Annotated in this window: 50 protein-coding genes and 1 tRNA gene (2 of these 51 running past the window's edge); 16 read left to right on the top strand and 35 right to left on the bottom strand. The window is 43.9% G+C overall.

Annotated features, from left to right (window positions below; genetic code table 11):
• The 4 genes in view from PO830_RS08345 to PO830_RS08330 are tightly spaced (at most 53 nt apart) and all read left to right on the top strand, a layout consistent with a single transcriptional unit that may run on beyond the window.
• Nucleotides 1–43 carry the 3' portion of a succinylglutamate desuccinylase/aspartoacylase family protein gene (locus tag PO830_RS08345; RefSeq protein WP_272853085.1) on the top strand. 929 nt of this gene lie to the left of the window's left edge, so the window shows 43 of its 972 coding nt (coding positions 930–972); its start codon lies beyond the left edge, outside the window; it ends in the stop codon at nucleotides 41–43.
• Complete coding sequence (locus tag PO830_RS08340) at nucleotides 43–603, top strand: 5-formyltetrahydrofolate cyclo-ligase (RefSeq protein ID WP_272853084.1); 561 nt, start codon at nucleotides 43–45, stop codon at nucleotides 601–603. The genes PO830_RS08345 and PO830_RS08340 overlap by 1 nt, the downstream gene beginning before the upstream one ends.
• Before the next feature lie 53 nt (nucleotides 604–656).
• A complete protein-coding gene (locus PO830_RS08335) occupies nucleotides 657–932 on the top strand; it encodes a CD225/dispanin family protein (protein ID WP_272853083.1) in 276 nt (91 codons plus the stop codon).
• Nucleotides 910–1,335, top strand: coding sequence for a DUF2752 domain-containing protein (locus tag PO830_RS08330; RefSeq protein WP_272853082.1), 426 nt, complete (start codon nucleotides 910–912; stop codon nucleotides 1,333–1,335). The genes PO830_RS08335 and PO830_RS08330 overlap by 23 nt, the downstream gene beginning before the upstream one ends.
• A gap of 6 nt (nucleotides 1,336–1,341) precedes the next feature.
• Here the strand turns inward: PO830_RS08330 and PO830_RS08325 are convergent, their stop codons facing one another.
• The 4 genes from PO830_RS08325 to ileS are packed head-to-tail and all read right to left on the bottom strand — an operon-like array spanning nucleotide 1,342 to nucleotide 6,506.
• The gene (locus tag PO830_RS08325) at nucleotides 1,342–1,983 is read right to left on the bottom strand and encodes a lipoprotein signal peptidase (protein WP_272853081.1); all 642 of its coding nucleotides are present in this window, start codon (nucleotides 1,981–1,983) and stop codon (nucleotides 1,342–1,344) included.
• 32 nt (nucleotides 1,984–2,015) lie between these two features.
• A complete protein-coding gene (locus PO830_RS08320; RefSeq protein WP_272853080.1) occupies nucleotides 2,016–2,705 on the bottom strand; it encodes a hypothetical protein in 690 nt (229 codons plus the stop codon).
• 7 nt (nucleotides 2,706–2,712) lie between these two features.
• Entirely contained in the window at nucleotides 2,713–3,096 is a 384-nt protein-coding gene (locus PO830_RS08315; protein ID WP_272853079.1) for a TraR/DksA family transcriptional regulator, read from the bottom strand.
• Between the two features lie 2 nt (nucleotides 3,097–3,098).
• Complete coding sequence (gene ileS / locus PO830_RS08310) at nucleotides 3,099–6,506, bottom strand: isoleucine--tRNA ligase (RefSeq protein WP_272853078.1); 3,408 nt, start codon at nucleotides 6,504–6,506, stop codon at nucleotides 3,099–3,101.
• Nucleotides 6,507–6,756: 250 nt separating this feature from the next.
• Between ileS and PO830_RS08305 the strand changes: the two genes are divergently transcribed.
• Genes PO830_RS08305 through PO830_RS08295 form a run of 3 tightly spaced genes read left to right on the top strand, consistent with a single transcriptional unit; the run spans nucleotide 6,757 to nucleotide 8,576 of the window.
• A complete protein-coding gene (locus PO830_RS08305) occupies nucleotides 6,757–7,620 on the top strand; it encodes a DUF6268 family outer membrane beta-barrel protein (RefSeq protein WP_272853077.1) in 864 nt (287 codons plus the stop codon).
• A 37-nt stretch (nucleotides 7,621–7,657) separates the two neighbouring features.
• On the top strand, nucleotides 7,658–8,218 hold the full coding sequence (locus PO830_RS08300; protein WP_272853076.1) for an HNH endonuclease: 561 nt from the start codon (nucleotides 7,658–7,660) through the stop codon (nucleotides 8,216–8,218).
• Nucleotide 8,219: 1 nt separating this feature from the next.
• On the top strand, nucleotides 8,220–8,576 hold the full coding sequence (locus PO830_RS08295) for a hypothetical protein (RefSeq protein ID WP_272853075.1): 357 nt from the start codon (nucleotides 8,220–8,222) through the stop codon (nucleotides 8,574–8,576).
• Here the strand turns inward: PO830_RS08295 and PO830_RS08290 are convergent, their stop codons facing one another.
• Nucleotides 8,577–9,041, bottom strand: a complete 465-nt coding sequence (locus PO830_RS08290) for a CBS domain-containing protein (protein ID WP_272853074.1) — start codon at nucleotides 9,039–9,041, stop codon at nucleotides 8,577–8,579.
• A 113-nt stretch (nucleotides 9,042–9,154) separates the two neighbouring features.
• On the opposite strand from PO830_RS08290, the gene PO830_RS08285 reads away from it, so the two are divergent.
• Both PO830_RS08285 and PO830_RS08280 read left to right on the top strand, forming a co-directional pair.
• A complete protein-coding gene (locus tag PO830_RS08285) occupies nucleotides 9,155–11,506 on the top strand; it encodes a M20/M25/M40 family metallo-hydrolase (RefSeq protein ID WP_272853073.1) in 2,352 nt (783 codons plus the stop codon).
• Complete coding sequence (locus PO830_RS08280; protein ID WP_272853072.1) at nucleotides 11,503–12,306, top strand: SDR family oxidoreductase; 804 nt, start codon at nucleotides 11,503–11,505, stop codon at nucleotides 12,304–12,306. The genes PO830_RS08285 and PO830_RS08280 overlap by 4 nt, the downstream gene beginning before the upstream one ends.
• Before the next feature lie 47 nt (nucleotides 12,307–12,353).
• On the opposite strand, the gene PO830_RS08275 is transcribed toward PO830_RS08280, so the two are convergent.
• The gene (locus PO830_RS08275; RefSeq protein ID WP_272853071.1) at nucleotides 12,354–14,423 is read right to left on the bottom strand and encodes a M13 family metallopeptidase; all 2,070 of its coding nucleotides are present in this window, start codon (nucleotides 14,421–14,423) and stop codon (nucleotides 12,354–12,356) included.
• A 75-nt stretch (nucleotides 14,424–14,498) separates the two neighbouring features.
• Nucleotides 14,499–15,095 (bottom strand): hypothetical protein, encoded by a 597-nt coding sequence (locus PO830_RS08270; RefSeq protein ID WP_272853070.1) that lies wholly within the window; start codon nucleotides 15,093–15,095, stop codon nucleotides 14,499–14,501.
• A 91-nt stretch (nucleotides 15,096–15,186) separates the two neighbouring features.
• Between PO830_RS08270 and PO830_RS08265 the strand changes: the two genes are divergently transcribed.
• The gene (locus PO830_RS08265; protein WP_272853069.1) at nucleotides 15,187–16,155 is read left to right on the top strand and encodes an NAD-dependent epimerase/dehydratase family protein; all 969 of its coding nucleotides are present in this window, start codon (nucleotides 15,187–15,189) and stop codon (nucleotides 16,153–16,155) included.
• A gap of 153 nt (nucleotides 16,156–16,308) precedes the next feature.
• Here PO830_RS08265 and PO830_RS08260 read toward each other — a convergent pair whose 3' ends face one another.
• The 9 genes from PO830_RS08260 to rseP form a co-directional block, all read right to left on the bottom strand.
• On the bottom strand, nucleotides 16,309–19,083 hold the full coding sequence (locus tag PO830_RS08260; protein ID WP_272853068.1) for a hypothetical protein: 2,775 nt from the start codon (nucleotides 19,081–19,083) through the stop codon (nucleotides 16,309–16,311).
• Between the two features lie 2 nt (nucleotides 19,084–19,085).
• Complete coding sequence (locus PO830_RS08255; protein ID WP_272853067.1) at nucleotides 19,086–19,742, bottom strand: outer membrane beta-barrel protein; 657 nt, start codon at nucleotides 19,740–19,742, stop codon at nucleotides 19,086–19,088.
• A gap of 4 nt (nucleotides 19,743–19,746) precedes the next feature.
• Nucleotides 19,747–20,229, bottom strand: coding sequence for a T9SS type A sorting domain-containing protein (locus PO830_RS08250; protein WP_272853066.1), 483 nt, complete (start codon nucleotides 20,227–20,229; stop codon nucleotides 19,747–19,749).
• Between the two features lie 106 nt (nucleotides 20,230–20,335).
• Complete coding sequence (locus tag PO830_RS08245; RefSeq protein ID WP_272853065.1) at nucleotides 20,336–20,968, bottom strand: response regulator; 633 nt, start codon at nucleotides 20,966–20,968, stop codon at nucleotides 20,336–20,338.
• 3 nt (nucleotides 20,969–20,971) lie between these two features.
• Nucleotides 20,972–23,002 carry a sensor histidine kinase gene (locus PO830_RS08240; RefSeq protein WP_272853064.1) on the bottom strand — a complete coding sequence of 677 codons (2,031 nt, stop codon included), beginning with the start codon at nucleotides 23,000–23,002 and terminating at the stop codon, nucleotides 20,972–20,974.
• 207 nt (nucleotides 23,003–23,209) lie between these two features.
• Entirely contained in the window at nucleotides 23,210–25,849 is a 2,640-nt protein-coding gene (locus tag PO830_RS08235) for a M12 family metallo-peptidase (RefSeq protein WP_272853063.1), read from the bottom strand.
• 219 nt (nucleotides 25,850–26,068) lie between these two features.
• The gene (locus tag PO830_RS08230; protein ID WP_272853062.1) at nucleotides 26,069–26,767 is read right to left on the bottom strand and encodes a TVP38/TMEM64 family protein; all 699 of its coding nucleotides are present in this window, start codon (nucleotides 26,765–26,767) and stop codon (nucleotides 26,069–26,071) included.
• Between the two features lie 41 nt (nucleotides 26,768–26,808).
• A tRNA-Asn gene (locus tag PO830_RS08225) sits at nucleotides 26,809–26,882 on the bottom strand.
• 75 nt (nucleotides 26,883–26,957) lie between these two features.
• Entirely contained in the window at nucleotides 26,958–28,283 is a 1,326-nt protein-coding gene (gene rseP, locus PO830_RS08220; protein ID WP_272853061.1) for an RIP metalloprotease RseP, read from the bottom strand.
• A gap of 193 nt (nucleotides 28,284–28,476) precedes the next feature.
• Between rseP and PO830_RS08215 the strand changes: the two genes are divergently transcribed.
• The 3 genes from PO830_RS08215 to feoB all read left to right on the top strand — a co-directional run bounded on the left by PO830_RS08215 (nucleotide 28,477) and on the right by feoB (nucleotide 31,553).
• Nucleotides 28,477–29,142 carry an SCO family protein gene (locus PO830_RS08215; protein ID WP_272853060.1) on the top strand — a complete coding sequence of 222 codons (666 nt, stop codon included), beginning with the start codon at nucleotides 28,477–28,479 and terminating at the stop codon, nucleotides 29,140–29,142.
• 83 nt (nucleotides 29,143–29,225) lie between these two features.
• Nucleotides 29,226–29,450, top strand: coding sequence for a FeoA family protein (locus PO830_RS08210; RefSeq protein ID WP_442870068.1), 225 nt, complete (start codon nucleotides 29,226–29,228; stop codon nucleotides 29,448–29,450).
• A 3-nt stretch (nucleotides 29,451–29,453) separates the two neighbouring features.
• Nucleotides 29,454–31,553, top strand: coding sequence for a ferrous iron transport protein B (gene feoB, locus PO830_RS08205; protein WP_272853059.1), 2,100 nt, complete (start codon nucleotides 29,454–29,456; stop codon nucleotides 31,551–31,553).
• Nucleotides 31,554–31,726: 173 nt separating this feature from the next.
• On the opposite strand, the gene PO830_RS08200 is transcribed toward feoB, so the two are convergent.
• The 8 genes from PO830_RS08200 to PO830_RS08165 all read right to left on the bottom strand — a co-directional run bounded on the left by PO830_RS08200 (nucleotide 31,727) and on the right by PO830_RS08165 (nucleotide 38,389).
• Entirely contained in the window at nucleotides 31,727–32,134 is a 408-nt protein-coding gene (locus PO830_RS08200) for a hypothetical protein (protein ID WP_272853058.1), read from the bottom strand.
• 29 nt (nucleotides 32,135–32,163) lie between these two features.
• The gene (locus PO830_RS08195) at nucleotides 32,164–33,324 is read right to left on the bottom strand and encodes a metal ABC transporter permease (protein ID WP_272853057.1); all 1,161 of its coding nucleotides are present in this window, start codon (nucleotides 33,322–33,324) and stop codon (nucleotides 32,164–32,166) included.
• Nucleotides 33,305–34,438, bottom strand: coding sequence for a metal ABC transporter permease (locus tag PO830_RS08190; RefSeq protein ID WP_272853056.1), 1,134 nt, complete (start codon nucleotides 34,436–34,438; stop codon nucleotides 33,305–33,307). The genes PO830_RS08195 and PO830_RS08190 overlap by 20 nt, the downstream gene beginning before the upstream one ends.
• A complete protein-coding gene (locus tag PO830_RS08185; RefSeq protein WP_272853264.1) occupies nucleotides 34,438–35,175 on the bottom strand; it encodes a metal ABC transporter ATP-binding protein in 738 nt (245 codons plus the stop codon). Before PO830_RS08185 ends, PO830_RS08190 begins: the two co-directional genes overlap by 1 nt.
• Nucleotides 35,175–36,083 carry a metal ABC transporter solute-binding protein, Zn/Mn family gene (locus PO830_RS08180; protein WP_272853055.1) on the bottom strand — a complete coding sequence of 303 codons (909 nt, stop codon included), beginning with the start codon at nucleotides 36,081–36,083 and terminating at the stop codon, nucleotides 35,175–35,177. Before PO830_RS08180 ends, PO830_RS08185 begins: the two co-directional genes overlap by 1 nt.
• Nucleotides 36,084–36,087: 4 nt before the next feature.
• On the bottom strand, nucleotides 36,088–36,882 hold the full coding sequence (locus tag PO830_RS08175; RefSeq protein ID WP_272853054.1) for a transporter: 795 nt from the start codon (nucleotides 36,880–36,882) through the stop codon (nucleotides 36,088–36,090).
• Nucleotides 36,879–37,541 (bottom strand): metal-dependent transcriptional regulator, encoded by a 663-nt coding sequence (locus tag PO830_RS08170; protein WP_272853053.1) that lies wholly within the window; start codon nucleotides 37,539–37,541, stop codon nucleotides 36,879–36,881. Before PO830_RS08170 ends, PO830_RS08175 begins: the two co-directional genes overlap by 4 nt.
• Before the next feature lie 98 nt (nucleotides 37,542–37,639).
• On the bottom strand, nucleotides 37,640–38,389 hold the full coding sequence (locus PO830_RS08165; protein ID WP_272853052.1) for a TerB family tellurite resistance protein: 750 nt from the start codon (nucleotides 38,387–38,389) through the stop codon (nucleotides 37,640–37,642).
• 196 nt (nucleotides 38,390–38,585) lie between these two features.
• Here PO830_RS08165 and PO830_RS08160 point away from each other — a divergent pair, with 196 nt between their 5' ends.
• A complete protein-coding gene (locus PO830_RS08160; protein WP_272853051.1) occupies nucleotides 38,586–38,996 on the top strand; it encodes a BrxA/BrxB family bacilliredoxin in 411 nt (136 codons plus the stop codon).
• Nucleotides 38,997–39,064: 68 nt separating this feature from the next.
• Nucleotides 39,065–39,811: a lysophospholipid acyltransferase family protein gene (locus tag PO830_RS08155; protein WP_336375868.1), complete on the top strand. Its 747-nt coding sequence runs from the start codon at nucleotides 39,065–39,067 to the stop codon at nucleotides 39,809–39,811.
• On the opposite strand, the gene PO830_RS08150 is transcribed toward PO830_RS08155, so the two are convergent.
• From PO830_RS08150 to PO830_RS08100, 11 genes are all read right to left on the bottom strand, one after another.
• Nucleotides 39,791–41,776 carry a carboxypeptidase-like regulatory domain-containing protein gene (locus PO830_RS08150; protein ID WP_272853050.1) on the bottom strand — a complete coding sequence of 662 codons (1,986 nt, stop codon included), beginning with the start codon at nucleotides 41,774–41,776 and terminating at the stop codon, nucleotides 39,791–39,793. The two genes, PO830_RS08155 and PO830_RS08150, sit on opposite strands and share 21 nt — an antisense overlap.
• A gap of 91 nt (nucleotides 41,777–41,867) precedes the next feature.
• Nucleotides 41,868–43,463: a hypothetical protein gene (locus tag PO830_RS08145; protein ID WP_272853049.1), complete on the bottom strand. Its 1,596-nt coding sequence runs from the start codon at nucleotides 43,461–43,463 to the stop codon at nucleotides 41,868–41,870.
• Between the two features lie 42 nt (nucleotides 43,464–43,505).
• Nucleotides 43,506–46,523, bottom strand: a complete 3,018-nt coding sequence (locus tag PO830_RS08140) for a carboxypeptidase-like regulatory domain-containing protein (protein ID WP_272853048.1) — start codon at nucleotides 46,521–46,523, stop codon at nucleotides 43,506–43,508.
• A 27-nt stretch (nucleotides 46,524–46,550) separates the two neighbouring features.
• On the bottom strand, nucleotides 46,551–47,618 hold the full coding sequence (locus PO830_RS08135; protein WP_272853047.1) for a PA0069 family radical SAM protein: 1,068 nt from the start codon (nucleotides 47,616–47,618) through the stop codon (nucleotides 46,551–46,553).
• 54 nt (nucleotides 47,619–47,672) lie between these two features.
• Nucleotides 47,673–48,455 (bottom strand): enoyl-CoA hydratase/isomerase family protein, encoded by a 783-nt coding sequence (locus PO830_RS08130; protein WP_272853046.1) that lies wholly within the window; start codon nucleotides 48,453–48,455, stop codon nucleotides 47,673–47,675.
• A gap of 41 nt (nucleotides 48,456–48,496) precedes the next feature.
• Nucleotides 48,497–49,957 (bottom strand): sensor histidine kinase, encoded by a 1,461-nt coding sequence (locus PO830_RS08125; protein ID WP_272853045.1) that lies wholly within the window; start codon nucleotides 49,955–49,957, stop codon nucleotides 48,497–48,499.
• A 47-nt stretch (nucleotides 49,958–50,004) separates the two neighbouring features.
• The gene (locus tag PO830_RS08120) at nucleotides 50,005–50,544 is read right to left on the bottom strand and encodes a CopD family protein (protein WP_272853262.1); all 540 of its coding nucleotides are present in this window, start codon (nucleotides 50,542–50,544) and stop codon (nucleotides 50,005–50,007) included.
• On the bottom strand, nucleotides 50,541–53,591 hold the full coding sequence (locus PO830_RS08115) for a VPS10 domain-containing protein (RefSeq protein WP_272853261.1): 3,051 nt from the start codon (nucleotides 53,589–53,591) through the stop codon (nucleotides 50,541–50,543). The genes PO830_RS08120 and PO830_RS08115 overlap by 4 nt, the downstream gene beginning before the upstream one ends.
• Nucleotides 53,592–53,736: 145 nt before the next feature.
• Nucleotides 53,737–55,119 (bottom strand): MATE family efflux transporter, encoded by a 1,383-nt coding sequence (locus PO830_RS08110; RefSeq protein ID WP_272853044.1) that lies wholly within the window; start codon nucleotides 55,117–55,119, stop codon nucleotides 53,737–53,739.
• Nucleotides 55,119–56,156 carry a ferrochelatase gene (gene hemH, locus PO830_RS08105; protein ID WP_272853043.1) on the bottom strand — a complete coding sequence of 346 codons (1,038 nt, stop codon included), beginning with the start codon at nucleotides 56,154–56,156 and terminating at the stop codon, nucleotides 55,119–55,121. The genes PO830_RS08110 and hemH overlap by 1 nt, the downstream gene beginning before the upstream one ends.
• 88 nt (nucleotides 56,157–56,244) lie before the next feature.
• Nucleotides 56,245–57,135: an AraC family transcriptional regulator gene (locus PO830_RS08100; protein ID WP_272853260.1), complete on the bottom strand. Its 891-nt coding sequence runs from the start codon at nucleotides 57,133–57,135 to the stop codon at nucleotides 56,245–56,247.
• 190 nt (nucleotides 57,136–57,325) lie between these two features.
• On the opposite strand from PO830_RS08100, the gene hemA reads away from it, so the two are divergent.
• Nucleotides 57,326–57,671 carry the start of a glutamyl-tRNA reductase gene (gene hemA / locus PO830_RS08095; protein ID WP_272853042.1) on the top strand. Its footprint extends 923 nt past the window's final position, so 346 of the gene's 1,269 nt are visible here — the first part of the coding sequence; the start codon lies at nucleotides 57,326–57,328; the stop codon falls past the right edge of the window.

The following is a 57,671-nucleotide window of genomic DNA, read 5'->3' as shown; positions in this document are numbered from 1 at the left end:
TCAGGGCGATGCCTTATTTCACCTTTCCACAGCGCTTCAGTAATGGACAAAATTGAGATTCGAAAGCACTATAAAGCAAGGCGCGCTGCACTTTCCGAAGACAGCTGTGAGGACCAAAGTCTCTTGATAGCCAATAAGACACTTCAATTGCCTATTTGGGAAAAAACCTACTTTCATTTGTTTTTGAGCATGCCCACACAGAAAGAAGTGAATACCGAATACCTGCTGCACATTTTGCAGGGCAAGGACAAAAGTGTGGTGCTTTCCAAAAGTGATTTCACTCATCTGGAAATGCAACATTATCTACTGCAAGAACATACCAAGATTACGGTTTCTTCCTTCGGAATTCCAGAACCACAGGATGGAATCACTATAGCCCCTAACCTACTGGATGTAGTGTTCGTACCCTTGTTGGCATTTGACGCGTCTGGACATCGTCTGGGCTACGGAAAAGGATTCTATGATCGGTTTTTGGCGCAATGTCGCACCGACTGCCTTCGGGTGGGGCTATCGTATTTTGAAGCGGAAGCGACCCTTCCTCATGAGGCTACGGATATACCGCTTCATTTTTGTGTTACACCCAAAAAAATATATCGCTTTTAAAAAATCGCTTATCTTTAAGCCTTTATCAAGTAACACTAACTAATTAAATTATTATGGAAACAAGTAATACTCCAGCGGGAGCACCACCAGACAACAACCTGGTGTGGGCTATCTTATGTACCGTGTTGTGCTGCCTTCCGTTAGGGATTGTAGCGATTATCAAATCGACTAAAGTTAAAGAATTGTGGTTACAAGGAGATCATGCCGCTGCGCAGAAAGCAGCCGATGATGCGAAAAAATACTCCATTTGGGGAGCGGCCATTGGCCTCATTTTCGTCGTGATCTATTTCATCCTCGTAGCCGTAGGTGTTGCAGCCGGTGGATTCTAAAAAGTACACATACCCCGCCCTATGGCTATTGCTGCTATTGGGCGGTTTTTTTCTCTTTTTCTTTTACAACCCTACCCAGCATTCCTTCTTTCTTCCGTGTCCGTTTAAACTCGCTACAGGGTATCATTGTCCGGGTTGTGGTTCGCAACGTGCATTACATCAATTGGCGCATTTAAATATTTCAGGGGCATTTGCCATGAATCCGCTGATGGTACTTTCGTTGCCGCTTATTGGATATGGCCTGGGCACGAAGATGTACAATAGCTTCTTCGGAACACAATACCGCGTGGATTTCTTTTACCAAAAGTGGTTTGTGTATGGGTATTTCGGCTTGGCCGTGCTGTATTGGGTGCTTCGGAATATTCCCTATGCTCCTTTTACCTATCTAGCTCCGCATAGTTAACACTACTTACGCAGTCGTTTCAGAAGCCTTCCCATCCAATTCGTCCTCCTGCGATTTTGGAAACGCTCTCTTGTTGAAGAAAATAAGCAAACATACACCCACGGTTATAGCTGAGTCGGCAATATTGAAGACCGGATCGAAAAAGGTAAAATACGTTCCACCCCAAAACGGAACCCACTCGGGCAACACCCCTTCCCATAACGGGAAATAGAGCATGTCTACCACTTTTCCGTGAAATAAGGTACCGTATCCACCTTCCGGAGGAAATAGCGAGGCTACCTGACTATGACTGTCATTGAAGATAATTCCGTAGAAAACAGAATCGATGATATTTCCCATGGCTCCGGCGAAAATGAAAGAAATGGCAACGATCAGCAATCTAGAGCCGAAATTCTTAACAGAGGTATACAACCAGTAACCAATACCTACAATGGCTACCAATCGGAATAAGGTTAGCAGTAGCTTTCCGTATTCGCCCGGAATCTTTGCGCCCCATGCCATGCCTTCATTCTCCACGAAATGAATTTTAAACCAACTGAAGACGTCAAAACCATCCCCTAAGATAAAGTTGGTTTTGATATAAATTTTAGAGACCTGATCAATGATCAAAATCAGTAGAATGAGGAGCGTTGCTTTCTTAAGGGACATAGCCAATTATTGAGGAGCAAAAATAGAAATATTTATTGGGTTTTTTGAAGATCGATATTCCCATATTTGCTTTCTACCAACATTTTAAAGACACCCCCGCTAGTAAGTTCGTTGGTTACTGTTCCGTGCTGTGATGTTGCTTCTGCCATGACTCCGGGAAGCGCGCTGATGGTAACGTTCCCTTCCTTTGTCTGAATCATGGCATTCCCAGAAAATCGCTTGCCATGACACCACCCTTTTTCCAAAGCAACTTCTAAACGTTTGTAGGTGCCTTTAAATTGCAAAGAAGCTTGCGTACTCCGTATCACCACTTCGTACGTTTCGGGTACGAGAAGGTACCATTCGCCAGATAGTACTTTATGCGCCGCCAACTTATCATCTTTTTTTTCAAAGAAGGGACGATAATCCAACGAAAGGTGCAGCACTCCGTTGATCTCTTGCATCGCGGGCATCATGTTTTCATAGGTCTCGCCTGCGATTTCTACGGATACTTTAATGCTATCGGTTTGGGTACTTTTGAGATAGATGGTGGAAGCGACCTCACCTTCCACAATGATTTTTGTAAACTGTCGAGCGTTCCAGCGCGTTTCCGAAGTTTTCTGAGCATAGCCAGAAATTGTGGTGCCAAAGAACAGGATAATACTACTTAGAAGTAGTTTGACTAAAAAACCCTCAATTCCGAAGAAATGATGGGTTGGTGTTATGCCTTTCTGTGGTTTCAAAAATACCTTACTTCTGCATGTTTTTGGCTTCGATGCTCAAGGTAGCATGAGGCACTAGCTTCAATCGCTCGGGATTGATCAATTTACCGGTCACTCGGCAGACTCCGTAGGTCTTATTTTCAATCCGGATCAACGCATTTTTCAAATCTCGGATAAACTTTTCCTGACGAATTGCCAACTGAGAAGAGGTTTCTTTGCTCATTACCTCACTTCCTTCGTCGAAGGCTTTAAAGGTAGGAGAGGTGTCATCGGTTCCGTTGTTACTATCGTTCTTATAGGCGCTTTCAATAAGTGCCAACTGTTCTTTCGCCTTATCTATCTTACCAATGATTAGTTCTTTAAATTCGGCTAGTTCGGCGTCACTATATCTATTTTTAACTTCTTCTGCCATAATTAAACGTGTTTTTGAATGCTCAATTTTGTCGCGATGTCATCGAAGGCAACTTCGGTTCCTTGCGTTACTTCGTCATTAAATTGAAGTATTTCTGTTAGGGTTTCTTGTTTTATGTATGCTATATTCTGCGTTACCGCATCTTTTAATAGTTCATTGTCTTGTAACGTAATGGCGATACGATCAGTAACTTCAAAACCGGACTCCTTTCGGAGGTTCTGAATACGATTGACCAATTCTCGCGCAATCCCTTCGTTCTTCAATTGCGGTGTGATGGTTACATCCAGCGCAACGGTAATTCCTTCGGCATTGGCGACCAACCACCCCTCAATATCCTGTGAGCTTATGATCACCTCATCTCTGCTCAATGTACAGTTTTTTTCGTTTACCTGCACGCTTATTTCCCCTTCATTTTCCAAGGTGGTGATTTCCTCCTGTCCCATGTTTCCTATGCGTCCGGCCACTACCTTCATATCTTTTCCGAAGCGAGGTCCTAATTTCTGAAAATCGGGTTTAATTTGTTTTACTAGGATGCCAGATCCTTCATCAATCAGTTCAACTTCTTTCACATTCACTTCAGAACGAATGAGCGGAGCGACCGCTTCAATTTCTTGTCGGGTGGTTTCGTCGAGAACTGGGATCATGATCTTTTGTAGCGGTTGTCGTACCTTGATCTTCTCTCGTTGACGTAACGAAAGCACCAGTGAGCTTATTGTCTGGGCGCGCTGCATTTTCCGCTCTAAGGCAGTATCTATATAATTCTTATTAGAAACCGGGAAGTCGCTCAGGTGAACCGAATTTGGCGCCTCTTGAACCACGCCTGCCGTTAGGTCTTTATAAAGCCTGTCCATAAAGAAAGGGGCTACCGGAGCTCCTAACTGGGCAACGGTCACTAAACAGGTATATAAGGTTTGATAGGCAGAAATTTTATCCGGCCCGTAGCTTCCCTTCCAATATCGGCGTCTGCTTAAACGTACAAACCAATTGCTTAAATTCTCCTGTACGAAGGTAGAAATCGCCCGACTTGCCTTGGTAGGTTCATAATCGGCGTAGGCTTCATCCACTTGTTCAATCAATGTATGCAATTCGGAAAGAATCCATCGATCAATTTCAGGGCGTTCCTCCATAGGAATGTCTGCTTCCGAATAATCGAAATTGTCTAAGTTCGCGTACAGACTGAAGAAGCTATAGGTATTGTAAAGGGTTCCGAAGAATTTGTTCCGAATTTCAGCAATCCCATCACTGTCGAACTTCAAATTATCCCAAGGATTCGCATTGCTGATCATATACCAACGCGTAGCGTCGGGTCCATAGGTTTCCAGCGTTTCAAAAGGGTCGACCGCGTTGCCCAAACGCTTCGACATTTTCTGGCCGTTTTTATCCAGCACTAATCCGTTGCTCACTACATTTTTGTAGGCAATGTCATCAAAGATCATGGTCGCAATGGCGTGTAAGGTATAGAACCAACCCCGGGTTTGATCGACCCCTTCTGCGATGAAATCGGCTTTACGCCAGGTATCCTCCACTTTTTCTTTATTCTCGAAAGGGTAATGCCATTGCGCATAGGGCATGCTACCGCTATCGAACCAAACATCGATCAGGTCGGCTTCCCGCTTCATCGGCTGGCCGGAATCGGATACCAATACAATGGCATCCACAATATTTTTATGCAAATCGACTTTCTCGTAATTGGCTTCGGAAAAATCGCCAGGAACAAAATCGTTGAAGATGGCTTCCTCTAAAACGCCTGCGGAAACGGCTTTTTGCATTTCGGCCTGCAATTCCGCAACGCTTCCAATGCATTTTGCTTCCTTCCCGTCTTCGGTTCTCCAAATAGGCAACGGAATCCCCCAATAGCGAGAACGGGACAAATTCCAATCGTTCGCATTCGCCAACCAATTTCCGAAACGCCCTTCTCCGGTCGCTTTCGGTTTCCAATTGATCTGCTGGTTCAATTCGAACATGCGATCCTTAAATTCGGTCACACGAATGAACCAAGAATCTAAGGGATAATATAAAATAGGCTTATCGGTTCGCCAGCAATTAGGGTAGCTGTGCACGTATTTTTCAACCTTGAAGGCCTTGTTATCGGTCTTTAACTGAATGGCGATCTCAACATCCACACTCTTTTCGGGCGCATCCCCTTCATCGTAATATTCATTCTTGACGTACTTCCCGCCTAATTCACGCATTTCAGGTCTAAACTTCCCCTGTAGATCGACCAGCGGAACCAGGTTATCGTTTTCATCCATGACCAATAAAGGCGGGACTTGCGGGCTGGCTTCTTTGGCAACCTTAGCATCATCGGCACCAAAAGTAGGCGCCGTGTGTACGATTCCGGTACCGTCTTCCGTAGTCACAAAATCTCCGGCAATAATTCTAAAGGCATGCTCTGGATGGTGATACGGTTTCACATAATCCATGAGTTGCTGATAGCGAATTCCTAGAAGGTCACTTCCTTTGAAGGATTTCACTATAAAATAAGGGATGGTCTTGTCGCCCTGCTTATAGCTTTCTAACACTTCTTCATTCGGCTTCTCTTCGTATTTTCCGCTGAACTGCTTCGAAATCAAACTCTTTGCCAGCACCACATAAATGGGGTCGAAAGTGTATTGATTAAAGGTTTTTACCAATACGTATTCGATGTTAGGTCCAACCGTTAAGGCCGTGTTGCTCGGTAAGGTCCAAGGCGTGGTCGTCCAGGCTAAAAAGTGAATATTGTTGCTTTCTTCGGAAAGAAATTCCGGAAGCGTATCGGGTATCGCTTTAAATTGAGCCACCACCGTAGTATCGGTCACATCTTGATAGGTACCGGGTTGGTTCAGCTCATGTGAGCTTAATCCCGTTCCGGCTTTTGGGGAATAGGGCTGAATGGTATATCCTTTGTACAAGAGGTCTTTCTCAAAAATTTGCTTCAGCAACCACCAGACCGTCTCCATGTACTTTGACTTATACGTCACGTACGGATCGCTCATATCGACCCAGTAGCCGTATTCTTCGGTGACTCTGTTCCAAACATCCGTATAGCGCATCACGGCTTTTCGACAGGCTTCATTATAGGCTTCTACCGAGATTTTTTTACCGATGTCTTCTTTGGTGATGCCCAATTCTTTTTCAACACCCAGTTCAATGGGTAATCCGTGGGTGTCCCATCCGGCTTTGCGATCTACTTTAAAGCCTTTCTGCGTTTTATACCTACAAAATATATCTTTAATAGCGCGGGCCATCACGTGATGAATCCCTGGTAGTCCATTGGCCGAAGGCGGACCTTCAAAAAACACGAAAGGAGTCGCATCCTCACGAATCGAAATACTCTTTTGAAAGGTGTTATCTTCATTCCAAAAACTGAGTATTTCCTTCGCCAGTTGCGGAAGGTCCAATCCTTTGTATTCCTTGAATTTAGCGCTCATATATAATTCTCTTTCTATAAGGCTGCGAAAGTAAGAAATTTTACAGAAATAGACTAGTGGAAGCCTTATAAGCACTATGAATATCGGTTTTTCAGGAATTCTTCCCTTTCGTGAAGCGAATCTTTCTTAGCGGGCTAAAAAAATGGTCTCGCTGAATGCGCTGAGCGAAACTCCCAAGAAACTCCTATCTTTAACCCATCCAATTGGGTTGCCCTTGAACAAATTTTTCCTTTTTCTCCTTTTAATTCCTGTGACAGTAAGTGCACAGGACTATGTAGACCTTGTAAAAATAGGTTTTGGACGTACCTTTCAGAATACTTTCGAAGAGACTCCAGGCGAGACACAAGTTCAATCGGTGGAAGCCGATCTCACGTTTCCCATCGTTTTAAATGAAAACAACGCCCTAATTTCCGGCCTGTCCTATAGCAGAAATCATTTGCAGCTCGCGCCCAATACCACCTTCGTTAGTTTGTACAGCACCACGCTAAAACTAGGGGTAGCGACCACTTTTAACGATCGGTGGAGCACTACCATTGTGGCGCTTCCGAAGATTGCATCCGACTACGGGAACATTACGGGAGACGACTTTTATCTTGGAGGGTTTGCGCTTCTGAAATATCAAAAAAAGGAGCGCCTTATCTATCGCTTCGGAGCCTATGGCTCGCAGGAAGCGTTTGGATTTTTCACAACACCTATCATCGGTTGGTATTACCTAAGCGAAAATCAAAAATTTGAAATGGATGTATCCTTACCCATCGCCACTGATATTAATTATCGGTTTGGAGCACTTTCCGTTGGGCTGGATTATTACGGTATCGGCCGAAGTTTCAACCTTACCGAGGCACCAACGCCTCAACTGTATGTGGATTTGAGTTCGCTGGAGTTTGCCAGCTATCTGCAATACAATGCGTTCGATAGACAAGTGTTGTTGCGTGGAAAATTAGGATACTCAAGCAATAATTACGAAGTATATCAACAGGGAGAAACAATCGATTTAGGGCTCTCTGCCTTTAGTTTCGGTGATGACCGAACCCGTTTAAACCCAGTGATTAATGGTGGATTTTTCTTCAAATTTGAAGCTATTTACCGCTTTCACCTAACGCCAAACGACTAACATAATTTTGTTATCTTTGGATAAACTCCCCAGCTATATGATACGAAGTTTTAAAGGTGAGATTTGGAAGGATATGCATAAGCCCACATGGCGAAGCAATGAAATTTTCAAAGTCTCTAGCCATGGACGCGTAGTTCGTTTTAAGTACGACGAAAACGGTGAATTGCTCACCCCTTATGTACTTGGTGGTTACGAAGTTTTCTCGGTAATGAGAAAGACGGGAAAATCACAACTACTGTATGTCCATCGCTGCGTAGCCGATGTGTTTATTGACAATCCTGAAGAAAAACCGTATGTAATTCATTTGGATTTTGACAAGTCGAATAACCATGTTGAAAATTTACAATACGTCACCAGAAAAGAGCTTACCGCTCACAATTTGAACAACCCTGCGGTTATAGAAAGCAAAGAACGCACGAAGAACAACCCGCGTTATTCTAAGCTTACCCCCGGAAGAGTTCGATTAATTAAGCGGAAAATATTTGACCCGAATCGCAAGACACGGATGCGCATGATCGCCAAACAGTTTGGCATTTCAGAAATGCAGTTATACCGTATTAAGTCGGGCGAAAATTGGGGTCACATAACCGATTACTGACATGGATAAACGCTGTCCCGAATGTGGAGATAAGATCATTGGCCGTTCTGATAAAAAGTTCTGCAGTGATGCTTGTCGAAATGCGCATAACAACGCGCTGAACAAAGACAGCAAACAGTTGGTTCGAAACATCAACAACCGATTGCGGAAAAACTACCGCATTCTGGAAGCCTTGAACACTCAGGATAAAACGAAGGTCCGCAAATCGACCTTAGATAAGCACGGATTTAATTTTCAGTTTTTCACAGGACAATACGTTACCAAAGCCGGAACTGTCTATTACTACGTTTACGACCAAGGATACCTCCCGTTGGAAAATGATTGGTACTTACTGGTTCGCACCGACATCCAATTGTAGTTATTTCCAGGACTGCCCTTTCAATTCTAAAGCGGCCTTTAAAATGTCTTTCTGACTGATCAATCCGGTTAATTTACCCGATTCGACGATTGGGAATCTCCGCCTTCGGGAAGTGAGGAACTTGTCGGCGGCGTCAAAGATGTTCATGTTACCATCAATGGTTTCTACTTCCGTAGCCATATGTTGTTCTACCTTGATGTCTTCCATGGGTTGATTGTAGTAGCGGCTGTTACTTATCTGCTTCATACAATCACCTTCACTGATGATCCCTACTAATTCGTTTCTATCGTTCACCACGGGTCCACCGGAAATTTTCTTTTTAATCAATGTATTCATCACTTCCAATACCGATTGCTGAGGGCGGAAGGTCACGAGGTTAGTGCTCATATAATCCGATACTTTTATATTTTCCGAAGAGCCTTTCGGCTTCTTGGCGCGCTTGCCGATATAACTTTTAATTCCCATAAGATAAGGTTTTTATCCTTTTAAATATACCCAATTTTTATCAAACCCTCATCGCCTTTAACATCTTTGAAGTTCCGGATTTAATTGTACCTTGCCTGCACCAAAACCAACCTATGAAACGCTTTTACGCCCTTTTATCGGTACTTTTCGTCTGTGGATTTCTCTATTATGGATTTTATAGCATGATGCCTTCTTCGGGCACTCCCGCAAGTCTTCCCGAAACCGAATTCGCTACCGAACGTGCTCTGGTGCCGCTGAAAGAAATCAGTAAAGAGCCTCATTTTACTACTTCCGAAGCCTTGTCTGAAGTGCGCACCTATATCATGGGGCAATTGAGAGCCCTCGGACTTCAGCCTACCACTCAGGAAGGTTTTTTACTACATCCGAACCGGGGCGTGTTAAGCAAACCCATCAATATCCTGGCACGGCTAGAAGGTAGCGAGGAGGGAAAAGCATTACTGGTCTTTACCCATTACGACAGTGCATTGGTACCTTCCTATGGAGCCAGTGATGCGGGAAGTGGGGTGGTAACCATTTTAGAAAGCCTCAGGGCTTTTAAGGCGTCGGGCAAACAACCCAAGAACGACATCATTATTTTATTTACAGACGGAGAAGAAACCGGACTCGATGGCGCCAAACTCTTTGTGAACGAGCACCCCTGGGCGAAAGACGTGGGAATCTCCCTGAATTTTGAAGCCCGGGGTAGCGGCGGCCCCAGCAATATGATTCTTGAAACAAATCACGGGAATGCGAACCTGATTAAAGCATTTCAAAATGCCAACCCCGAATATCCCGTAGCCACTTCCTTGATGTATAGCATTTATAAAATGCTTCCCAACGACACCGATTCTACCGTGCTGCGAGAAGATGGCGACTTAGACGGGTTCTTCTTTGCGTTTATCGATGATCATTACGACTACCATACGGCCAACGATAATTTTGAACGTCTCGATCGCAACACCTTACAGCACCAAGGGTCGTATCTGCTGCCGCTGTTGCACTATTTCGGGGACGCCCCATTGGAAGCTACGCGCGCCGAAGCAGACCATGTTTATTTCAATGTTCCTTGGCTCAAGTTGGTGCATTATCCGTTTTCTTGGATCCTCCCTATGCTGCTCCTCGCCTGGCTCGTTTTTATTGGATTGATTTTCTTCGGAATACAACGTGGCACGCTTCAACTGTCTGCTATCGGAAAAGGTTTTCTCCCTTTTTTAGGCAGCCTCATCGGATCGGGCTTGGTTGGGTTCTTTGGATGGAAACTGATCTTATGGGCCTACCCGCATTATGAAGAAATACAACATGGCTTTACCTATAATGGGCATACCTACATCGCCCTTTTTGTGGTATTGACGCTGGCGATCACCTTCTTTTTCTATCGGAATTCCAAAAAAGCAACGCTGCCCGGCTATTCAATAGCGCCACTCTTCTTCTGGTTGCTCCTCAATACCGGAGTCGCTATTGGACTTCAAGGCGCCGGATATTTTATCATCCCGGTGTTCTTTGCTCTGTTGAGCCTGTTTGTTATCCTGAAACAGCCAAATCCCAACCTCCTGCTGTTAACCCTCTTCGCTATTCCGGCCCTCTTTATCTTTGGCCCGCTTATTCAGTTCTTTCCGGTGGGTCTCGGACTAAAAATGTTGGTGATTAGTTGTGTATTTACCGTACTGTTATTCGGACTTCTCCTTCCTGTGTTTGGGTACTATCGCTGGAAACGGATACTCTCCGGATTGTTTTTCATTCTGGCACTGTTCTTTTTGATACGTGCGCACATGAGCAGTGATTTCACGGAAAGCCGACAAAAGCCAAATAGTCTGGTGTATTATCAAGATGTTACTTCGGAAAAAGCGTATTGGACCACTTACGATAAGGTCTTAGATTCGTGGACCCGAGGATACCTGGGCGATCAGCCTGAAGAAGCTTCCCAATATGTGAGCAATGCCGCCGGCAGCAAATACGGTACTTCCTATTCGTATGCTTCCGAAGCTCCCTTTAAAGATATCGAGAAGGTCTTGGCTCGAATAGAGCAGGACACGATGATAGACGGAGAGCGCAGTGTCACGTTCACCTTGCTTCCGCAGCGAAAATTGCACTTATTAAATTTGTACACTTCAGAGAAAACAACGTTTAATCGTTTGCGTTTTAACGGAAAAGAAATTCCTCCGGATAGTACTGGGAACGTCTATGGTGCCCGAAGCTCGAAACACTTGCTCACGTATTTTCTGAAGGGAGAAGATTCACTCGAAGTATCCTATTCGCTTCCGGAACGTGAACAGCCTGTTTTTGTGGTACAGGAATACTCTTTCGACCTGCTCGAACACCCTCAATTTTCCATCAACAAACGCCCTAAAAATACCATGCCCAAACCCTTTGTTGTAACAGATGCAATCATTCAGAAGCATGAGATCAATATGGAACTGCTAAAACGTACTCCCGCCCTAGACTCTGTAAGCACAACCTCGGAATGATACAACACGTTGCAATTTCAGGATTGGGTTGGCTAGGTCTGCCGCTAGCACGACGTTTGATGGACACCGGCTATCGTGTACGAGGATCGGTTACGCAACCGGACAAGGCAGCGAGCTTTCAGCAAAAAGGATACCGCGCATTCGTTTTGCATGCGATGGAAAGCGGACTCGCTGGGTCGCCTTCCGAATTTCTCGAAGGAATTGATTGTTATGTTGTTATGATCCCACCGGGGCTACGAAAACACAGTGGGGTGAATTATGTAGCGAAAATGAAGCATCTGCTCACCGAAGTGGTTCGACAGGAGATTCCGCATGTGATCTTCATTAGCAGTACTTCGGTCTACGGCTCAGATCAGGGGACGGTGACCGAAAAAACAACGCCACAACCCGATTCGGAAGCCGGGAAACAGTTATTGGAAACCGAACAACTTTGGTTTCAAGCACCACTTAAGACGACCATCGTTCGATTTGGCGGACTCATTGGGGGGAGTCGGCAACCCGTTCGCTATTTAGCCGGCAGAACCGGTTTGAGCAACGGAAATGCACCGGTGAATTTAATTCATCGCAAAGACTGCCTGAATATCCTTGCGAGTATCATTCAGCAAGAAGCCTTTGGACATATTTTAAATGCGGTGCATCCAGACCATCCTTCCAAGGAAGCGTATTACGTTTCAAAAGCAAAAGAACTTGGACTCACCCCTCCACAGTATTCAGAACCCTCTTCAACGTGGATGAACAAACAAGTAGATTCTGTGCTCATCCCTTCGGAGCTCCACTATACTTTCCAGCATCCCATATAAAAAAAGGGCGCCAATTGGCGCCCTTTCAGAATTTATCAGTTCCTTGATTACCAAATTCGAACTCTATTTTCAGGAGCTACGTACATAGGATCTCCTGGTTCAATACCAAAAGCTTCGTAAAAAGCATCAATATTCTTAAGAGGTTCGGTAGCGCGGTAGCGTCCAGGAGAGTGGGGATCGGTCTTTACCTGCTCCCGTAGGGATTCTTCACGTTGCTTGGTACGCCATACAGTGGCCCAGCTCATAAAGAAACGCTGTTCGGGTGTGAATCCATCGATCTTTCCAGGGCGGCCATTTTCTTCGTAGAAACGTTGTAGTCCGTCATACGCTCCCAACAAGCCTCCCAGGTCTCCGATGTTTTCTCCTAAGGTAAATTTTCCGTTGATAAAGACACTATCCAGTACCTCAACACTGCTGTATTGATCCGCCAATGCGGTACCACGCTTGGTAAACTCTTCCAGGTCTTGTTCGGTCCACCAGTTCACCAAATTTCCTTCCGCATCAAAACGCGAACCGCTATCGTCAAAGGCGTGAGAAATTTCGTGTCCGATTACTGCTCCAATGCCTCCGTAGTTTACAGCTTCATCTGCTTTGTAGTCGTAGAAAGGAGGTTGTAAAATAGCCGCAGGGAAAACGATCTCATTGTTGAAGGGATTGAAGTAGGCGTTTACCGTTTGCGGAGACATTCCCCACTCGGTTCTATCGACCGGCTCGTTAATACGAGATAAATTGTCTTCCAACAACCATTGATTCACTGCGATTCTGTTTTCGTAGTACGAATTCTCAGGGGTTACCGCCATAGAAGAATAATCTTTCCATTTATCGGGATACCCGATCTTCACGGTGAACTTATCTAGCTTTTCAACCGCCTTTATTTTAGTGCTATCGCTCATCCACTCTAAGTTCTGTATACGCTCCTTATAGGCGGCGATAACGTTGGCGATCATGTTTTCGGCTTTTGCTTTTGCTTCCGGCGGGAACATCTCGTCTACGTATAGCTTTCCAAGCGCTTCACCAACACTTCCGTTGATAGTTCTCAGAGCGCGCTCATCGGCCGGACGTTGTTTTTTCGTTCCGTTCAGGGTTTTGCTGTAGAAGTCCCAGTTGGCTTTTTCGATCTCCGTGGTTAGCATCCCGGCAGCATCGTTTAAGGTTTGCCAACGCATTACTGTTTTCCAGGTATCGATATCGCCTTCCGCTAGCACATTCTGCAAGGTTTCCATATAGGCAGGTTGCATCACCATAACCGTATCGAGCTCCTTCTCAACACCTAGGTCATCAAAAGCTTGTTCCCATTGGATGGCGGGAACCATTTCCTGTACCTGAGCCATACTTCTTGGGTTGTTGAAGTTTCGGAAGTCTCGACGAGCTACCTTATCCAGACGAGGTTCTGCCAAGGTGGTCTCAAAGGCTAAGATGGTTTCCGCCTGACTCCGTGCCTCAGCTTCCGAATCACCTAAAAACTGAAGCATTCTGGTGATGTGATCTACATATTGTTGACGGATTTTCTGCGAAGCAGGATCGTCGTTGGTATAGTAATCGCGATCGGGTAACCCAAGCCCTCCTGGGGTGATATACGCCGCGTTCATAGCGCTATTGTTAGGGTTAGAAAAGGCTGCGATTCCCATGAAAGGTTGAGACACTGTGGTCGCATTTTCGGTCATCACTTTCTGAAATTCTTCCACAGAAGAGATGCTCGCAATTTTATCTAACGCGGGCTGCAACGGTTGAATTCCGGCTTCATCTCTTGCTACGGTATCCAATTCAGTCTCAAAAAGCATGATCGCTTTCGCCTGATCGGTATTTGCCGCGTAGGCATCACTTTCTTGCGCTTTCGCCAAAATATTTAGCACATCTTGATCGGTTTTCTTCCGCAAGACATTAAATCCGCCCCAGCGTACTTGATCGTCTGGAATTTCTGTGTTTTTCATCCACGTGCCGTTGACGTAGTTGTAGAAGTCGGCTTTCGGACTTACCGTGGTATCCATATTGGCCAAAATAATACCTCTTGGGCCCTCATCGGCGTTTGCCGCCATATTCTTTTCCTTGTCATTGCAAGAAACAACTATCAGCGTAGCTGCAACGGCAAGCATTGTTGTTAAGAAGGGTGTTTTCATTGTTTTGAATTTAAATTGAGTCGAACGTATTTGCCGTTCGGGCATTAGTAATTGGTTGATTCGAAGCTGGATTTGTTACAGATTCTGATCATTATTATCCTTCAATTCTTGTTGGTATACAGAATCGAGAAATCGTTGTTGTTTTTCCAGCTCTTTTAGTTCGTCTTCTCTTCGCTGTTCATCGATGGCTTCCTTTTGATATTTTTCATTGAGTTGAATCATCAGGCTTTGCAGGGCCTTGTTTAATTCGGAAACATAATATGCCACTTTCACCGTGTCGGGTCGTGAGCGTTGCACGGCTTGATTCAGCAATTTGATGCGGGTGTTGACGATCACCATTCGGCTATGAATGGGTTTTCCGAAGATGCTATCCGGAAAATCTTTGAGCAGAGAATCGGCTCTGTTCGCCAATAATTCGGTTCTGGGTCGCAGAAAATTAAGGGCATTGCCATTGAGTTGTTGAATATCCCCCTGAAAATCCTGATAGTCAGACCACCGAAGCAGCGCTTCTTCCACTTCCGAAGATAAGGTCGGGAACGGAAATTCTGTGTTTCCGTAGATCTTCAGACTATCTCCCACCACCTCCTGTGTGGCAACTTCGTTTGAAGCTTCCGTGCCACATCCAAGCAGCAGTAGGCCTCCGAAGAAATAAAGAAGAAAAATTGGTTTCATAAGTTTGGCGCAAAGATACTATTTATTGAGGATAGCCGCTTTTTCCTATGGAAAGAAATAGTGGTAATCCCTATCTTTGAAAAAACAGTCTATGCAACCCCTTAAAAAACGAATCTTAATAATTGGAGCCTGTGGGCAAATTGGTACGGAACTCACCGAACGTCTGCGACAACAATACGCTCCTCATAAAGTAATTGCAAGCGATATTCGCGAAGGAGACGAAGCGCTCATGAAGGGAGGCCCCTTCGAGGTGCTCGATGCGATGAACTACGATGCGCTACAAGATATTGTCATCAATTACGAAATTACCGAAGTATATCTCATGGCAGCGATGCTTTCGGCTACGGCTGAAAAATTCCCGATGAAGGCTTGGAATTTGAACATGAATTCTTTATTCAATGTGCTCAACCTCGCCAAAGAAGGAAAGATCGAGAAAGTTTTCTGGCCTTCCAGCATCGCGGTGTTTGGAAGTACAACCCCTAAGCAAGACACCCCACAGCGAACGGTGATGGAGCCTTCTACGGTGTATGGTATCAGCAAACAAACAGGGGAGCGCTGGTGCGAGTATTATTTCAATAAATACGGCGTTGATGTTCGAAGCATTCGATATCCCGGGCTCATAAGTTATAAGACACTTCCCGGTGGTGGAACGACCGACTATGCAGTGGATATTTACCACAAGGCGTTAAAGCACAAAAAATACATTTGCTTCCTTGAAAAGGATACGGAATTACCCATGATGTATATGGATGATGCCATTGCCGCCACTATTGGAATCATGGAGGCCGAAAAGGAGGATATTAAAATTAGAAGCGCCTACAATTTAGCCGCCATGAGTTTTGACCCTGAAACCATTGCGGGTAGCATTCGAAACCACGTTCCTGAATTCACCATTTCGTATGATCCTGATTTTAGACAAGAGATCGCCGATTCCTGGCCGCAAAGTATAGACGATACGGAAGCACGCAACGATTGGGGATGGCAGCACCAAGTGGGGTTGGATGAAATGACGGAGAAAATGATTGAAGGTCTCTATGCCGAATATGACACCTCTAATTAACCACAATTCTCAGTAGCTTCAATAGTTGACAGTTGTTGCGAAATGGTTGTGTTGAAGAATGCCGTTTCAGCAATATTGACACCTTTAACTTGAAATAAAAATCCCGTTGCCATGGCAACGGGATTTCATCGATTTGACAAATAATTGAGGTCGTTATTCTAGCCCCAATTGCTGTAAATGCTGTTCTAGCTTCGCTACTTTTTGTGAGACTATTTCCAATTTCTCTAGTTTTGCTTCTATGGCCTTGAGCTTGGCATCTTGTTGTTCAAAAATAACAATCCATTCGTTGGTTTTTAAACCTACGGAAACATTGATCAAGCTTAGATTATTTCCATTCGACTCAGACCAGGCACGACCTATAATATTTTTTAAATCCTGTAGTTGGATGTTGTCCGGCGACACGGCTTTAGCATATCCATCATTATTTCCACTGGCAACTATATAATCTCCTTTTACTACTTTTCCGGCGACCAATGCAGGAACTTGCCCAATAAAACCAACCTTTTCATAAGCATCTTCTTTTCCGGTTTCCGGCATATTCCCGAGAACAATTGGGTTGTAAGAAATGGTCATCACATGGTCTGCATCTTCGGTGTTTCTTGAAATTTTTCCTCCTTTTACACCCACTACCTCTCCAATGGAAAAATTCTCCTCAGGGTTTTCCTTTTCTAACCATTCGGCATAATCGGCCCCTTTAGAACCATAGACAACTCCTTGATTTCTAGATAACTGTCTGGCGCCTAAAATCAGTGGAGTTAAGACAATTTTAGTAGGGGTAGTTGGGATAAATCCGGGGCTTCCGTTTCTTTCTGCCCATCCAACCATTTCTGCTATTTGGCTCGCTGCATCTATTCCAGCTGAAGGATTAAAAAATCCGTCAAAATTCAAATTCAGATTTCCGATATCAAAATCAGCTGTCGGTAAACTTCCTCCATTAAAACTTAAGCTAGGCAAGCTTCCTCTGTTCCAATCAAAATCTAACGCTCCAAAATCTATGGTCAAACTTGGTAAACTTCCTCTACTAAAATTAGGGTTTGGAAAAGACCCCTGCGAAAAATCCAGCGATGGTGGTTCATACTCTAACACTTGGCTAAAATCAAAGACATCGATCAGGGTACTGAAATCTGGAGAAGGAAAGCTTTCAAATAAGTCTCCTCCTAAAAGATCATAGCTTTCAATACGCCCGGCCAAATAGTCTCCATCCCCATAAAAGGATAGGAAATGATTGTCGATGCTTAACGTACTCGCATTTAGTTTTATGGCAATTCCATCGGCATTTCTGCTTCCGCTCGTATTTTCGAACGTGGCAATATGGCCACTACCATTACTGCTCTTCACAAGGAGTGTCGCGGTTTCAATTTCTTCGGAAACTTGTAAATTTCCCGTTAATTCAAGATCACTATTGAGTGCTGTTTCTCCGTTAATTACGACATCATTTTCAAAAACAGAACTGCCTTGTACGCTTAATTCAGCATTTAACGACGTAATCCCTTCCACATTTAGAATTCCGGATAAATTAGTGGATGCGGCATTAGTTACCTGCAATTCATCATGTAACGAAGTAACGCCATCTACCGAAAGGGTTTCAGCGATAAGCGCATTACTTTGAATGGTTACATCTTCCTCAAAATTAGAGGTACCCGATACGGCAAGGTTATCATCCAGTTGTGTTGCGCCTCCCACCGTTAATATTCCATCGAGCGAGCTTTCCCCCAGCACGAACAAGTCTTTGTTAATATTCGTTGTACCATTAATGGTAAAATCTTCATTCATAGTTGTATTCCCTTGTACGATCAAGGCACCGGTGAGTTCTGTCGGACTTTCATTAGCTACTGTCAATTTATTCTGTAACAGCGTGGTTCCGTCTATGACCGTATTCTTGGCAACGGAAAGCGTACCCGAGAGCTCCGTTGCGCTTTCATTCGCCACTGTGAGCGAATTGTTTAAAAGTGTGGCACCGTTGATCGTAGTCATGCCTTCAATACGTGCGTCGCTACCTACTGTCAATTCATTTTCAATAGTAGTAGCATTTCCGACTACGAGATTATTCGAAATCGTGGTGTTGTTCCCCACAGTGATGTCTTCTGAAACAGCAACAGACGCATTGAAATTGGCTTGTTCCATGACGTCCAATGTTGCTCCCAAGCTGGTAGCATCTAACACATCTAATGTTTCATTTAGCGTGGTTGCCCCTGTCACATCGAGCGCACCGGAAAGCTGCGTAGCACTTCCGTTTTCTACTCGCAATGCACCACCCAAAACTGAAGCGCCTACCACCGAAAGATTATTTTCTATACTATTGTTTCCCGAAATGGACACGTCATCGTTGAAAGCAGCGGTCCCCTCCACACTAAGTTCATTCTCGAGATTCGTTATTCCCGCAACTGTGAGGTCTCCATTTAATGAGGTCGTGCCGTTAAGTTCTACTCCATTGTTTAAGGTTGTAGTGCCATCAATTATAACATCGCTGAGAAACGTGCTTGTTCCTTCTACCGTCACATCCCCAGAGGCTATAATATCTCGGTGATAAGCGAAGGGTATGAACGTTAATTTTTGCTGGCTTAACGGTTCGAAATCGGTGCCTTCAAAAGCGATTTCAACCTGAAGATCTTTGGAAAATCCATCCCAAAGAATCTCATCAAACTGCCCTTGTACGGCTTCACCTAGACCTATAAAGACATTGATAAGTCCGTACGCATCGGTTTCCGTGTTTTGAATTTCTTGATATTCTATTGCTCCAGAGTCATCTAGAATCGTAAAACGCAAAGCAATGGTTGTATTCGGAAGAATATTTCCGGTCGCATTCACACCAGGAAGCTCCTGTACATTGGGGTCTATAATAACCGCTTGATAACTAATAGCATCTGTTTGCCCTAACATGACGGTGCACATTAAGATGCCAATAAGTGAAGTAATTATATTTTTCATAATTATTGGGTTTTTTCAATTTGAGAATTGGTATCATTTTCATGTTTTGCTAGGCTGAAAAAAAGTGACACGCCAAGATCATGAGCGTTGTATCGTAGTTGCTCGCCTTTTTTGCCAATTTTAGATGTGATTCCATAGGTGTAATGCACCCCCGCAGAAAGCAAGCTGGTAAGCTTGTATTGAAATAAGGCGCCTCCATTGTATCGGATAATGGGCCCGTCAAAATCAGCGGTATCCTTTAAGTCGAATACTTGATTATTGAGCGTTTGGGTTCCCTGAACCAGGAATTCCGGACCTAAATCGCCCGTTAGATGCAATGTGAACCTATCAATTTCAAATAGCTGAGCATCGATCCCTACCTGTAATCCGGCGTAGGATGTGGTCCATTCATAATAATTGCCTAGAATATTGTCGCTGCCTATGGCTCCGTATTGATGTAGTCGAAGCCCCGCTGTAATTTGCAGTTTTTCTTCCCATAGCGGAATTCGAGTTCCCACGGAGAGAAAAGGTAAATTTTTAGATTGTAGGTTTTCTAACGCCTTGTTTTGTGAATCACAATACTCAAATGAGGTGAAGGACTGTCCCCCTTGAATCATGAACTCTTGAGCCGTACTGCTTGCTGCCAACATGCCTAACAGCAGAAATAGTAGTGTTTTCATAAGATTAGTATTTGAGGAGTTTAGCTTGAAGCGATTTATTACCGGAAACGATACGAACGATATAACTTCCTGAAGCGATCCCGGTAACGTCAATTTGAACTTGTACTGATGGTTCCAGTACTGCCGTACGCACTAAGCGACCGCTGTTATCATACAATGAGAACTCGACAGGATTATCCAGCTCTTCATAAAACTGTATGTGTACTATGGAAACAGCGGGATTCGGGAATAAGACGGCATTTAGTGCATCGTACTCCTGTGGTAGCGGTGTAATTTTAAGCAAAGGCTGTTGAAATCCTTGCCTTGCCACGTGATTGTTGGTGGCAAAGGTTCCTAAGACACTTTGTTGCCCTACACTTTCGCTTACGTATTTCCTATTTACAGTAGTAGATTGTCCGCTCATCCCGATGGAGGAGCGTTGGAGTTGTTGTCCCGTTACGGAACAGGAGGCCAGGAAGACCCCAACGTAGAATAATTTTGTTGCCATAATCGATGGGTTTTGTACGACAATTCTTTCATGTTGAATTGTTGATGTAAAGAAAAAACACCATCAAGCGGAAAGCTATAGGGCGAAACCCCGATTTTTCTAAGGGTTACCCCTTAATTCTGGAAGCATTTTTCAATACCCACTTCAGAAGACTATTTTTTTCGCCGGGTAAGTTGAGTTTTTTGGATATGTTATAACGGTGGGAGTCAACTGTTTTTTGAGACACAAAAAGCATCTCAGCAATTTCTTTCGAAGTTCTTCCTTGGGCGATAAGTTTAAGGATGTTCGTTTCAGTTTTGGTAAACTGCGGCAGGCCACTATCACCTTTTTGCAAGAATTTTTGAATATGACTGCTATAATAAGTCTCACCTTTGAGAACTTTTTCGATACATACGATGATCTCTTGTATGGAGAATTCTTTCAGTACATATCCTTCGACATCTAAGCGTTGTATTTCATCGAAAAATGATTTTTCCTTGTGAAGCGTAAGGAACACGATCTTTGTCGCCACATTCAATGCTCTTGATTTAGTAGCCACTTCAATCCCGTTGAGTAAGGGCATTTCGATATCTAAAATGGCGATGTCCGGAACTTCTTCTGTAATCAATTGTAGCGCTGATGCTCCGTTTGAAGCTTTATAAATCTCAAACTCGGGATAGTGCTTCTGTATTACAGATACAATTCCCTCCAACAGTAGTGGATGGTCATCAGCGATAACAATTTTAATATTCGCTTCCAATACTTATTTATATAGCGTGATTATTACTTTGGTTCCTTTCTCCGGAAAACTCTCAAATTCGATTTTTCCTTTGAGGTAATCGACTCGTTCCGTCAGTGATTGTAATCCGAAACTTTTTGCTTTTTTAATTCCTTTATCCATCTGAAACCCCTTCCCGTTGTCTTCAACGGTAATGATAACTTTGTCTTCGGAATCATCAACCGAAACTTTCGAGGCAGTGGCATGACTGTGTTTTATGATATTATTCAGACATTCCTGAATTATTCTGTACAAATAAATCTCTTGCTCTTCCGGAAACTTCCCGTCAATATTATCAACTTCTTCGGAAATAAAAATTTCAGTCGCCTCATTCACTTCATCAACCATATTGACGATTGCTTTTGTCAGCCCGAATTTTTCCAGTCCTACAGGATGCAAATTTCTAGATAACGCCCGAATTTCTTCGATGGAAGCATCCACCATTTCGGGAACTTTACCTGGATTAATAAGGGAGGTATTTTTAATTAACAGCAAGCGTTGTCCAAGTCCGTCATGAAGTTCTTTGGCAATATGCTTTCGTTCCGACTCTTGTACCAATAGCACGTTTTGAGCAAATTCTTGTTGCATTTTTTGCTTGCGTTTGGCAAAGTGCCGTGATCGTAGCGCGACAATCGTACTAAAAACGAATAACAGACCAAGACCTCCAAACAGCAACCATTGATTTTTTAGTTGGTTCTTCGCATCCAACAAATTGATTCTATTGTTTTGTGCTGAAATTTTATAATCTCGTTTTTCGGTTTCGTACAAGGTTTGATAATAACTCAACGCGTTGGCTTTCGTTATATTTGTTAGCGAATCATTCAGCGTGTGAAAGCGGATATTGTGCTCCAGAGCTTCTTGATACCTCCCTGATGCACGATAGGTTTTAGACAAGAATTGTTCTGCATCCCGAAGGCCTTCCAGATTATTTGTTTCGGCACGTAGTTCGCGCAACGATTCTCCCAATCCCGACGCTCGCTCAAAATTTCCAAGAGCAAATGCGCGTTGCATCTGTGCCTCCAGATAATACGCTTGATTTTCCCCCGAAGCGGTTCTTAAGTCTTCTTGTTTTAACAGATTCCAATATTTCTCGGTCATTGTTAGATTTCCAGCTCTTGCCTGTGCGCTAACCATGCCTGCGAGGTAGATAGGTTTATAATAGTTTTTATAAGGTGATTGTTCAATGGCTGCTAGTGCTTTTTCTAGGTAAGGCAGACTTTCTTCAACCTTTCCACGATTTCTGAGTTCTGCAGATTGATTGAAATAAAGTTGCGACAGAAATAGGTGATGCGAGACTTCTTCCGCCAAGGCAATCGCTTCATTGCGCTCTTTTTCTGCTTGCTCATAGAAGCCGTTGCTCGAATACAGGCTTGTCATCACATTTTTAACATTGATGATCGCCGAGGTACTGCCTGTACTGCGGAAATACGGGATTGATTTTTGAAGGTTTTGAGAGGAAGGCAAAATAGCTCCTAGCGCATAATAAACCATTCCCTTCCCCATATATATCTCTCCAATGGCTTGAGAATCCGTTGTTTTTTTTGCGGCTTTAAGCGCTTCATCGTAATACGTCAATGACGTATTGTATTCGTTACGATTGTAGTATAGGAGGCCGCCGGCTTTATAGAAATTAGCGATCCTTCTATGTTTCTTAACCTTCGAAATATGCTGTTCTTTGAACGATTCAAAGATCTGTTTGGAACTATCTGGATTCGAATTTCTACCGGTGAAGTTATACATTCTATTGACCACATGATAAGCTCCAACATCGACGGAATCAATCGAAATTGAATGTTTAATAGTTGCAATTGCTAAGGAATCAAAATTAAATTCCGAATACCCATAAGTGATAGTCGCGAGGCTGTCGAGCCATTTTAATTTTTCTTTACCGGTGGTTGTTTGAACTTTTTCTGAAAGCTCCTGAACTTGACGTTCGAGTGAAGGCTTCTCTTGTGCAACGCCATGGCTGCTTAAGAGTATAAAAAAGACAAATTGTACGACTGCCATTAATTTCATAGCTACGCATTTGAAGGTTTATCAATACAGTTTGTCAAAATCGATGCGTTAAAGATAACGAAAATGCAGGTATTGACATTTGCGATGGTTTCTTACTGCAAAGAAGGTTATAGCTAACCTTAAAACCTGCAATTTACGTTACTAGCGCAAACATTAAAAAACCCTGCCATATATGACAGGGTTTATACAGTTCGTGAGGGGAAACAATTACTGTTTCACCATCATTTGTGTCGCTATCGATCCGTTAGCACTTACTTTGACAAAATATACTCCGCTTGGAGATGTATTGAGGTCGATCGAGACATTTCGGGTTGCATTAAACGATCCTCTCGCAATCGTTACCCCGTATATATCGAGTACTTCATACGATCCCGTCGTTACCTTTTCCGTAAGAATTTCAAAGGAACCATTATTCGGATTCGGCACGATACTGAAATCGAAACTATTAACATCACTTATGGCGGAACGCTCTTTTTCATCGGTGATGAAGAAGCGTTCTCCACCTTGCATGACACGTCCATACTGGTCTTCTTGAACCACATCCAGTAGGAATCCTTCCCCTTCTTTTAGTGTCACACCCTCGTCCAACCGGAATTGGAACCCAAGTGAGAACGTTTCATTATAACGAACCGGAACATTGGTAAACACTGCTTCCGGGGAATATAATTGTACCACATTATCATCAACTATTTTAACACCATCATTTTCCAAACTTCCTGCTTGTAGCATCCGTTCAAATAATTCTGGTTCAATGGTCACTAACACGTCTCCATTTTCGAAATATGGCCCCGGGATGTAATCTTCAAATCCTCTTCCGTAGAAACGAATTCGAACCCGCTCAGACTCACGATCGATACCACGAACAAAGACACTGGTAGGTGGTGGCAGGTTAACCGGATCTACATCATACACACTCAAATTTTTCCAAGCGATATTGTTGTTATTTCGAACATTCGGACTCACACTTCCAGCAACCTCACTATTCATAGGATCGTTGTCTGATAAGATGCGAGATACCAAGCAAAAATGGTGGACATCGTTGGTAAAATCAGCCGGATTGGGCGGATACCATGGAATTTCAACAAGCGTCGAGGCTCCGGGTGCCAAGGAGGGTACGATGGCCGTCCCAATGATATCACCATGCAATACGCTAGAACCCCCCACATTCTGATAGTAGTTATTAAAATGTGTAGGCCATTGTAAGCCAGTAGAGGCTTTACTGAAATACACTTTCAATACGGCACAATCGGAAGTAGTCGTACCACGATTGCGCACAGTTACGTAGACACCGTTCGGTTCAAGCAGCTTAAATTCTGGATTTTGAGGCGTCGTTCCTCCGTCCAGCGATTGACGTACCCAGATATCTTCACTAATCCACATCGGTCCGGTATCGGGATTGGGTTCATTCCCCACATCGAAGGGTCTGTCTTTCGTGTATAAATCGAATGGGTTAGAGGTCACCGGACAGGGAGAACAAGAGCCCAAACAGCCTCCGTTCGCTACTTCCGCACGGATCACGTTCCCCGGTTGTTGCCCGAAACCATTGGTGAAATTAATTCCTACGGTCTGAATATGACAGTAGCTCATAATGGTCCCTCCCGTGGAAGGAATTCCTGGTAAGGAGCAGCTACCCTCTGTAAATCCGGCGCAGCCATCAATCGCAGTATTATTTCCATTCCACACACAAGCATGGGTATGTCTAGAGCCAAATAAATGGCCAAATTCGTGGGTGACCACCATGACATTCCAACTATAGGTAGGAACATTCGTAACCGTGGAGGTTAGATTCCCGGAAACGGATAGGCTAAGATCTGAATTAGGGTTGCAAATCCCATCGAAACCTGCGGCACGACCTCCTCCTACGTTTCGGAATGTTAAGAGTTGTCCAAGGTCTCCGGTAAAGGCTCCTGTGTTTGCCTGAAACTGTGAGAGCAAGCCCGCTGTACCTGTGGAGGTGTACGGATCGGTGCTCGTCCAAACGTTGATCATACTGATGGAAGTGTCGATCCCTTCATTCATATAAAGGATGGCTACCTGATTGTACAGTGCGGTAACATAGTTTTCGACCCCGGTTACTGAGCCAAAACTCTGAAAAATATCAAATTCGGTTTCAAAATAGAACCGTACGCAGTTGGTTTCGAAAGCCCGTGTTTGTTTTGGAGCTTCTCGGAACAGTATTTCCTGATCGTAGGGTTCAAAATCATCTTCAGTGGTACAATCCAGTGTAGGAGTTTCCCGAAGATTAGTATCATTATACACTATGAATTGATTGGAATCGGTTAGCTTTCCGAGGTTAAAATTTCCTTCGGAAGTAGCAATCAGTCCCATAACATCATTATCAAAAAAACTTATGGCAACAAGGCTATTGGGTTGTCCGCGTACCACCCCTTGAAAGTGTTTCGCGCCGGATTGATTGGGCGGGAGGTTTTCTCCGTCTGAAGTGACCAATTCGTAATTAAAAAATCGTTCGGGTACTGAAATCAGATCAATGGTGACACTGGATTGCTTCCCTAAAGGGATTTGAAAACTCAGCGCTTCCGAAGGGATCGATTCGAGTGGGGCATCCAATTGAAGTAGATGTACCGCCGAAAGATCGTAAAAAGTATCACCGTTCTGATAGCGGGTGGTTGTTTCAGAAAAAACAGAAGTTTCCTGAAAGCTCACGCCATTCGATTTTTGTTGTTGCACCTTTTGATAGATCTGACTTTGACCGAAAGTGAAGGTCGATAGCAACAGCAGGCAAAGCATGACCCCTGTTTTTTGAAGGTTCGAAAGCAGCAATCGATTCACACCGAAGTGATGTAAACGAGCGGCTGCCAGTTCTAAAAGCAGTAAATTTCGTTTCATAAGAGTTGTTTTTAGTTATTAATACATGAAACTTGCCAAGGCCTTTATTAGAGCAAGTGCGTGGTAGAAAGATCTTGCGCCTGGCCATTAAGAAACGGAATCGGTTGCTTTGATTGGGGAGTCAAACCTTATTTAAGATACCGATAATAAGATGGATGTTAGTAATGATTTTCCGTAAAATAACTGAGGTTTAACCTTTTACGAAATAGCACAGGGCGCTTAGTCTCGAATTTTCTTGTCCCAGTAGATGTATCCACCGAAGATGAGGAAACTGGCGATAGACCCGTAGATAAGTCCTTGTTTCAACCCGTCTGTATGTTCTCCCAGAATGGCAATAAACAAGGTGAGCGGCGTAATGCCGAGTAAGGTGGCGCCGATGAATTTCCAATAATTCATGCCTAGGATTCCCGCCACAAAGCTAATGGCGTCATTAGATAGTAAGGGATTCATTCGGGTCACTACAATAGCCCAAAACCCGTAATCATCCAGAAAATCTTCGATCTTTTGTTCGGCCTTGTTTCCGATGAGTCGGGTTACAGCCGTTTCACCGAAATAAGAGCCTATAAAATACCCCACACTCGAGGCACAAAAAATGGCGGTATATACTATTAAACTTCCCCAAATAGGACCGTACGCTACAATGCTTACCACCATGAGCGCTAACGTAGGCACAACAATAAGAAACATCTGCACGATCATGGCAATGATGATCACAAGCGGACCCAACCACCCAAAACCAGCGACCCATTGGCCGATGCGTTCCTGATCGTTACTAGTAAGGACATTCCAGGCCTCATTGAGGGTTTCTTGGAAAGAATCATTCAGAAAATACATGCCAATGATTCCTACCACTATAATAATAGAGAGCCATAGGGGAAGCCGACTTTTCGTATTTTTTTCTGAAGATTTCTTCGACATATGCTAAAAAAAAAGCCAGCTAAATAGCCGGCTTGATGTTGCTCCTCCACTTGGACTCGAACCAAGGACACCCTGATTAACAGTCAGGTGCTCTAACCAACTGAGCTATGGAGGATGGAATTATCCTTTTTTGCGGACGCAAATATAATCTTATTTTTTACCGTTGCAAAAAAGTACTATAAATTTTTTACTACTCGAATAACCAGCGATAGATATCGTTTCCATTTGCGAACAATACTAGGGCGATCAATAGGAAAAAGCCGACCATTTGGGCGTACTCTAAAAACTTCTCGTTAGGCTTTCGACCCGTCACCATTTCATACAACAAAAACATCACGTGGCCACCATCTAGCGCAGGAATGGGGAGAATATTCATAAACGCTAGAATAATAGAGATCAAGGCTGTTGTTTCCCAAAAGCTCAACCAATTCCAGGTATCCGGAAAGAGATTTCCAATAGCGCCAAAGCCGCCAATTTGAGTGGCCCCTTCTTTGGTAAATACATATTTGAACTGAGCGATATAATCGCGCAGCACATTGTATCCATAATTGATACCACCCCCAATACTTTCCCAAAGGGTGTAATCAATTTGCTGGTAGTTGTTCACATATTCTTTAGCGAGATTGTTGATTCCTAATTTCCCTTCTTCATTTGGCGTTACGTTGAAGGTTTGTTCGGAGCCATTGCGCTGTACCGTAAGTGCGATTTCTGTTCCTTTCTTTTCGAAGACGGCTTCCGACATGCCTCGGAAGGTACTTACCGGGGTGCCATCAATGGCCACCACACGATCTCCGGGTTGTATTCCACTTTCCGCCGCCGGATAGTCCGGATAAATCGTATCTACTACAGTGGTACGCATGGGCGTAAAAGGTTGTAAGTCGCCTGCGCGGAACATGTCCATGCCAATATCGTCTGCCAGATCAATAGTTTCTGAAGTTCCATCGGGGTGCGAAACGGTAATGCTTTCTACATCACGCAGAAACAGGTATTTGTTCAGGTTGTTCAGGTTTTTAAAAGGCGCCCCATTGACTGCAGTGACGCGATCTCCGTCCTGAAACCCAAGTTCCTTAAAGTTTTGAGATACCGAAAACCCATTTGGCAAGTTCTCGTTGGTGATGATTCGTTCTCCGGTGCTGTAGAAAATACCAATATAAATAATCACCCCTACAATAATATTTACCGTAACTCCTCCCAACATGATGATGAGGCGCTGCCAGGCCGGTTTACTTCTAAACTCCCAAGGTTGTGGCGGTTGCGCCATTTGTTCTTTGTCCATGCTCTCATCAATCATTCCGGCAATTTTAACGTAGCCTCCCAAAGGCAGCCAACCAATTCCGTAGACCGTCTCACCAATTTTTTTCTTGACCAAAGCAAACTTAACGTCGAAGAACAAAAAGAACTTTTCGACACGGGTTTTGAATATTTTCGCCGGAATGAAATGCCCGGCTTCATGAAGAACAATTAATATGGATAAGCTCAATAAAAGCTGAATGGCCTTAACTGCAAATGGACTCATAAGTACTACTTCTAATATTTCGCTCGCAATGAATTTGCTGTGTGCGAATCAATGCGCAAAAGTAACGGTTTAGCGGCTCTAAAAAAAATAAAAGCACCAAGACCCGAAACAGGCTGGTATGTCGCTAAAAACATTTAACGGTTACAGCTCAGTAAATTATATTTCCCGTCGTAATTTTGCACAAAGTTTGAATATGTTACAGTTCTTTTCTAAGTATAAGTACTTCGGAATTGTACTCTTAGTACTTTCAGCCATTATTATTAGTGTCATGTACCAGGCCTTGTCTCCTAAAAAGGTGCTTCCGGTCTACCAACCTGATGATGTGGCCACCGAATTGGTCGATTCGACGGTTCAATACGTTCGGAAATATCATACCATCGCTCCCTTTTCATTAACCAATCAAAATGGAGAAACCATCACCGAAGCTCATTACGAAGGAAAAATCTATGTGGCCGATTTCTTCTTTACCACCTGCCAAACCATTTGTCCGATTATGACAGACCATATGGCCAAAATTCAAAAAGAACTTCAAAACGATAGCGAGGTGCTCCTCCTCTCCCATACAGTTACTCCAGAAATCGACACGGTGGCACAGCTCAAACGCTATGCGCAGAAAAAAGGAGTAAATGACGCGAAGTGGAACCTGGTTACGGGCGATAAAAAACAAATTTATGACCTAGCCCGTAAGTCATATTTAGCGGCAAAAGACGTTCCTTATAGCGAGTACGACCTCATCCACACCGAGAATTTCGTCTTGGTAGACCGTCAAAAACGTATCCGAGGCTTCTATGATGGAACCGACCCAGAAGCCATCGATGCCCTTTTGGAAGATATTGCCATTTTAAAACAAGAGGAATAGGTAGCAAAAGCAACATTTATCCTTTTTCAGCTCAAGTATTTCCGTTACATTTGCACAGTTTAAATTCAATCTAAATAACAATAATGCACACGCTTGCAAGCTTACGACGAGGACAACGGGCCATCATCAAGCATTTTTCGGTGGAAGATGTGCCCCTCAAACTGTTGGAAATGGGTTGTCTGCCTGGAAATGAAGTGTCTCTGGTACAGCAAGCTCCGTTTCAGGACCCTATTTACCTCAACATCAACGGGAGCCACTTGGCCATTCGGAAAGCCACCGCATTGCTTATTGAAATTGAACTGATCTAGCATATGGGTCGACAGATTAATGTAGCGCTTCTAGGAAATCCAAACACCGGTAAAACGTCGGTCTTCAACCGCCTCACCGGACTGAATCAAAAAGTGGGGAATTACCCCGGGATCACCGTCGAAAAAAAGGAAGGTGTTTGTACGTTGGAACGCGGACTCAAAGCTCATATCCTAGATCTTCCCGGAACCTATAGCTTGAATGCTTCTTCACTGGATGAGAATGTTGTTATTGAATTATTGCTGAATAAAAACGATAAGGATTTTCCAGATGTTGCCATTGTCGTGGCCGATGTAGAAAACCTGAAGCGTAACCTCCTACTTTTTACCCAGATCAAAGATTTGGGAATTCCCACCATATTAGCCATCAATATGGCTGATCGGATGAAGCGCAAAGCGATTTCTTTAGATATTGAACAACTTGAAGAGAAGCTCGAAACAAAGATCGCGCTCATCAGCTCTCGAAAAAATGAAGGTTTTGAAACGCTGAAGCAATACATTACACAATACGCTTCCCTTTCGGTAAAACCCTGCGTAAATGCCTCAAGCATCGCTCCCGAATATTTCAACCGTCTTGAAAAAGCGTTTCCAGACCAAGATCTTTACAAGCTTTGGCTGGTGATTACTCAGGATGTTAATTTTGGTGTCTTAGAGCGGGGCGCCCTGAAAGGGATCGCCACGTTTCAAACGGAAAGCACCTCCAATTTAAAACGGCTTCAGCAAAAAGAGACCATTGCCAGATACCAGTTTATCAATGAAGTCCTGAAGGAAACACTTGCGATTGACACCGAGAACGCCAAAGACTTCCGCAGCAGGATGGATCGCATTCTCACGCACCGCATCTGGGGGTATATAATTTTCTTCGGAATATTATTACTTATTTTTCAAGCCATATTCGACTGGAGTAGCTACCCCATGGATTTTATTGACAGCACCTTTGCTGCCTTTAGCGAGTGGACCAAAGCCATCATGCCTCCAGGCGATTTTACGAATCTTATTGCAGAGGGAATTATCCCCGGATTGGGAGGAATCGTAATTTTCATTCCGCAGATCGCTTTTCTGTTCTTGTTTATCTCCATCCTGGAAGAAACAGGCTATATGAGCCGCGTGGTTTTTTTAATGGATCGCAGCATGCGTCGGTTCGGACTCAGCGGAAAGAGTGTGGTACCCTTAGTGTCGGGTACCGCATGTGCTATTCCGGCCATTATGGCAACTCGTAATATCGAAAGCTGGAAGGAGCGTCTCATCACGATCCTGGTAACACCATTTACCACCTGCTCGGCACGGCTGCCGGTATACCTCATTATCATTGCCCTGGTGATCCCGGAGCAACGAGTACTTGGAATCTTTAGCCTTCAGGGGCTCACCTTGATGTTCTTATACTTACTCGGTTTTGGCGCGGCCATTTTCTCAGCCTGGCTGCTAGACAAAGTGCTGAAAATCCGTAGCAAGTCGTTTTTCGTGATCGAAATGCCCAACTATAAGGTGCCTATACTTAAGAATGTGATGATCACTGTGGTGGAAAAAACAAAATCATTTGTTTGGGGAGCCGGAAAGATCATTTTGGCTATTTCTATCATTCTATGGGTACTCGCCTCGTATGGTCCTGGCGATTTTAATCGAGCCGAAGAAATTATTGCTCAGCAAACGGTAGGGCAACAACTTTCCGAAACAGAACTAGAGACCAAAATTGCTTCTTTTAAACTGGAAAACAGTTATGTTGGCCATATGGGAAAATTTATTGAGCCCGCAGTGCGTCCCTTAGGATATGATTGGAAAATAGGTATTGCGATTGTAAGCTCCTTTGCCGCAAGAGAAGTTTTTGTAGGAACTTTAGCGACTATTTACAGTGTAGGCAGTGAAGAGGAAGAAACCATTAGAAACCGCATGGCCGCTGAAGTGAATCCCGTGTTGGGAACTCCTATTTTTAATTTCGCGAGCGGCATCTCGTTGTTGCTGTTCTATGCTTTTGCCATGCAGTGTATGAGTACACTGGCCATCGTTCGACGGGAAACCAACAGTTGGAAATGGCCACTTTGGCAATTATTTGCCATGAGTGCGATTGCCTATATCGTAGCGCTTGCCGCCTATCAATTTTTAAAGTAACTTTACCCTTATGCAAACCGTTTTAGTTCTCATAACATTTCTTCTTGCCGTCGGATTTATTCTAAAAAAATTCGTCTGGAGTCCCCTTGTGGAAGGACAGCAAAAACGAACCAAAAGCGTGGACGGTTTGGGTACAAAATGTGGAAAAACCGACTGCGGTTGTCACTAGACTATTAGAGTTGCTTTTTCACCAGAAGCACATAGGCTAAGGATGCTGATTTGGTTTTAGGGTAAGGAAGTAGTTGCAACCCCATTACCGTAAGATTTTCTTTAGAGAACAGTGTAAGATCCCGGGATTCGTCTCCTTGGAGGGCTCCAAATATCAATTCTTTCGTTTCCGAAGGATTCTCACCTTCTTGAACCCTCACTAAAACTCGTGCCCTTCCTGCCCAAACACAAGTAACATCTTCAGGGCATCGAGAATCTTCCAGAACCTCTAGAAAGGTCAAAGAGATTCCTTGTATGGTAGTTGTATTCCCCAACGGTATTTTGATGGCAATTTCAGGAACCTCGATAGGTCCTTGCTGGGCCGACACCCACCCAGATAATAGCAAAAAGGCGGAAAGCAATATGGTTTTCATGTCTATTATGTTTGTTGGTTCAACGATTCTTATCCTCTAAATAAAAAGAAATCATCCTTCATGGGCTCAATCTTTTCATCTTTATTCGTCAAAATATATTCCAAAGCGAGTTCTGTAAATTGTTTTCCCTTGGTCGTAAGGGATACGATCTCGTTTGAAATGGTGATCATATTGTTCTTTAAGGCCAGGTCAAGCACGGTTTTAGAACGTACGCGTTGCCAATTGATGTGTTCCTGTAAGTGATTGATATGTCGTTCATTTTCTTCGGAATGATTGTTCAAATGTAATAAGAAGGTAAGTAACGATACTTCGGTTCGCTGTTGCTTTTGGCGATACAAGACAGCGATCCATCCTTTCTGTGGCGCGAACAGGTACACGAATAAAAAAACCAGACCTAATACAGTGGTCATCGATCCGGAAATCGAAGCATCCAACCAATGCGCAACCCAATAGCCTAACAGGGCTGAAAAAACACCAAACCCGATGGCTAACCACAACATTTTCTTCAGGTCGCTGGTAAGTAAATAGGCGGCGGCGGCAGGTGCGATCATCAAGGCGACAACCAAAATAGCGCCTACGGCATCAAAAGCCCCTACTACTGTTACGGAAGAAACGGACATCAATCCGTAGTGCATCACTAAAGGAGAAATTCCTAAGGAAGCAGACAGCCCCGCATCAAAAGTGCTAATTTTCAATTCTTTGAAAAATAGGATCACAAGCGTAATCGTGATGAGGAGGATCACCCCCATGATCCAAAGGGATTTTGGGCCAAGATCTATTCCACTTATCAACAACCGATCAAATGGCGCAAAAGCCAATTCTCCTAGTAATACAGCATCTACATCAAGGTGTACGTCGTTCGCGTTCTTTGCAATCAGGATCACACCAATGCTGAAAAGGGCAGGAAATACCAGTCCAATGGCGGTATCTTCCTTCACGAGTCCCGTACGCTGAATTGCTTCCACAAGTATCACGGTAATCACTCCGGTGATCGCTGCCAGAAGAATCAGGATAGGCGAATTCAAATCGTGGGTCAAGAAAAAGCCTAACACCAATCCTGGTAAAATAGAATGACTAATGGCGTCGCTTATGAGCGCCATTTTCCGAAGTACCAGAAAAACACCGGGAATCGCACACGCTATAGCGACTACAGCAGCAATTACTTGTATTTCAATTTGTGGATTCGTCATGGGTTGTTTCGTTAAACATGTTCTCTGCGGCGAAATAGCCTTTTTCGGTAAGCGACCAATGGTGTTGTTGTAAGGTGATCCATTGTTTTTCTTCCATCTTCTGTAAGGACCGTTTCGTGAACCCCTGGAAATTATTCAATATACGAATGGCGTGAGGGTGCGATATATCATCGTGCGTTTTCGCTATGCTATGCATTAGCTGGAGGGTTTTCTTTAATTGTAGGTCTCTTCGATTTTGCCGAAATCGAAGTTCCCGAAATAGGAGTCCGCGTCCCGGAGAAAATACAAACGAAATTAACACGAATACGGCTGCCACTAGCACGATCACCGGCCCCGTGGAAAGATTGTTCTGCGAAGCGCTGATGGCCGTGCCAAAAACCCCTGAAAATGCACCAAACAGCGCGGCAAGCAATATCATACTGCTCAAGCGGTTGGTCCATTGGCGAGCCGCAGCTGCTGGAGCCAGCAACAGCGCGCTCATAAGAACCACTCCAACCGTCTGTAATCCCAATACAATCGCCAGGACTATAAAAAAAGTGATAAGGATATCTATAAATCGCGTATTGAACCCCAGCGTTTTTGTAAAATCGGCATCGAACAATAAGATTTTGAATTCTTTCCAGAATAAGAGTAACACCAGAGCACACATCAGGGTTACGAAGATCATTAAAGTCACATCGCTTTCCACCAGGGTCGCAGCCTGTCCAAACAAGTATTTATCCAGTCCCGCTTGGTTGGCGTTGGGTTGCTTCTGAATAAAGGTAAGCAGCAGCATTCCGAAGCCGAAAAACAAGGATAAAATGAGCCCTAGCGCGGTATCGGTCTTTAGGTGGGTTTTCTTAATGATGCCCCGAATCCAGAACGTTCCTATGAGTCCGCTGATCAACGCACCCATCAATAAGAGGTTGGTGTCTTTGGTGCCCGTAATCAAGAAGGCCAGGGCAATTCCAGGAAGGGCTGCGTGAGAGATCGCATCCCCTAGCAGGCTCTGCTTCCGAAGCACGGCAAAACTACCCAACATTCCGCAGGCAGCCCCTAACACCGCGGTGCCTAAAGTGATAGTGCGCAGGGTATAGTCGGAAAAGACTTGATCGAAATAGTCGAATAGAGACATTAGTTGTTGATGGCTACTTTGTAATTGATTCCATAGGTCTTGGTTAAGTTATCGTCATTAAAAATATCTTTGACAGGACCGGTGGCGATTTTCTTCACATTTAAGAAGGTCACCCAATCGAAATATTCAGGCACGGTTTGAAGGTCATGGTGTACTACAACGACCGTCTTGCCACGTTTTCTAAGTTCTTTAAGAATGTTGATGATCGCAATTTCGGTGGTGGCATCGACTCCTTGAAAGGGTTCATCCATCAAATAGACCGTCGCATCCTGTACTAAGGCTCTCGCCAAGAATACCCGTTGTTGCTGTCCGCCACTCAACTGACTAATTTGGCGGTTCTTGAAAGGCAACATACCTACTTTCTCCAGGGCTTCTAAAGCCGATTTTTTTTGTTTGCTCCCTGGCCGTTTTATCCAGCCCAATTGGCCGTAGGTACCCATCATTACCACATCGAGTGCAGTGGTTGGAAAATCCCAGTCTACACTCCCTTTTTGAGGAACATATCCCACCAATCTTCGTTGTTCCTTATAAGGCTTTCCGAAGACACGCACACTACCCGCTATAGGATCAATAATGCCTAGAATCGCCTTGATAAGCGTCGATTTTCCGGCGCCGTTAGGGCCTACGATTGCCATAAGTACTCCTTCAGGAACCGTTACGTCGATATCCCAAAGCACCGGTTTGTAGTTGTAGGCGACGGTAAGGTCATCAATTTGTATGGCAGGTTGTGATTCCATCATTTAAGAGCGTTAACAATGGTTGTGACATTGTATTTAAACATTCCTATATAGGTTCCTTCTTCGGTTCCGGGATTTCCCAAGGCATCACTGTAAAGAGAACCTCCAATAACCACCTCGTGATCTTTTGCATTGACGGCTTGCTGCAAGGCTTCGATAGTTCTTCTTGGCACCGAACTTTCCACGAAAATGGCTTTCACTTCGTGAAGAATGATAAAATCAGCCAGCCGCTGCACATCTTGCACACCGGCTTCGGTGGCTGTGGATAACCCTTGTAACCCTACTACTTCAAACCCGAAAGCCTGACCGAAATAATTAAACGCATCGTGGGCGGTCACAAGAATTCTGTCGTCTGGAGGCAAATTATCTATGGTCGCGCGCAATTCGGCTTCCAATTCGTCAAGCTGTTCCAGATAGTTGTTTTTATTGGTTTCGAAGGAATCGGCAAATTCAGGTTTCGCAGCAGATAAGGTGCGCGCAACTTCCGAAGCGAATGTTTTAAAGTAGGAAATATTGAACCAAACATGAGGATCATAACTGGAAGCGAAGTATTCAGACCCTATAAGTCCGCTTTTATCAAGCTTTTCGGCGAGGGCCACCTGGGTTTTATTTTGCTGTTCCATCTTTTCGAACACTTCCACCAATTTTCCTTCCAGATGAAGGCCGTTGTAAAAGATAACATCGGCATTATAGAGTTTTGACACATCCCCTTCACTCGCTTTGTAGAGGTGCGGATCGACTCCTGCGCCCATCAGACCTTGCACTTCAATATGGTCACCTCCAATATGTTTAACCACATCGGTAATCATGGTGGTAGTGGTAACCACTTGAAGCGTTTCATTGGTTTCTTTGGAGTGTTTACACCCAAATAGTACACAGGCAATTAGTATAAAGAGAAGTCTTTTCATCATATTAATTTGGAATTCGATAACTAGCCCCGGCACTTAGCAGGAGATCTTGTCCTTCTGTAAAGGAAGTGCCTACCGTGGCATCCAGTTGAAGGTTATTCAGTAAAAGATAGGTGATCCCTGCATCCCAGAGATGCTGTGCTTTATTGTCTTCGGGAAAGTTTCCATACACTTCGGCATAAAAACCAAATCTATTCGTAATTGCGTATCCGTAAGCCAGGGTGTAGATATAAGCGATTTCAGAGGAGTCGTTGCCCCATTGCGCACCGATATTATACCCAAGACTTGATCTTTCTGAAAGCGTATGAGCCAGAGAAAAACGAAAGTCGGCTCCCGTCGTTTCGGGTCGGTAATCTGAACTTGCGGAAAAGGGCAGAAACAAATGACCAATAAACCCAATTTCCGGAAGAGGGCCTTGTTCTTCGGTTACAGCAATTTTCACCCCAGCTAGCAAGGGAGACAATCCACTTTGTACGTCAGGAAGTTCAACTCCGTTCACCGTGGTGCGCACTTCTTCAAAGTTCCACCCCAGCCGAAGCTCTAATCGAGATAACAACCCGTATCGCAGCAGGGTAGTATTGTATCCGAACACTTCTTCTTCCCACCCATTTTCTTCATAGGTAGTATAAAATCCACCCGTTTCAATTTGCAAGTATCCTTTGGGCACTACAGAGGCCGCTTCGGTGGCATCGGGTCTGTCGGTAATTAGTTCGGGTATAGAACTATCCTGTTCTTGTGCCGTTAGGCTAAAAATGGCGCAAAGCAGTAGGCCGCTTAGTAAGTATTTTTTATTCATCATGATTCTTGAATTTGAACAAAGAGGTTTTCAGAGGTTTTTTTTGAGATAAAGAATTGTTGGTCTCGAACACGAAGAATCATCGACCCATCGAAAAATTCTTTCCCAAGGACGTGAATCTTAGTTCCAATAGTGATTTTTTTTCGATCCAGGTATTGTAAGAAATCACTGCTGGATTCTTTAACGCCAACACATACTCCACGCTGACCTTTTTGTAATTCCGAAAGCAATTTTTTCTCGGTACGCTTTATATTTCCGTGCTGATCGGGAATAGGGTCTCCATGAGGATCAAAATCAGGGGAGCCTAAAAAGCGATCGAGGCGCTCGATGAGTTCTGCCGATTGAATATGTTCTAGTTGCTCGGCAATAGGATGTACTTCGTCCCAATGAAAATTTAGCTTATCAACCAGAAACACCTCCCATAGTCGGTGCTTTCGGATTACATCAGCTGCTTTTTTACGCCCTGTCTGAGTAAGTAAGGCCCCTTTGTACTTTTTGTACGAAAGCAATTCTTTATCGGCCAATTTCTGAACCATATCGGTCACCGACGAGGGCTTGGTTTCCATTTGTTCGGCAATGGCATTGGTACTAACTTCTCCCTGAGTCTCCTGTTCCAGGTGAAAAATAGCCTTGAGATAATTCTCCTCTGCATGTGTAAACATAGGGTAAAGGTAAATATAAATTTGGAACTATAGTCTAAATATTTTTAGACTAGTCTAATTTTATAGATATAGGCTACCGTATAGGTGAAAAACTGTGCTTAGAATCCTCGTTCCGCCTGCAGTTGTTCGTACGCTTCCTGTACTTTCTGAAATTTCTCCTGAGCTCCTTTTTGATAGGCTTCATCCATATGCTGGAGCTTGTCGGGGTGGTATTTTTTTACCATGGTGCGATAGGCCGCCTTGATCTCATTATTGGAGGCCTCTGGAGCTACTTCTAAAATTTTGTAAGCGCTATCCGGGTTTTTGAAGAACATCGCCTTAATACTCTCAAAATCTCGCCCTTGCACCTGCAAAAAACCAGCAATTTGCTGAATCATATTTACTTCCGGAGTACTTACCGTTCCGTCGGCATTCGCAATGCTAAACAAAAAATGCAGCACTTGGAGTCTGGATTCGTAGCGCATTCTATTCCGAAGCAACGCACAAATATGCTGGGCGGACACCTGGCGTTTTTTGATCACCTCATTAAACACACGAAAGGTAGCGTTGGCACGTTCTCTTCCGTAGGCCTGTACAAAGTACTGGCGCACGTAATCAAGTTCTCGTTGATTGACGGTACCATCGGCCTTGATCACCAAAGATGCCAGTGAAAGAAGGTTCAATTCGAAGTCGGCCGGACTCACACGATCGCCAGCGCTTTCTGTTCGAAACATACGTTCATAGCCGCCTCCCTTTGTATTGGAACGGGACAAGGTGCTATCTAAAAGCGTTCCGATGAGAAACCCTAGGATGGCTCCGGGAAATCGAAAAAAAGTATATCCAAGGATGGCAGCAATCCATCGAATCATAACAAGAATTCTTTCACATTATAAAAACAGGCGCAAAGATACATTATTCTATACGCAAGTCGGTAGCAAGCGCCTTGGAGATTAACAAATGTCGCTTGCTTATGAAAGCATCAACCACATCTATGGAAAACGCTGGCTAACCGACTAAATTAGTTATCTTTGCACCTGTATTGTTACAACTTTAAAAACAAACTATATGTACCCAGCAGAACTTGTAAAACCTATGCGTGAAGACCTCACCTCTATTGGCTTTACCGAATTATTTACAGAGAGCGATGTGGAAGAAGCACTACAGAAGTCAGGAACCACCCTGGTCGTAGTGAACTCGGTATGCGGTTGTGCAGCGGCCAACGCACGTCCGGGCGCACGTATCTCGTTACAAAATGCCAAAAAACCAGATCATTTGGTAACAGTTTTCGCCGGTGTAGATCGTGAAGCAACCGATGCGGCACGCTCTCAAATGGTGCCGTTTCCACCCAGCTCGCCGTCTATGGCCTTATTTAAAGATGGTGAATTGGTGCACATGCTAGAGCGTCATCACATCGAAGGTCGTCCGGCAGAGATGATTGCAGAGAATCTTGTAGGAGCGTATAACGAATACTGTTAAGTTCGATCTTCCTCAATAATTAGTTATAAACCGTTGTTTTGCCTAGCTTTACAACGGTTTTTAGTTGTATGAAACTCATTCGAAACATCCTGAGCTATAGCTTATCGGTACTATTTTATATAGTTTTCGGGCTGTTGCTATTGTTGTTTGACCCTGTACAACGTATTTGCTTGCGACTGTTTGGATATCTCGCCCATAAGAGAAGCGTCGATCTTTTTAACGTATTGGTGTTACGATGTCTACAGCTACTGGGAACCTACTATGAGGTACATCCACGAACCAGCATCCCGAACAACGTACCCATTATTATTGTGAGTAATCATCAAAGTATGTGGGACATTCCGCCGCTTATTTGGTTTCTTCGGAAATACCATCCCAAATTTATTTCCAAAATTGAACTGGGAAAAAAGATTCCCACCATCTCCTATAATTTGAAATACGGCGGAAGTGTACTTATTGATCGCAAAAACCCTGAACAGGCCATGCAACAGATCGCAAAGATGGGTGGCTATATTCAAGAACATAACCGAAGCGTCGTAATCTTTCCAGAAGGAACCCGAAGTCGGACGGGTATTCCAAAACCATTCAAGCGAAAAGGGCTAAAAACACTGTTCGAGCACGCTCCTGAAGCCTATGTGTTACCGGTAAGTATCAGTGGCTCCTGGAAATTACAGGAAAAAGGGATGTTTCCGTTGCCTTTGGGCACAAAACTTACCTTCGTCTTCCATCCGGCACTGGCGGTCGCCAATTACGATCCGGACACCCTTATAGATACCCTCGAAAAAACAGTGGTATCAGGTGTCATTTCCGTTTAGAAAGCTTGCTAACGTCATTCGTGCATCAAAGGCAGATAGCGGTACCAACTTGACTGTTTTCTTCTCGGTAGGCGTTCCGAAGTTCTTATAGAAAGTATATTTCACGTAGACTGGGACCTGGTTCTCGGGCAGCGAACCCGCTTGTCTCAAATTAACGCGCCAAGCGCCTACCGGAGCATCGTCAATAATAAATTCTTCCATCGCATATCCAGCAGCCAATTCCTTTCTGATTCGGTCCTCTGCGGCAAAACGATCATGCTTCCAAATAAAGTATTTCTTGGCTGGATCTACGAATTGTAGGTCGAATTCGGCCTGCGGATCGTTATAGGACATCAAAATTCGAACATCCTTTTTGAACGTAGCCGACAACAGATCGTTGGGTAATTCCTGAAATGGAATTTCTGAACGGTGAAAGGCAACCAATTGTTGAATTTCATGTTTCACTATATCTTCTAAGGGCTCAAAATCAAGACCCTCCGTCTCATTAACGAGCATTTGTTTATACAGTCCGTACGCCTTTGAAATCTCCCCCGTTTCCTTGTAGTTATTCGCCAAATCACGATACGATTGTATTGAATTAGGAGCAAGAACTAAAATACGTTGAAAGAAGTTCGTCGCCAGCTTCTCTTGTTGATTCGCTTCGAAGGCATAAGCAATCGTACGTAGGAGACGGACGTTATTCGGTCCTTCTTCCGCCAAATCATATAAGATATTATTAGCATAATCTATGTCCCACCGACTCATATACAGCGCGCTTTCAATATAATAGCCGGCATCTATTGTGTTAGTACGGGCTGTCTCAAAAGCAGATCTTGCTTCTTCGAAGTTTGAGGCAGTACCAAATGGCGAGGTGGGTCGGTACAATGCTAAACGCTCGTTGAAATCATTCCCTTGTACCAACATAGAGCGCTTTCCACTCGCGTTAATGGTCTCGTCATCCTTGATCATCGATTTGGTATTAATGATGATGGCACCGCCGCTTCCCAGCGTACCGTATTTTACAGAAGCCGCCAGAGAGGGCAGTGCGGTAATTCGATCAATATTCTGAACATTTACAAAAGGCAAGGCAACGTTTGTTCCTTGCTGGTAAATTTGATTATCAATTACGATTACCGGAAGGACATTTCTGGTAATGGACGAATTCACACTTCGAATAAAATAATAGACTCTGTTTCCGGGAACCCCCGAATATTGTATTCCGGTTAAACGCACCAATAGTTGGTCTAACGATTGGTATTGAGCGCCAATATCTTCAGAGGTGATTTCTGAAGCCGCATAGCCCACCGCATCCACATTTTTTTCGCCGTAGGCAGTTTCAATCTTTCGCCCGGCGACCACCACTTCATTTAAGAGTTGGCCATCCGATTCAAGCGTGATGCTTAGATTATTAGAATTTTCAGCGGAAACTTCCGTAGGGGTCATTCCGAAGTGAGAAATCAGCAACACATCGGTGCTATCGGCCGCGATTCTGAAAGTGCCATCCACGTTGGTCATAACCTCTTTTAAACTCCCCTTTACTCGTACTGAAGCCCCCTGAAGTGGCCCCGATTTGGTTTGCACTGTACCTTGAACGTAAGTTGTAGTATCCTCCGAAAGCTCTTTGATCGCTGGTGGCGCACTAAGAGCAGTACTGACCGGCTCCATGAGTAAAAAGTTTTTCTCTTCTTTTAATAGTCGAAGTATAAAATCGTTGCGAACCACACGAGGAGCATATCCTAGGGCTGTAAGTTCAATAAGTGTGTCATCTTTTAAGACGTCGGGAGGAAGCACTAACTCGAAGAGGCCATTGGCATCAGTAACATCGCCAATGTTCTCATCCAGCACCCGAACATTTGCATAAGGGATGGGTTGCTGGGTGGCTTCATTAATAAGTTGCATTTCAAAAATAAGCGCGTTGTCTTGCGCCAACATTGGACTCACCATAAAGGTGAAAAAACAAACAAGAGTAGTTAAAAATATTTTCATAGCAAATTCATTTACAACACTATAAGGTAACGAATTATAGCGGTAACTAAAAGGCAGCAAAAATCGAGCCGTTTATATGTTGAGGCAAAAGTTAAAACGTCCAATACCAAGTGATGTCCACCACTTCAAATTTTCCTTCATGCAAATTGTCTTCTAGAATCGAAATGGTTGCGTTGGTCTTGGAAACCTCCCCGGCTATTAAATCACGAACCACTTGCCGAACCTTACTACTTTCCGGGTTCATGCCCTTAGTATAGAGCACTGTGGAAGGAATCGATACGTATAACGGTTTTGAAATTTTGATTTCGTACTGTCCCATCGAACTTGCCGCTATAGTTTTTGGGTCATCGGGAATCCAGTGGATGTTTACGACATCAACTTTATAGTTAACGAGTAGCGTGTTTCCGGCACCTTTAACTTCATATCTCTTATCGCGATAGAATGTATTTATCATTGAGAGAAATGAAGGATTATCATTGCCGTTGTAACTCTTTACGTCACCTTGGTCTGTTTTCGAGGTGATAGGACCTGGCTTTTTGTAATCGCTTCTAATTTTATTGATCGCTCCGAGCCACCGACCGAGCGGTTCGTTCTTGGTATACCGTTCTAAATTCAGTAGTAAATTCTGCAATCTCGGGTCGTCATATCCTTGAAGGCTTGCAAAAAACACATCGAAAACATTATTTGGCCTTGTCCCTTCTGAATTATTGAAATGCTTTTCCTTGAGAAATTTCCAAAACGTCCGCTCAAATTGTGTTGGAATCAAAACATTCACCTCACTAGAATTTTTCTCAGTAAACTTCCCTAACCGTATCTGCGTTGACGCAGTGTTTTTATACGTGTAGTGTAGTTCTGTGTACTGCTCGTTTTTTATAGCATCTTTAAAGTAGCTCCCTAATTTCCAGAGAAAAATATTATGAAACGTTTCAAAAAAAGAGTCTTTCACATCTTCAGAATTTCCATTGACCAACGCTTGAATAGTTTGCTTAAAGGGGGAGTTTCGAGGCTCTGTTTTCTCATAAAATCGATAGGGTATATTGGGCCATAAGGGTTGAACGGTATGAAGAAACGCTACTTTGCGGTCTTGTATGGTTTGCGCCATCGCTTCATTTTTTGTTAACGACATCTTTCCTAGTATTCCCTCAGACGCTTTTTTAGTATAACCGTGGTGTCTTACCGTGGCTAAATAGAGGAGATTGCCGTCTGTATATAAGGCTACATCTCTGGTAACCGAAGGAATGCTGCGATTCTTTGAAACCCCTCTATTGTTAGTAAATTCTTCAGGAATAATTGCCTTTAAAAGGGGATCTGAATAGCGATATCCTGAACTTGTATACGTCAGGGGTATTTCTGTTTTATACTCGTTTGCAAATTCTATAAGCGAGTTCTCCGTAAAGCTGAGCATAGTTTGATTTCCCGCCAGATCCGTGAACATAAAACTGTTCCCCGACAACAGTTCTTGAGGTGAACTATCTACGGCATAAACCGTTACCTTTTCATTGGGAACCTTGTTCGAATTGGAGGTAACAAACGCATCAGAATACCCGGTTTTCCAAGTATCATTTATGTCGAAATAGACGTATGATAATTTTTCTTTATTGTTAGATTGAACTCTATAGCCTTCCTGCGAAGACGCCAAAGGGATGGCCAAAAATAAAAACGAACATAGAAGGATTTGATTTTTCATGAATTCACAAAAGTCTTTTAGTGATAGAAACGTTCTGTTGTCCTAGTATGCTTTTCTATATTGAAAAGAATCCAGCATGGTTTTTTTATCCAATCGAACCAACGGAATTACTTTAACTATCTTTTCTTCGGAAGGCAACCCGTAGTTAACAATTCTAGTATATCGAAGATATGGCGGAGGACTACCTGAATACTGCCCACGGTACTGAAGATTCACTTTCCATTGGCCCGCTTCGGCCCCATCAATTACAAATTCGGCGCCCATATATCCATTCTCGATATGGGTTTTCATAAGGTTGGGATTGTCAAATTGATCGTGACTATAGTTGTAGAACTTGTTGTCGGGATTTACAAATTGAAGGGTAAATTCTGCAGAAGGATCAGTCCATTCCAACACCATACGAATGTCTTGCTTCGCATTGGCATTTAATAGATCACTTGGCAATTCTTGAAACGGGACCTCACTTCGATGAAAAGCCACTAAATGTTTTAATTCTGTTTCTGCCGTTTCACGGAGCTCATCAAAGCGAGAAGCATTTTTAGTATTGACGAGTATCGCTTTGTAATTCTCATAGGCATCAGTGATTTTATTTGCGGAATACAAAGTGCGCGCTAACTGCAGATACCCTTGCATTTGTTCAGGTCGAAGGGTGAGCACTTTTTCGGTAAGTGCGAGTGCCCGTTCATACGCCCCAAATTGTTCGTATTTATAAGCAAGTGCACGCAGCACCTTGGGGTTGTTCCAAGCCCTTTCCGTCAATATATCGAGAAATCCAGCAGCGTATTGCTTATTTTCTTCCGCGAGCACATCCGACACGTCCATAAAATAATCCAACCCCAATTGATTGTTGTTACGAAGTTGATTGATAAGAAGCGCTTTTCGTTGTTCAGGGTTATTGGCATTCTTCAATTTTAATATCGCGGCATCTGTTCTCAAGGCGGCTTGTAAATCAATCGCATCGTGTTGGTAATCATTACCCTGCACTAATAGTGAGGGGGTTGAAATCTTTTTATTTTGAATTGTCTTTGAAGTAGCTTCTGTTTTGATGATTATGGCTCCATAGGCTCCTAAGGAGCCAAAGCGAGCACTTGTACTATGCGTATATTTTAGCGCTTCAATGCTTTTTATGCGTTGAAGGTCGATTGGTGGTAAATTATCCAATCCGTCCTTTTGCTGATATACGATACCGTCAATAACGATAATAGGGTTCGTATCTAAGATAGCGGAAGAACCCATGCTGTTCGGAAAGGAATATCGCTTGTCATTTCCGAGCCCTGTAACGAGCACTCCGGGTAATTTCCTAATTAATTGATCTAGCGTTTGATACGATGCATCAATGTCCTTTTCGGTGAGTCGTTGCACAGAAGTGGCTATGGCATCGGCATCTCTTTCTCCAAAAACGGTTTGCACCTTTTCCTTTTGTGGTTTTCCGTCTAAAACCACCTCATCCAGCAATTCTGCCTGTAAGGCCATCGTTATTGTCAACTTGTCCCCAGTGCTTACCGTGACCTCCAAAGGTCTCACACCGATATATGAAAATACCACGACATCCCCATCGGCTGTCGGAATCTTGAAGGCTCCATCACCGTCTGTTATCACTTCAGTAAAAGAGTTTTTCACCCTAACTACAGCGCCGTTGATTGGCACACCTTCAGTATTTACTACCTTTCCCGACACAAATCCTTCGGTGATATTCGTATCATCATATCGTTTTTCATCGGCTATATCGTATGCCAGGAGCTGCCAGGCTTGGTCAATTGGGGTAGTCACAAGGTTTACATAATGCCCGTCAGTAATAAAGCATAGTTTCTGAAGTGATTTATGATTAGCATTACGTTGACTGTTGATGGCAAATACGGGTGCCTGGGCACTTTCAGGCAAGGTTGATAGCACTGAAGTTCCGTCAGAAAACAGCACAATAGCGTCTGTTTCGGAAGACGCTAAGGTTTCCAACTCGGTATAATTTGAGGCACCCATATATCCGAATTGCTTTAAAAATGAGATCACTTCGGGACATTCCCCTTCGCAACGAAATGTTTGGGTGTGTGTTTCCGCAGTATTAGTAACTATCGCGGTCACCTCCACTGATTCCTGATATTTTAGATACTGACTCAACACCGTTAATTCTTCTTGTGCATTTCTATTTCGCATCCTATCAGCATTATCCCACAGAAGTGTAATTCGCTCCGGTTGTTTCCGAAGTAAATCAGATTTTCGATTTCCGTATTTGTAATATTGACCTTCGAGCATCATGGCCATCCCCACTTCATGTTTGATCCATTTGTCTTGGCTCACATAACGACGGTATGAAATTCCATTATCTAAACTGCCCGCCATTACAAAATAAAGCGCATTCCCGTATATTTTAATTAACTCTACACTCACGATAATATCTGACGATACTCGTAAGCGAAACGGACTTAGATCTACGGTCTCCACCCCGTTTCGTTGGGTCACGGTATGATAGATATTCTGAGTGAGAAGATTCTTCCCCGGGTATTGATTTTCGTAATCGTAAATATTTATTCGGATGAGTAGGCTGTCGGAATAGTTCTCTAATACTCTAAATTGAAGAGAATTAAGACTGGTATTTCGCTTTCGGATATTAATCTTGGTGGCGATTTCTCCACCCAGCGCTAGTGAATCGCGCCAATACCCGTACGTTTCGGTACTGTATCCGTTATTTCCTAAGGTAACTTCCTTTTTTTCACCGCCAATCAGCATGACGGTATCTAATTCGTAGGTAACAGGGTCTAAAACCACCGGTTTGTTTTGCGCCAATTGTTGGGCCAACTGCCCCACTGAAATTGTTTTACTCGTAAATCCTATTGTTGAGAATTGAACCAGATCACTTGCGGAAATATCATCGTTTTTTATTGACAAATAGAATGTTCCATCGATCCCGCTCACGGTCCCAATATGTTTTTCGATCACACCAATATTAGCAAATTCAATGGGAGTTTGTGTTTTACCATTAATAACAGATCCTTGCAGTTCCCACTGCTGAGAATATGCGATAGACATTATAAAGGAGAGAAGAAAAAAAAGTCGTAATCGCATATAAAATTTCTTTTTAAGATAGGAATTTTAAAATAAACCCAATTGCGGGTTCTTAATTTGTAGGTAATGATCAACACAAAGAGAGGGCATTCCTCCCTCTGGCAAGTATCTTTTTTTGGCGAGCGCCATTGTACTTTTAATCTGTTCTGAAATGACACCGCTCCCCTTGATTCTTCGGCCCCAAGTGCTGTCATTCAGCTGACCTCCATGACATTCCGCAATTTGATGCAAGATACGATCGGCTCTATCGGGCATGGTCTTCCGAAGCCAGTCCTCGAAAATCGGTCCGATCTGCCCGTTGAGTCGGACGACCGTATACCCAACCGACCGTGCGCCTAGATTGGCAACTGTTTTCACTAAGGGCAATATCTCGTGAGAATTTAGAGAAGGAATAATGGGAGCCATCATCACATGCACCGGGATATCATATTTCGCAAGGGTCTCCACCACCTGCAAACGCTTTTTAATACTAGCGGTACGTGGTTCCAGAAGTCGACGTATCCCTTCTGAAAGACTAGTTATTGAAATATACACAGAAATGGCGTTGTATTCATTCAACGCTTTTAGAAGCTCAAGGTCCCTCAGAATCAAAGCGTTTTTTGTAATAATTCCCGTAGGGTGTTTCCATTTTAGCATGACTTCCAGACACTTTCGAGTAATCTCAAGCTTCCGTTCAATGGGTTGATAGCAGTCGGTATTTCCCGAGAACACTATGGTATCGCCGTTCCACGCCTTGCTCTTTAACTTCTCTTCTAAGAGTTGCGGAGCATTTTTTTTAATCAGAATTGTGCGTTCAAAATCCAGCCCTGGACCATAACCCCAGTATTCATGACTATTCCTAGCGTAGCAGTAGACGCACCCATGTTCACAACCTTGATAGGGGTTGGCGGAATATCCCATTCCTACATCGGGACTCGTCACTTTATTGACAAAAGTCTTCGGAAAAACATCCAAGTACTTGGTATGATTGTCGTCGGCTGCTTCTCCTTCAGAATGACAGTAATTCAAATAATCATTTCGCGTTTCATGACGAAATTCATCAAATCTATTGTGCTGTTGTTTTTGAGCACCTCTTCCGTGGATCGATTCTGGCATCCACCAAAATTACGCAGTATTTGGATTATTTCCTATTAAATTGGATTATTTCCATTATTGTCCTGGAAAGTTCGCTTTACGCTTTTCTAGAAATGCCTGTGTTCCTTCTTGGAAATCGGCCGTGCCAAAACATTTTCCAAACTGGGTGATCTCTTCTTCGTAGCCATTCTCTCCATCTTCAAACCCTGCATTCACGGCTTCTATCGCTGCTGCAATCGCTACAGATGAATTTTTCATGATCTTTTTTGCGAGGGCGACCGTAAAATCGAGCAGTTCTTCCTGAGCCACTACGTGGTTCACCAATCCGTACTGTAAGGCCTGGGTCGCATCGACCATTTGAGCGGTCATAATCATTTCGAAGGCACGTCCCTTGCCCACCAATTGGGGAAGTCGCTGTGTTCCTCCGTACCCGGGAATCACCCCGAGCGAGGTTTCGGGCAGTCCCATTTTGGCATTATCGCTTGCTACACGAAAATGGGCAGCCATGGCCAATTCGAGTCCGCCCCCAAGCGCAAATCCGTTAACGGCCGCAATCACGGGAGTTTCTAAATGGGCAACAAAATCGAACAATTTGGCTTGTCCTTCCGCCGCAAGTTGTTCTCCTTGAGATACCGAGAAATCGGCAAATTCAGAAATATCAGCGCCGGCGACAAAGGCCTTTTCACCGGTGCCGGTCACAATAATTACTTTGCAAGCGGCATCCTCATTCGCTTCTTTAAAAGCCTTGTGCAGCTCAGAAATCGTCTTTCTATTTAAGGCATTTAGTTTCGAAGGGCGGTTAATGGTAATGGTACAAACTCCTTCTTCTGTATGAGTCAATAAGTTGTCGTAGGTCATAGTCGTTTTTTGTAGCTATCTGCTTTAAAAATACAAAAAACTTAGGCGTATTTAGGAAAAACCACCTGAAAGGTCGTGCCTTTTCCTGAAGTTGAAGAAAAAGAAATTTCCCCTTGATAGGTATTCACAATTTTCTTTACCATAGCAAGCCCCAAGCCCATTCCACTTGACTTGGTCGTGAATTTTGGCTCAAAGACCAAGGGTTTATTCTCTTCAGAAATACCCACGCCATTATCTTCCACAGAAATACACACCTCCTTATGGTTCGAAAATACCCGAACGTTTATACGTGGAATCTCCGGTTGCTTTTGTTCGATGGCTTGAATGCTGTTTTTTACCAAATTGGTGATAACCCGTATGAGCTGTGTGCGATCGAATTTTGCAATGGTTTCCTCTTCTTCGGAAAAGAAATGAATATAATCTTCGTTAAAAATATCCAGCGCCAATTTGGTGATCTTGACCACATCTAGCGTTTCATCTTGTTGGGCTGGCATTTTTGCGTAGGTAGAAAAGGCCGAAGCAATAGAGCTCATGGTGTCGATCTGTTGGATGAGCGTATCGCTATATTCGTTCAACTTTTTGTTGATATTGGGGTCTTCGGGATCGAATTTACGCTGAAAACTTTGAACCGTTAATCGCATAGGCGTTAACGGATTTTTGATCTCATGCGCCACCTGCTTGGCCATTTCACGCCAGGCCGCTTCGCGCTCACTCGCTGCGAGCTGGGCCGCGCTATTTTCCAATTCGTCGATCATTCCGTTATACGCCATCACAAGATTGGAAATTTCCTGCGTGGTATTTTCCTCTAACTCAATTTTTTGATTGCGCTTATTGAGGCGCGTCTCATTGATCTTGTCACTCACCGTTTTAAGGGATCGCGTTATATATTTCGAAAGAAAATAAGCCAAAATGATGGCGATCAAGATCATGAAGAAATACGCGATGGCCATTCTACTCAAATTCTCACGCAGTTCTTTATTGATAAAATCATCGTCTTCAATATAGGGCAGGTTCAAGATGGCTATCGGTTTAAAATAGCTATCGGTGATATACGAATACGAAGATTGGTATTTTTGCCCGTCTTCCTCAAAACTCTCGATAAAGTGTTTGTCTGGTGAGTTTTCGAGTCCTTTTAAGGCGTACCGCGGAATTTGTTGATAACTGGTATCCTTCACAAAAGAAGCTTTCGAAGATTTTAGTAGCCGCCCATCCAGATCGTAGAGAAACACTTCCAAATTATGGATATCCTTTATTTCGTAGATCTTATTCTTGAAGATGAGCGCAATGTATTCGGTTTCTACCGGGTAGGTGGTATTCTTCAGCATGTAATCGATATTCTCCCGAATACTCGTTTCTTTCCGCTGCAACCGATCGCTGTGATAGTCCTTCGCCTCTTCTCGGTACTGAACAATAGTTACTACGGCGATTAGAATGGAAGCCAGCACTACCAATAATAACATGGACATGAAAATCCGAAAACGTAAGGACTTATAAACGATCATACCTTGGAATTCATTGGGAAGATAGCAATTATTACGCCAAACCTTCGCTATTGTTTTTCTCGAATCCGTTTGTAGAATCGGAAGCCAAGCATGAGAAGGATCGCAAAAACAAGAATTCCAAGGGTTCCGTAGATCCAATTGATGGCATTTTTCAGAATCACCAAGAATACTACCGAGAATAAGATAATAGTGGCCCCTTCGTTGAACAATCGCATGAAATTTGAACGATAGCGCACCTCATCCTGCTGCAGGTTTTTGTAGATCATGTGGCATTTGATGTGGTAGATGATAAGCGCAACCACGAACCCTAGTTTTACTTGCATCCAGGCATCGCTGAGGTAAAATGGACGAAGGGCCAGAATATATATTCCGAAGCCAACTGCCAGAAACATAGAGGGCCAGGTAATGATCAACCAAAGGCGCTTGGCCATCAATTTTAATTGGTCGCCAATGATCTCCCGTTCTGGAGAAGGTTTTTCACTCGCCTCGATTTGATACACGAACAAGCGAACGATATAAAAGAGCCCTGCAAACCAGGTGATCACAAAAATCAGGTGCAGGGCTTTGATATAATTATACTCCACTATTCGTCGCTTTCAATAAATAGATAGTTCAATTGTTTTTGGTTAAAAGCCGCGTTGAACGCACTAATCTCTTGGTCTACCATGGTATCGAACTTGTTTAATTCGGCTCTCACTTGCTGGGTCAACTGATTTTTCACCGCGATATCTTGTTGGGTAGGCGGAAAATCATCCATACTCACTAAGCTGTTTAAGTGCGCCAGTTTGTTGGTAAGTCGGATAGGAAAGTTCAGTGGATCCTGCCCACTGCGGTTTTGCGTTTGATATAAGGCCTTTTCAATCTTCGAGAAGTCTTCTTGCATGGTCTTGGCTTTTTCCACCAGGTCACTTACCGCCTCATTATCTTTATATTGCTTCTGAAAGGCTTCAAGTTGGTCACTAATCTTTCGGATTTTCTTAATGGATTGATGTGCACGATCTACCGTTTTATTGACATCCGCAATAAAATCATATTGCTGTTGCATTCCGGCAATATCCGTCTCTGCATTTTTATCAGGTACTATTTTAAAGGGCTGCGAATAGGTTTCGTCTCCAACTTCTAAAACCACTTTATAGTTCCCTGGAACCGCTTGCGGCGCATCGGTACTCGCCCACCATAAAACCATTCCCGGAAGACGCTCTGCACCTTCGCCACGCATATCCCAAGTATGGTAATTAGCCCCTTTAGAAACATCCAGCTTGTTCTTTTTGTCTTTTGTAGAGAAACTTTGAATGGTATCATTTGCAGCATTTAGATAGTGCAAGGCAATTTCTTTATCCTTGGGATCATTCACATAAAAATACGTCATCACTCCTGCCGGATGGTTGGTTCCGCTCGTAAGGGAACCCGACCGAGAAGCACCTCCCATACGATAGGTGTCCTTTGGCTTGTACAGGTAGTTATCGTTCCCTTTTGCCGCGGAAAGTTGATGAATTACCGACAGATCGTCAATAATCCAGAGACTTCTTCCTTGCGTTGCGACAATCAAATTGTTATCTCGAACCGCCAGATCGGTAATGGGAACGATGGGTAAGTTCATTTGAAATGATTTCCAATTGGCACCATCATCAAACGAAATATACATTCCGGTTTCGGTTCCGGCATAGAGCAATCCTTTCTGTTTGGGATCTTCCCGCAACACTCTTGTAAAATGTTCCGCAGGAATTCCGTTCGTGATTTTTTTCCAGGTCGCTCCGTAATCAGTTGTCTTGTAAAGATATGGTGTGAAATCCCCTAATTTGTAGCGGGTTCCAGCCACATAACAGGTTCCTGGATCGAATACGGAAGGTTCTACGCTATTAATCATCATCCATTCTGGCATGCCCTTCGGAGTAACATCGGTCCAATCTTTTCCTCCATTGCGTGTCACGTGAATAAGTCCGTCGTCACTTCCGGTCCAGATCAAGCCCGGCGTGACGGGCGATTCCGCGGCAGCGAAAATGGTACAATAATATTCCACAGAAGTATTGTCCTGTGTAATGGGCCCTCCAGAAGATTTTTGCTTGCTAGGATCATCTCGAGTAAGGTCCGGACTGATCACTTCCCAGCTCTCCCCTTCGTTGGTGGTGACATGCAGGTGATTTGACGCCGTGTATAACTTATTTGGGTCGTGGGGGGAAAAGAATATCGGAAAGTTCCACTGAAAACGATACTTCATATCCTCAGCGCCATGGCCCATAGGGTTGTCGGGCCATACGCTCACACTACGCACCGTACCGGTGTCGTGATTATATCGAGTTAAAAAACCATCGTAACTACCTCCATATACAATTTCCGGGTTTTCAGGATCTACAGCAATATGCGCACTTTCGCCTCCGGCCGTAGACTCCCAATCGTCTTCATCGATGCTCCAGCCTTCGGTGCGGTGCGGAATTCTTACCGTGGAATTGTCTTGCTGAGCCGCATAAATGCGATATGGGAAGGCGTTGTCTGTAGTTACTCGATAGAACTGTGAGGTAGGTTGATTGTGATAGGTACTCCAGGTTTCGCCCCCATCATAGGTTACTTGCGCACCACCATCATCTCCTATGATCATGCGATTAGGATCTTCGGGAGCGATCCACAGATCGTGGTGATCACCATGAGGCGCATTGTAGGTACTATACGTTTTTCCGCCGTCGGTACTTTTGTGATACCGTACATTCAATACGTAAACAAGGTCTTCATCTTCGGTATCGGCGTAGATTCGGGTATAATACCAGGCCCGTTGTCGCAATTTTCGTTCGCTATTGATTAAGGACCAGGTTTCTCCCCCATCTTCGCTGCGGTAAACCCCCCCCTTTTCCTTGTTTTCAACGATCGCCCAAACCCGCTCGCTATTTGCAGGAGATACGGTAACTCCAATAATTCCTAAGGTGTCACTGGGAAATCCTTCATTTTTTGAAATTTCAGTCCAAGTTTCTCCGCTATCGGTACTTTTCCAAAGTGCCGATCCATCTCCACCACTACTGAGACTATAGGGTGTACGACGCACGTTCCAGGTAGCCGCGTACAAGACCCGATGGTTATTGGGATCCATGATCAAATCTACGGCGCCTGCATTCTCATTAGCGAATAATACTTTTTTCCAAGTCTTGCCGCCGTCTACAGTTTTGTATACACCCCTTTCTTGGGTGGGTTTATAGATATTGCCTAGCACTGCCGCGTAAACAATGTCGTGATTTTTTGGGTGGATGGCAATGCGCGGGATATGCCTGCTTTTCTCCAGCCCCATCGATTTCCAGGTTTTTCCGGCATCTTCTGTTTTCCAGATTCCGTAGCCACTAGAAACGTTTCCACGAACCGTTTTTTCTCCACCGCCAACATAAATCACATTGGGATCGCTTTCGGCTACTTCAATAGATCCGGTAGAACCCCCAAAATATCCATCAGAAATATTCTCCCAGGTTCGTCCTCCGTTCTTGGTGCGCCACACACCGCCTCCGGTCGCTCCAAAATAAAATAGGTTAGGCTGTTCGGGAACTCCGGTGACCGCCGCACTTCTTCCGCCTCGAAAAGGGCCAATCAATCGGTATTCTAGCGACCCATATAAAGCTTCGTCATATTGTTGTGCGATACCTTCGGGAATCAACATTCCGAAGAGTCCTAAGAAAAATAGTAAAGAAGTGAGAGAGAGCTGTTTCATGCTGGATGATTTAATATTGCCTCTAAAGATACAAAAAGCGATATTTTCTTCAGAAGATGTACTACAAAAAGCCATTCACCGCCACTACAGAAATTTACTTGTCTCTAAGTGTTTTCCGAACTTCCTTATTAAGAAAATAACCAGTAACAATTGTAGATAGCACATCGGCGATGGGGAAGGCAATCCAGACCCCCCAAACCCCATAGAATTCAGGCAAAATCAGAATCAGAGGAATTAAGAAAAACCCTTGCTTCGTAAGTGATAACAGCAGTGCGGGAACTGCTTTCCCGATGGCCTGGAAATACGAAGAGCCTATTAGTTGGATGGCAATCACTGGAGTGGCCGCAAAAACCCATCGCAAGGCTTTGGGGGTGCGCTCTAAAAGCGTTTGGTTGTTGGCGAGCGTTTCGGCATCTAACCCAGACTGATTGCTGATAAAAATGGATACGATCGGCTCCGGAAAAATCATAATAATCGCAAAAATCAGTAAGGCTAGAATGGAACTATATACTATGGAGATATTTATGGATTTACGAACCCGTTGAAATTTTTCGGCGCCGTAGTTATATCCTGCAATGGGAAGAAATCCTTGATTCACTCCTATTACGGGGAAGAGCGCAAACATCAACATCCTGCTTATGATTCCGTAGGTAGCCACATCTAAGGCATCGCCCGTTACGATTAACACATTATTGATAAGCACGGTAAACACACTAATAGTCGCCTGACGCGCGAGTGTGACGGCGCTTAAGCTGCTGATCTCATTGACAAGCTTACGCTTTAGTCGAAGGGCATGAAAGGTAAGTCGCAGTTCACTTTTGAAAAGAAAGAACCATAGGATGAATCCGAAACAGATCGCGTAGCTCCAGAAGGTAGCCCAAGCCGCTCCTTCCATTCCCATATCGAACACTTTGATAAGGAGCCAATCCATAAAGATGTTTCCGATGGCGGGAAGCATCATCGCATACATCGCAAACTTTGGCTTGCCTTCGGCCCGAATCACGTTGTTCCCCATCATACATAGGGCAAGCATCACAATTCCGTAGAGGACAATACGATAGTAGGTTAATGCGAGGTCTTGAAAGGATTCATCGGCGCCAAAGAATTGAATCAATTGATTCTGAAATACGAGTCCGATGACCGCCAACAAGCCGGAACTGAGTAAGGTAAGCGTGATCTGATTTCCAAAAACCTGAAGCGCTTTAGAGTCATTTTCGGCGCCCAGCGCTCGCGAAAGCACCGAACTTCCACCAATCCCAATGGAGAGCCCGATCGCTCCAATAAAAAACGTGACAGGTATCACTACTGTGATTGCTGAAATGGCCAAGGGACCGATCCATCTTCCTACGAAAATGGTATCCACAATCATGTTGAGAGACATTACTAGAATCCCGATCGAGGCGGGAACTGCCTGTTGTAAGAGCAGTGAGCCAATAGATTTGGTACCGAGTTCGGCCGATCGTCTCCCGCTACCCATTAAGCAATCGCGGTTGTAGGGTTGACAATGCGCCATTCTTCGATCCAATCGACTAAAAGCTGGGCGAAGTCATCACGATCGTTCAAGCATGGGATCGTTCGAAAATCGTCTCCTCCCACTTCATGAAAGATCTCTTCTCCTTCCATAGCGATCTCTTCTAAGGTTTCGAGACAGTCACTCACAAAGGCAGGAGTGACAATAGCCATGTTCTTAATTCCTGCTTTTCCGAGTCGCTCAATGGTACGGTCGGTGTAAGGCTGCAGCCATGGATCGAAGCCCAATCGCGACTGAAAAGAGGTGGAATAGGTGTTTTCTTTCAAACCAAGAGTTTCCGCCACAAGTCGCGTGGTTTCCAAACACTGATGACGGTAGCAAAAACGATGTGCTTTGGAAGGTGTCACGCAGCAGCTTCCGTTTATTTTACAATGTCCATTGGTGATATCGCTCTTTCGTATATGACGTTCGGGTACCCCGTGGTAGCTAAATAGCAGGTGGTCGTATTCAAACCCTTTCAGACCTTCCGCAATACTTCTGGAAAGCACTTCAATATATTCTTTTCGGTGGTAGAATGCTGGTAAGGACGAAATGGATAACTCCGGAAAGTGCTCCGCTTGCAATTCGGCTACTTTCACATCAATGGTTTCGGTAGTTGCCATCGCAAACTGTGGGTACAACGGAATTGTGAGCAGTTCGGTCACGCCTTGATCAACAAGTTCCTGCATGCCTTTTTTAAGAGTCATGCTTCCGTAGCGCATTGCCAGTGCTACTGGGATATTTAATTGTTGCTGCACCTTCGCCTTAAGTCGCTCTGAAATAACAATCAGCGGAGATCCCTCTTCCCACCAGATTTTTTGATAGGCTTCGGCTGATTTCTTGGGACGTGTATTCAAAATAATACCACGCACTAACAGGATACGGGCCCATCGTGGGACATCAATCACACGGGGATCCATAAGAAATTCATCGAGATACTTTTTTACATCCTTGGGATCGGTACTGTCTGGCGACCCTAAATTGACAAGAAGCACTCCTTTCATAGCGTGGTTTTGATGCAAAAATACGCTTAATAGACACAACGGTCAAACATTCCCAAAATGAAAAAACCAATGTGGATATTCACATATTCTATGAGGTAAGGCTCATTACGAATTTCTTGGGTGTCGTCCCAAACTTCTTCTTGAACGCCGCGATAAAATGGCTTGCGGTACTATAGCCTACTTTTAGTCCCACATCCCCTACGGCATAATTTCCGGTGGCAAGCATATTGCGGGCAACCTCCATTTTATAATCAAACAAAAAGCTAAAGACAGAATCGCCATACACCTGCTTAAAGCCTTCTTTCAATTTGTTGAGGGAGAGGTCAATTTCATCGGAAAGCTCCTGTAGGGTGGGTGGTTCTGCCATTCTACGGATGATAATTTCTTTGGCTCGTTTCAGTTTTACCAGGTTTTCTTCATCTGCCAGAAAAGGGCATTGTTCGATGTCGATGTGCGCCGGACGGTGGAAATAAAGACTCATTAATTCATAGATCTTCGCTTTGAGGTATAGGGATTGCACCGACGCGTGTAAGCGGGTATTGACAAGTTGGTTCAAAACGATCGCCATGGAAGGTGTAATAGGCGCTTCCTTATAATATTTTCGTTCTCTATTCTCCTCGCTCAAAAAGGAAATGTAATTGGCTTCGGAAGAGAAAAATTCATGGAACTTTTGGATGGGGACGATCACAGATACGACCCAAGAAGCCGCCGGCAACACAAGGTTTAGCGGTAATTCTCGTTGTGGGTTGTACAACAACAAGGAGCGGTCTTCTGAAAGTGGAAGCGAATAATTTCCATCATTGAAAATAAACTGCGCATTGCCTTTGATACAGAAGTGAAACTGAATCATATTGGACGCTACCGTGCGCTTAAAAAGTTGGGACTCGGCTCCATCATTAGTGCATTTTAACACCAAAAGCCCTTCTGGCGTCAACCATTCGGTGCTCAATCTTTCAGCGATACTTTTGTCGACATTCATGGAATCCATACCCGCAATTTATTTAGAATTAATCTAAACTATAATGATTAATAGCTTCTGTTATAGGGCTAAGGTAGCTGTTTTCCGAAGAAACGCTCGTAATTTTGCTCTTTTTAACGTCCTTCGATACAATTGATGCGTCAAGCGTTATTTTTTTAAACAGAGACCCGCTATTTTTGCGCCAGATTCTATGAAAAAGAACGGAACCCACACCGCCATAACACCTTCCCAGTTTTGTGTTATTGGTCTCAATTATAAAAAGGCCGACGAAGCCATTCGCGGACATTTTAGTGTATCCAACAACGCGCAAGCTGCTCTTCTAGAGGACGCGAAGAAGGAAGGGATTTCGTCGCTAATCGTTATTTCTACTTGCAATCGAACCGAATTGTACGGCTTTGCCAAAAATGAGTCGCAGTTCATGCAATTGCTTTGCCGTCATACCAAAGGGACTGTACAGGCTCTTGAAAAAGTTGCATACACTAAAAAAAACCAGGATGCCATTACCCATATGTTTCAAGTGGGCACCGGACTCGACA

This window comes from Altibacter sp. HG106, assembly GCF_028561755.1.
Classification (GTDB): Bacteria; Bacteroidota; Bacteroidia; order Flavobacteriales; family Flavobacteriaceae; genus DFVG01.
Note: the sequence above shows the minus strand (reverse complement) of the source record. Positions and strands in the feature narration are given on the sequence as shown.

What these genes read in the sequence shown, in the direction of transcription:
- PO830_RS08340 (WP_272853084.1), top strand. Translation starts at nt 43, where the DNA reads ATGGACAAAATTGAGATTCGAAAGCACTATAAAGCAAGGCGCGCTGCA.
- PO830_RS08335 (WP_272853083.1), top strand. Translation starts at nt 657, where the DNA reads ATGGAAACAAGTAATACTCCAGCGGGAGCACCACCAGACAACAACCTG.
- PO830_RS08325 (WP_272853081.1), bottom strand. Translation starts at nt 1,983, where the DNA reads ATGTCCCTTAAGAAAGCAACGCTCCTCATTCTACTGATTTTGATCATT.
- PO830_RS08315 (WP_272853079.1), bottom strand. Translation starts at nt 3,096, where the DNA reads ATGGCAGAAGAAGTTAAAAATAGATATAGTGACGCCGAACTAGCCGAA.
- ileS (WP_272853078.1), bottom strand. Translation starts at nt 6,506, where the DNA reads ATGAGCGCTAAATTCAAGGAATACAAAGGATTGGACCTTCCGCAACTG.
- PO830_RS08300 (WP_272853076.1), top strand. Translation starts at nt 7,658, where the DNA reads ATGATACGAAGTTTTAAAGGTGAGATTTGGAAGGATATGCATAAGCCC.
- PO830_RS08295 (WP_272853075.1), top strand. Translation starts at nt 8,220, where the DNA reads ATGGATAAACGCTGTCCCGAATGTGGAGATAAGATCATTGGCCGTTCT.
- PO830_RS08290 (WP_272853074.1), bottom strand. Translation starts at nt 9,041, where the DNA reads ATGGGAATTAAAAGTTATATCGGCAAGCGCGCCAAGAAGCCGAAAGGC.
- PO830_RS08285 (WP_272853073.1), top strand. Translation starts at nt 9,155, where the DNA reads ATGAAACGCTTTTACGCCCTTTTATCGGTACTTTTCGTCTGTGGATTT.
- PO830_RS08280 (WP_272853072.1), top strand. Translation starts at nt 11,503, where the DNA reads ATGATACAACACGTTGCAATTTCAGGATTGGGTTGGCTAGGTCTGCCG.
- PO830_RS08275 (WP_272853071.1), bottom strand. Translation starts at nt 14,423, where the DNA reads ATGAAAACACCCTTCTTAACAACAATGCTTGCCGTTGCAGCTACGCTG.
- PO830_RS08270 (WP_272853070.1), bottom strand. Translation starts at nt 15,095, where the DNA reads ATGAAACCAATTTTTCTTCTTTATTTCTTCGGAGGCCTACTGCTGCTT.
- PO830_RS08265 (WP_272853069.1), top strand. Translation starts at nt 15,187, where the DNA reads ATGCAACCCCTTAAAAAACGAATCTTAATAATTGGAGCCTGTGGGCAA.
- PO830_RS08260 (WP_272853068.1), bottom strand. Translation starts at nt 19,083, where the DNA reads ATGAAAAATATAATTACTTCACTTATTGGCATCTTAATGTGCACCGTC.
- PO830_RS08255 (WP_272853067.1), bottom strand. Translation starts at nt 19,742, where the DNA reads ATGAAAACACTACTATTTCTGCTGTTAGGCATGTTGGCAGCAAGCAGT.
- PO830_RS08250 (WP_272853066.1), bottom strand. Translation starts at nt 20,229, where the DNA reads ATGGCAACAAAATTATTCTACGTTGGGGTCTTCCTGGCCTCCTGTTCC.
- PO830_RS08240 (WP_272853064.1), bottom strand. Translation starts at nt 23,002, where the DNA reads ATGAAATTAATGGCAGTCGTACAATTTGTCTTTTTTATACTCTTAAGC.
- PO830_RS08235 (WP_272853063.1), bottom strand. Translation starts at nt 25,849, where the DNA reads ATGAAACGAAATTTACTGCTTTTAGAACTGGCAGCCGCTCGTTTACAT.
- PO830_RS08230 (WP_272853062.1), bottom strand. Translation starts at nt 26,767, where the DNA reads ATGTCGAAGAAATCTTCAGAAAAAAATACGAAAAGTCGGCTTCCCCTA.
- rseP (WP_272853061.1), bottom strand. Translation starts at nt 28,283, where the DNA reads ATGAGTCCATTTGCAGTTAAGGCCATTCAGCTTTTATTGAGCTTATCC.
- PO830_RS08215 (WP_272853060.1), top strand. Translation starts at nt 28,477, where the DNA reads ATGTTACAGTTCTTTTCTAAGTATAAGTACTTCGGAATTGTACTCTTA.
- PO830_RS08210 (WP_442870068.1), top strand. Translation starts at nt 29,226, where the DNA reads ATGCACACGCTTGCAAGCTTACGACGAGGACAACGGGCCATCATCAAG.
- feoB (WP_272853059.1), top strand. Translation starts at nt 29,454, where the DNA reads ATGGGTCGACAGATTAATGTAGCGCTTCTAGGAAATCCAAACACCGGT.
- PO830_RS08200 (WP_272853058.1), bottom strand. Translation starts at nt 32,134, where the DNA reads ATGAAAACCATATTGCTTTCCGCCTTTTTGCTATTATCTGGGTGGGTG.
- PO830_RS08195 (WP_272853057.1), bottom strand. Translation starts at nt 33,324, where the DNA reads ATGACGAATCCACAAATTGAAATACAAGTAATTGCTGCTGTAGTCGCT.
- PO830_RS08190 (WP_272853056.1), bottom strand. Translation starts at nt 34,438, where the DNA reads ATGTCTCTATTCGACTATTTCGATCAAGTCTTTTCCGACTATACCCTG.
- PO830_RS08185 (WP_272853264.1), bottom strand. Translation starts at nt 35,175, where the DNA reads ATGGAATCACAACCTGCCATACAAATTGATGACCTTACCGTCGCCTAC.
- PO830_RS08180 (WP_272853055.1), bottom strand. Translation starts at nt 36,083, where the DNA reads ATGAAAAGACTTCTCTTTATACTAATTGCCTGTGTACTATTTGGGTGT.
- PO830_RS08175 (WP_272853054.1), bottom strand. Translation starts at nt 36,882, where the DNA reads ATGATGAATAAAAAATACTTACTAAGCGGCCTACTGCTTTGCGCCATT.
- PO830_RS08170 (WP_272853053.1), bottom strand. Translation starts at nt 37,541, where the DNA reads ATGTTTACACATGCAGAGGAGAATTATCTCAAGGCTATTTTTCACCTG.
- PO830_RS08165 (WP_272853052.1), bottom strand. Translation starts at nt 38,389, where the DNA reads ATGATTCGATGGATTGCTGCCATCCTTGGATATACTTTTTTTCGATTT.
- PO830_RS08160 (WP_272853051.1), top strand. Translation starts at nt 38,586, where the DNA reads ATGTACCCAGCAGAACTTGTAAAACCTATGCGTGAAGACCTCACCTCT.
- PO830_RS08155 (WP_336375868.1), top strand. Translation starts at nt 39,065, where the DNA reads ATGAAACTCATTCGAAACATCCTGAGCTATAGCTTATCGGTACTATTT.
- PO830_RS08150 (WP_272853050.1), bottom strand. Translation starts at nt 41,776, where the DNA reads ATGAAAATATTTTTAACTACTCTTGTTTGTTTTTTCACCTTTATGGTG.
- PO830_RS08145 (WP_272853049.1), bottom strand. Translation starts at nt 43,463, where the DNA reads ATGAAAAATCAAATCCTTCTATGTTCGTTTTTATTTTTGGCCATCCCT.
- PO830_RS08140 (WP_272853048.1), bottom strand. Translation starts at nt 46,523, where the DNA reads ATGCGATTACGACTTTTTTTTCTTCTCTCCTTTATAATGTCTATCGCA.
- PO830_RS08135 (WP_272853047.1), bottom strand. Translation starts at nt 47,618, where the DNA reads ATGCCAGAATCGATCCACGGAAGAGGTGCTCAAAAACAACAGCACAAT.
- PO830_RS08130 (WP_272853046.1), bottom strand. Translation starts at nt 48,455, where the DNA reads ATGACCTACGACAACTTATTGACTCATACAGAAGAAGGAGTTTGTACC.
- PO830_RS08125 (WP_272853045.1), bottom strand. Translation starts at nt 49,957, where the DNA reads ATGATCGTTTATAAGTCCTTACGTTTTCGGATTTTCATGTCCATGTTA.
- PO830_RS08115 (WP_272853261.1), bottom strand. Translation starts at nt 53,591, where the DNA reads ATGTTGATTCCCGAAGGTATCGCACAACAATATGACGAAGCTTTATAT.
- PO830_RS08110 (WP_272853044.1), bottom strand. Translation starts at nt 55,119, where the DNA reads ATGGGTAGCGGGAGACGATCGGCCGAACTCGGTACCAAATCTATTGGC.
- hemH (WP_272853043.1), bottom strand. Translation starts at nt 56,156, where the DNA reads ATGAAAGGAGTGCTTCTTGTCAATTTAGGGTCGCCAGACAGTACCGAT.
- PO830_RS08100 (WP_272853260.1), bottom strand. Translation starts at nt 57,135, where the DNA reads ATGAATGTCGACAAAAGTATCGCTGAAAGATTGAGCACCGAATGGTTG.